Source organism: Tenacibaculum sp. AHE14PA, from assembly GCF_019278465.1.
GTDB classification, from domain to species: domain Bacteria; phylum Bacteroidota; class Bacteroidia; order Flavobacteriales; family Flavobacteriaceae; genus Polaribacter; species Polaribacter bernardetii.
The window spans coordinates 692,056-749,726 of the sequence record NZ_CP058983.1 but is presented as its reverse complement, the minus strand read 5'-3'; the positions used below and the strand labels follow the sequence as shown (position 1 = coordinate 749,726).

The window sequence follows — 57,671 nt, the reverse complement described above, 5'->3', positions numbered from 1 at the left end:
AGGCATGTGGAAGTTATACAGAATTAGACGCAACTGTAACAGATTGTGAGACAGGCTTAACAGCAACAATCGATGCAAGTGGAGTTGATATGAGTACTCCAGGAAATTATACAGTAACGTATAATGTAACGGATACTGCAGGAAATGCAGCGACTCAAGTAACTCGTACAGTAACAGTTCAAGACACTACAGCGCCAGTAATTACTTTAGTAGGTGCTAACCCACAGGTATTAGAGGCATGTGGAAGTTATACAGAATTAGACGCAACTGTAACAGATTGTGAGACAGGCTTAACAGCAACAATCGATGCAAGTGGAGTTGATATGAGTACTCCAGGAAATTATACAGTAACGTATAATGTAACGGATACTGCAGGAAATGCAGCGACTCAAGTAACTCGTACAGTAACAGTTCAAGACACTACAGCGCCAGTAATTACTTTAGTAGGTGCTAACCCACAGGTATTAGAGGCATGTGGAAGTTATACAGAATTAGACGCAACTGTAACAGATTGTGAGACAGGCTTAACAGCAACAATCGATGCAAGTGGAGTTGATATGAGTACTCCAGGAAATTATACAGTAACGTATAATGTAACGGATACTGCAGGAAATGCAGCGACTCAAGTAACTCGTACAGTAACAGTTCAAGACACTACAGCGCCAGTAATTACTTTAGTAGGTGCTAACCCACAGGTATTAGAGGCATGTGGAAGTTATACAGAATTAGACGCAACTGTAACAGATTGTGAGACAGGCTTAACAGCAACAATCGATGCAAGTGGAGTTGATATGAGTACTCCAGGAAATTATACAGTAACGTATAATGTAACGGATACTGCAGGAAATGCAGCGACTCAAGTAACTCGTACAGTAACAGTTCAAGACACTACAGCACCAGTAATTACTTTAGTAGGTGCTAACCCACAGGTATTAGAGGCATGTGGAAGTTATACAGAATTAGACGCAACTGTAACAGATTGTGAGACAGGCTTAACAGCAACAATCGATGCAAGTGGAGTTGATATGAGTACTCCAGGAAATTATACAGTAACGTATAATGTAACGGATACTGCAGGAAATGCAGCGACTCAAGTAACTCGTACAGTAACAGTTCAAGACACTACAGCGCCAGTAATTACTTTAGTAGGTGCTAACCCACAGGTATTAGAGGCATGTGGAAGTTATACAGAATTAGACGCAACTGTAACAGATTGTGAGACAGGCTTAACAGCAACAATCGATGCAAGTGGAGTTGATATGAGTACTCCAGGAAATTATACAGTAACGTATAATGTAACGGATACTGCAGGAAATGCAGCGACTCAAGTAACTCGTACAGTAACAGTTCAAGACACTACAGCACCAGTAATTACTTTAGTAGGTGCTAACCCACAGGTATTAGAGGCATGTGGAAGTTATACAGAATTAGACGCAACTGTAACAGATTGTGAGACAGGCTTAACAGCAACAATCGATGCAAGTGGAGTTGATATGAGTACTCCAGGAAATTATACAGTAACGTATAATGTAACGGATACTGCAGGAAATGCAGCGACTCAAGTAACTCGTACAGTAACAGTTCAAGACACTACAGCGCCAGTAATTACTTTAGTAGGTGCTAACCCACAGGTATTAGAGGCATGTGGAAGTTATACAGAATTAGACGCAACTGTAACAGATTGTGAAACAGGATTAGCAGTTACTATTGGAGGAGATACAGTTGATACAACTACAGCAGGAACTTATACAGTAACCTATAATGTAACTGATATAGCAGGAAATATCGCAACAGAAGTAACCAGAGTTGTAACAGTTCAAGACACTACAGTACCGGTAATTACATTAACAGGAGCAGCAGCAATCACTTTAGAATCATGTGCTACGTATACAGAAGCAGGAGCTACGGTAACAGATTGTGAAACAGAATTAGCAGTTACTATTGGAGGAGATACAGTTGATACAACTACAGCAGGAACTTATACAGTAACCTATAATGTAACTGATACAGCAGGAAATATCGCAACAGAAGTAACCAGAGTTGTAACAGTTCAAGACACTACAGTACCGGTAATTACATTAACAGGAGCAGCAGCAATCACTTTAGAATCATGTGCTACGTATACAGAAGCAGGAGCTACGGTAACAGATTGTGAAACAGGATTAGCAGTTACTATTGGAGGAGATACAGTTGATACAACTACAGCAGGAACTTATACAGTAACCTATAATGTAACTGATACAGCAGGAAATATCGCAACAGAAGTAACCAGAGTTGTAACAGTTGAAGACACTACAGTACCGGTAATTACATTAACAGGAGCAGCAGCAATCACTTTAGAATCATGTGCTACGTATACAGAAGCAGGAGCTGCGGTAACAGATTGTGAAACAGGATTAGCAGTTACTATTGGAGGAGATACAGTTGATACAACTACAGCAGGAACTTATACAGTAACCTATAATGTAACTGATACAGCAGGAAATGCAGCGACTCAAGTAACTCGTACAGTAACAGTTCAAGATTGTAAAGACACCGATGGTGATGGAATCGCAGATGCAATTGACTTAGATGATGACAATGACGGAATTCCAGATTCAGCAGAAGGAAACGGAGACACCGACGGTGATGGTATTCCAGATAGTTTAGATTTAGATAGCGATAATGACGGAATCTTAGATGTTGATGAAGGTGGAAATGGCGATTTAGATACCAATAATGACGGAGTTATCGATCCAAACGATGGGGCATCAGGAGCTGATACAAATGGCGATGGTCAAGCAGATGCTTCAGTAGATGCAGGAAATGAAGAACCAGATACCGATGGCGATGGTGTACCAGATTATCAAGATTTAGATAGTGATAATGACGGAATCACCGATGTTATTGAAAATGGAAACGGCGGATTAGATACCAATAATGATGGTGTTATCGACGCAAACGATGCAGGAGGATCAGATGTAGATGGTGATGGTATTTCAGATAGCTTAGATGGTGATACCTCAGGATTTGGAGTAGGCGCAGGAAACGCATCAGATGTAGTAGATAGCGATGGTGATGGCGTATCAGATTATCAAGATTTAGATAGTGATGATGATGGAATCAACGATGTTGTAGAAGGCGGAAATGAAGATACAGATGGAAACGGACAAGTAGATGGACCAGATACAGATGGCGACGGAATCTTAGATGTTGCAGATCAGGATGATGCTAATTTCGGAGATACAGGAAATGATGATGTAAATGATTCAGACCCTACCGATCCAAATAGTGGCGGAGATGGAGCAGCAACAGATAGTGGAACAGATACAGACGGTGATGGTATTCCAAATAGTGAAGATGGATTAGATGGTTTTGGAGATGATGATGAGGGGATTGTTTTGGGAGTTGATGATACTTGTATCGTATTATATAATGAATTTACACCAAATGGAGATGGTGTTAATGATTATTTAGTTATTGACTGTATCGAAAATTTCCCAAATAATTCGCTTGAAATTTTTAACAGATGGGGTAACAAAGTTTATAAAGTTAAAGGATATAATAACACGGATAAAGTGTTTAGAGGAGTCTCTAATGGTCGTGCTAATTTTGCTGTAAAAGAAAAACTACCTGTAGGAACATATTTTTATATATTAGATTTAGGTAGCGGGTTTAAAATAAAGAAAGGTTGGATTTATATTAATAAATAAAAAATATTATATATTTAGTAAATATTAAATTTGTATTGTATGAAGCTGTTCCTTAAAATAATTTTTACTTGTTTCTTAAGCTTTTTTTTATCGGCAAGTATACTTGCCCAGCAAGACCCTCAATATACACAATATATGCACAATACTATGAGTGTAAACCCCGCATATGCAGGTTCTAAAGGGCATGGTGTTATAACTGCCATAGGTAGAACCCAATGGGTTGGATTTGATGGCGCTCCAAATACTCAAAATTTAAGTTATCATGCTCCAATAGGGTATTCAGGTTTAGGTTTAGGTGTTAATTTAATGAATGATGAAATAGGACCTTCGAAAGAAATTTATTTAGATGCCAATCTATCATATACCATTGAAACGGGTGAAGAAGGTAATTTAGCTTTTGGATTACGATTGGGAGGACGATTACTAAATATTGATTGGAGTAAAGGTAAAGTAAATCAAAATGAACAGATTCTAGAAGAAAATATAAATAAGTTTTTGCCAACAATAGGTGTGGGTATTTATTATTATGAACCTGAATGGTATGTGGGCTTATCAGTACCTAATATTTTAAGAAAAGAACATTACGACGCAGAAAACCCAGTAGGAGAATCAGCGGTTGAAAGAATGCATTTCTTTTTAATAGCGGGGTATGTTTATGATATAAATGAAGATTTAAAACTTAAGCCAGCAGCTTTATTAAAAGCAGTATCAGGAGCTCCATTATCTTTAGATGTTTCAGCTAATTTATTGTTTAATGAAAAATTTAGAATTGGTTTAGGCTGGAGATGGAACGATTCTTTAAGTGCTCTTTTAGGTTTTCAGGTTTCAGAAGAATTACTTATTGGATATTCATATGATTTAACTACCTCTAATTATAACGTAACAAATTCAGGTACTCATGAAATTATGTTACAGTATGAATTACTAAGAAACACAACGTTTAGATCCCCTAGATTCTTTTAAAAAAAATAGATTATATGAATTTAAGAAGCTTTTTATTAATAATCATATTATTAATAACTGCAAGAAATTTTGGGCAAAATAAAAAAGTAGCTGATAGGTACTTCAATGAGTTTTCGTATGTGCAATCAGCTGAGTTGTATAAAGCTTTAGTAGAGAAGAAAGGGGATACATCAAAACATGTTTTAAGTCGTTTGGCAGACTCTTATTATAATAATGCAGAAACCAAACAAGCTGAAGTTTGGTATAAAAAATTGGTATTTATATATAAAGAAGAACTAGAGGATAAACATTTGTTTAAATATGCTCAAGTACTTCGTAGCAACGGAAAATATAAAGAATCAGATTCAATATTTTTAACATTAACGTCTTCAGAAAAAAATAATAGAAAAGAAGAGTTAAGAAAAGAAAACTACTTATTAGATTATGCGAATGAAGATATTCGAATCGGAGTTAGAAACTTGGCTATTAACACTGAGTTTTCTGATTTTGGCGGTTTCTTATTAAACGGAAAAGCATATTATACGTCAGCCGTTCCGAAAGGAGGAAAAAATGAACGTATATATAAATGGAATAACCAGCCTTTTTTAAATATTTATAAAGCAACCGAAGAAATTAAATCTCTTGAAGAAAACGAAAAAGATACGGTGTTAACATTGGTAAATCCTCGATTAATAGAGGTTCCAATTACCTCAGAATTTCACGAATCAACACCAGTTTTTACCAAGGATGGTAAAACTATTTATTTTACGCGTAATAATGTAAATGGGAAAAAGGCGAGAAGAGACAAAAAGAATACCTCTAATTTAAAAATTTATAAAGCAAGTTTTGTAAATGGATATTGGATTAATGTAAAAGAATTGCCATTTAATGGAGAAGAGTTTTCTGTAGGGCACCCAGCTCTGAGTGCTGATGAAAAAATATTATACTTCGTATCTACCATGCCTGGCGGTTATGGAGCGACAGATATTTATAAGGTAGCAATACTAGGAAATGATCAGTACGGAACTCCAGTTAATTTAGGCGAAAACATCAATACTTCTGATAAAGAAATGTTCCCTTTTATAGGAGAGGATAATACCTTGTATTTTTCTTCAAACGGACATTTAGGTTTAGGGCTTTTAGATATCTTTCAATCTAAAATAAAAAATGACTCACTTTATTCAATAGCTGAAAATTTAGGGCATCCATTTAATAGTAAAAGAGATGATTTTTCTTTTTATATAGATGGAAAGGGAAAAAAAGGTTTTTTCTCATCAAATAGAATTGGAGGTAAAGGGGATGATGATATGTATAGTTTTTATATGTATACTGATCCTCTTGTTTGTGCAAAATCAATAGAGGGAATAGTAACAGATAATATTAATAAAATGCCTGTAGATGGCGCTTTAATTAAGTTAGTAGATAACCAAGGGAAGGTTATAAAAGAAGCATTTTCGAATAGTAATGGTGCGTATGTTTTTGAAGACGTTTTATGCGATAATACCTATACTGTTTTTGCTTCTAAATTAGATCATAGATCAAAAGATAAAAAAAGAGTTACCATCATTAAAGATAATATTAATCAAATTAATTTAGAATTGATTCCATTAATTATAGGAAACCAAATTGTTATTAATCCTATATATTTCGATTATGGTAAATCATTTATAAGAGAAGATGCTCAATATGAATTAGAAAGTATTGTAATGGTAATGTCTAACCATCCAGAGGTGAGTATTAAAATCGAATCTCATACAGATAGTAGAGGACCAGGAGATTACAATAGAAAGTTGTCTGATAGAAGGGCTAAGTCAACAAAAGAGTATATAGTCTCTAGAGGTATCAAAAAAGAAAGAGTAATTAGTGCTATAGGTTTTGGAGAAGATCAGCTACTAAATAAGTGTAATGATGCTAATAAAAATAAATGTACAGAGGAAGAACATCAAAAAAATAGACGTTCATATTTTTATATAGTAAAGGGTACTGATAAAATTAGAGAAAGACAAATTGCAGAAAAAATTGCTGTTAAAAAAAGAATCACAAAAAAGAACAATTTTTTACTTTTCTTAAAGAAGAATTTTAAAAAGAAAGGGAAGAATACCTCAGGTCCCAAAAAATGCCTTATAGGTAGAGAAGAGGACTGCGAGAAAGATAAAAAAGATTTTAAAATAGAGTATAAAAATTAATAGCAATACCCCTTTTAATTTTTCCCTATAAAAACTCCTGTAATGGGAGTTTTTTTATGTTATAATGAATTACAGCATAATTACATTGTAAACGCGAATTTCACTTACTAATAAATAGTAGTAACATAAGTATTAAAAACAATACGTGATAACAAGTATAGAAAATAAGTAATGTGAGTTGTTAATAGCTATTAGTTTTAACATATTATAAGATAATAAACATACTATATAAAGGATTTCTGTTTTTATATAGCCTTATGTAAGTAATGACATAGAGATTTGATAAATGATATAAAACTAAATAAAGAGGGCTTTTAGTGTTGCTAAATAAAGTTTATATACACCTTAAGTTAGCAATTTAATAAAAAGGTTAAATTTAAGAGATATAAATCAGAAAGAATAAAAGAGAGAATTAAGGTTAATATATACGGTGAAGCATTGACTTCGACAACATTGATAATCCTCTCTCTTTTCTACTAAAAATCACGTTCAGTTCTGTGAGACCTAGATCTCGATTTCAATTTGTTGTGAGTCAAGTAGCTTATTCTTTCATAAAACAGTTCTTATGAATAAATATAAGGAAATTTTTGGAGTTGACATAAGTAAAGATGTATTTGATGTTCATGGAAGTAAAAGCGGCCATGATCAATTTAAAAATGATGCCTCTGGTTTTAAGGTCTTTCTAAAAAACCTTCCTAAAGAATCATTAGTTATAATGGAAGCTACGGGTTATTATCATTATCGGCTAGCTCAGTTTTTATTTAAACAAGGTATTTTAGTTTCGGTAGTGAATCCTTTATCGGTAAAGCGTTTCATTCAGATGAAATTATCTAAAGTAAAAACAGATAAAAGTGATGCCAAAGCCATTTGCGAATATGGACAAATAAATGAGGTTCCTTTATATACAGCTCTTACAGATGTACAAAGTGAATGCTTGCAATTGTTTCGTTTAATGGATAGTTTTATCAAGAAACGCACAGCAACCAAGAATAAAATACATGGAGAAGAAGTTTTAGGCATTCCTTCAAAATGGGTTTATCGTTCTTTGAAAAGAGACAAAAAACATTTAGATAAAGAGTTAAAAGGAATTGAAGAAAGGTTGTTATCTTTAGTAAAACAAGAGCAGCAGTTTCAGTTAACCTTATTAACCAGTATTCCAGGGATCGGACTTAAAACCGCCTTATTTATGCTAGTAATTACCGATGGTTTTACCAAGTTTGAAAACTCAAAACAACTTTGTAGTTATGTTGGTATAACACCTATAATACGAGAGTCTGGCAGTAGTGTAAGAGGTCGAAGTAGGATTAGTAAAGTTGGTAATAGAAAGTTACGTAATCTTTTGTTTTTGTGTTCCTTTAATGCCTGCAAACATAATAAGGCATGTAAAGATATTTATGAGCGTATTGTAAACAAAGGAAAGAGTAAAAAACTAGCATTAATAGCTGTTTCAAATAAGTTAATAAAACAAAGTTTTGCTATTGCAAAATCGGGTTTACCTTATGATGAAAAGTATATTTCGGTATTAGCTAAATAAGTAGTTATTATACATGAAATAAAAACTTAAAATACCAAGTAATAGCATTTTGAGTCTAGAATATTATTGTGTAAATTTAATAAAGAAAAGGTTTGTTTTTTACCTCAGTTCTTTGTTGCCATTCATATAAATAGTAGTTAGAAGATATATTTAGAAGTTTTAAAGTGTTTTTTCGAAATGAAATTCCTACAAAAAAATAAGCCTGAACAATATACATTATTGTTCAGGCTTAATATATGTAATACCTGTAAATATAGGTGTTATATGATATTTAATTTATTAATCTTGTAAAGCAAAGTTAATTGGAATGTAGTATTCAACATTCGCCAATTTACCATCCTGTTTACCAGGTACAAAAGTAGCTAATTTAGTAACCATTCTTTTTGCTTCTTGTTCTAATAATTCTCCTCCTTCAGGGCCTCTCATTTTTATATTACTTACTTTACCTTCCTTACCAATAATAAAACGAACCCAAACTTTACCTTCTATGTTCTGATCGGCTGCTGCTGCAGGATAATTAAAGTTTCTTTGAATATGGCTAACCATTCTTTCATTAAAACAATTTTCTTTTTGTGTATCTTCAACCTTTACACAAGCTTTAAATAGAGGTATAGTTTGTACTTTATCAAATTTAATATAGTCAGTAATTAATTTTTCTTTGCTAGTATTTGATACACGTTTAGTAGCTACTCTTTTTGCTACCTGAGTTTTAACAGCGCTAGGATTAGGGTGTTTAAACGTAATAGGAATACCATATTTAACTTTTACATTTCTTCCATTGTGTTTTCCTGGTATAAATGTAGGAAGTTTGTTAACGATTCTACTAGCTTCTTTTTCTAAAGATTCACCATTTTGTGGACCTCTCATTTGAATAGCAGCAACATTACCTTGCTCATCAATTGTAAATTGTACTAAAACTCTACCTTGAATACCTGCATCAAATGCATCTTGTGGATATTTAAAGTTTTTCATTATATGTTTTGACATTTGAGTCTCAAAACATTTAGCTTGTTTCATTAAAGGCACATTATTACATTTAGAAAATAAAGGAATTTCTTCTACAAGATTAAAAGGAATTCTTTCAATAGTCTCTGAATTATCTTCTAATTCAAGTTTACCAACCAATAAAGTGTTTTTCTTTATGTTAGCTACTTTTTGCGAAGTGCCAGCTCCTCCAATAGCAGAAACAGCTTCATTCTTTTTACGCACAACACGTCTCCTTGTAGAAACCTCAATAGAAAGTTGCTTTTTTTCACCATCCTGTGTTTCTTCAATAGCACATTTTGTGATACTATTAGGATCCGCTATAGTTTCATCTGTAGTAGCACATACTTCTTGTTGAGCAACAGTTGCTAAAGAAAAAAGCATTGCTGTCACGAGTAAGGGGAATTTCTTCATAATCGCACTCTATTTTAAGGGGTTAACAAAATTTGTTAACAAGTTTGAGTTGTAAAAGTAAGAAAAAATAATTTATTAAAGAAAATAATTTAAACTATTTTTTTTACCTAAAGGGTTTATAATTAAAAGGTTATTCTTTTTGCAAGAATAATTTACTTTTTTTAAGAGTATTTTAGAATTTTGTGTTATTCTAAATATTCCTTTAAAATAGTTGTTTTTATAATTAAATTATGCTGTTTTAGTAAAAAAATAATTCCCGATAATCTATAGACTAGCGGGAATTATTTTTACAATACTATTTAATTTTTAATTATTTTTTTGGTGTTTTAAAAGTTATTGGCAAAGCATATTTTACATTGACTAAATTCCCAAGATGTTTACCAGGTATAAAATTTGGTAATTTTTTGATTAATCGTACAGCTTCTTCTTCCAGTAGCTCACCTCCTTTGGGTCCTCTTTTTTTTATATTTACCACTTTACCAGCTTTGTCAATAGTAAATTGCACCATTACTCTTCCTTCAATATTTTTAGCCTTTGCAGCTTCAGGATAACTAAAGTTTTGAACAACATGCTTAATCATTTGTTTTTCAAAACACTTGGCTTGTGCAAGTAAGGGAGAATTCTTACATTTAGTAAACAAAGGTATTTGTTCTACTAAATGAAACGGAATTCTTTTTAAAGAAGAAACAACATCTTTTTTAATGGTTAGTTTTTCAACCAAAGCATTGTTGTTTTTAATTTTCTCAATTTTATTATTGGCAGCTATTGAAACACTATTTTTAGATTTTCTAACGTGTCTTCTTACAGAAACTTGTTTGTCTTCATCAGATTCTAGTGCTTTTTGTACGTCGTCAATAGAGCATTTTGTAATGCTTATAGCATTAAGATCTGCGATTTCTTCGTTAGGTGTTTCACATTTTTCTTGTGAAATAGCTATAGCAGACATAAAAAGTGCTATAACTATGCTGAAGGGGAATCTCATAGTATGGGTAATTAAGGGTTAGTTAATAAGCTGGTAAATATAATGTTTTTAAGTGCTTAATTATGTTAACTTAAGGTTAAGTTAAAGGTAAAAGAGTATATTACTATTACTGGTAACCCTTTCTCTTTTCCTGGAGTAAATGAGGGTAGCTTTTGTAAGATGCGATTTATCTCATGGTGAAGTTCTTTGTGTTGTTTTTTGCTCTTTATTTGAGTATTAACGACATTTCCATATAAGTCAATACTAAATTTAATAAATATCTTGTCATTGATAACTTCATTGTTAAATTTTTCGGCATAAAAGTTTTTTGAAAAATGCTTCTTTATTTTTTTTTTAAAACATTTGACATCATTTTTTCGGGTAGATTTATTACAAGAGTCAAACATAGGAATTTCTTGAACTAAAGTAAATAAAACCTCTCTAGATAAGTTTTTTGTGTCAGAATGGTTTTTGCTAACCCTAATGTTTCGAACTCTTTTTCTTATTGTTTTTGTTTTAATTATTTTTCTTGAATCATTTTTGTCGGTAACATCACATTTTTTAACGGAAATTACATTCAAATCTTCAAAAGTATCTTCAGCAGGTTTTTTACATACTTCAGCTTGACCATAACTGTTAATTAGGTTAAAAATGGATAACGCTATAATGGGAAGTATATTTTTCATTTTAATGTTTTTTAATTACAACGTAAATATGAAACATTAATACTATAGTGAGTTTATGTAAGTGTAATATGTATTTTAATTAATATAATCTTAATTGTTAAGGATGTTAATTTAGTGTAAATAAAAACTCCCTATTTTATCAATAGGGAGTTTTACAATATATTCAATATAAATGTGAAAATTATTTTACATGCATTAATTCCACATCAAAAATTAAAGTAGCGTTTGGCGGAATTACCCCTCCAGCACCAGCTGAACCATAAGCTAAGTTAGACGGAATTACAAACCTGGCTTTGTCTCCAACTTTTAATAACTGAATTCCTTCATCCCAACCTGCAATAACTTGTCCCATACCAATAGCAAAGTCGATTGGTTGTTTGCGCTTATAAGAAGAATCAAACACAGTACCGTCTAATAATTGCCCTTTGTAATGAACAGAAACAGTAGCGCCTTTCGTAGCTTGCTTCCCGTCTCCGTTTTGTAAAATTTTATAACGTAATCCAGACGGAGTCTCGTCATAACCCTTAGCAACAGTGTCTAATAACTCTTGCTGTTTCGCTTTTTCTTCTGCTTCACGTTTTTCACGAGATCCTTCAAAAGATCTAAAAGCTTCAACAGCGTTAAATTTTTCAGCAGCTTCACCTACACGAATAATTTCAACATCCATCGTGTCGTTTTGCTGAATAGCATCTACAACATCTTGTCCTTTTACAACGCTTCCAAAAACAGTATGATTACCATCTAAATGTGGCGTTGCTGTATGTGTAATGAAAAATTGAGAACCGTTTGTTCCAGGTCCTGCATTTGCCATTGATAATTTACCAGGAGCGTCATGCTTTAAATCAGGATGAAATTCATCATCAAATTTATAACCAGGGTTTCCTGTTCCAGTACCTTGTGGACAACCACCTTGTATCATGAAATCAGAAATCACACGGTGAAACTTTAAGCCATTGTAATATGGAGTTCCTTGTGGTTTAGCTTCGTTTTCTAAATTTCCTTCTGCTAAAGCAACAAAGTTACCTACAGTTCCAGGTGTTTTTTCGTATTCTAAATTCACTAAAATATGGCCTTTTGGCGTTGTGAACTTTGCGTAAATTCCGTTATTCATTCTACTATTATTTACTAATTAAACTTTAATTTATTTGGGCGCTCGAGCGGGCTTTACGTTATATCTTTTATGCATTCTTCATAAAAGGATGCCACTTCAATCCCTAGCGCAAGCATACTATATAATTAATTTTTTATGGATAAAGTTGATAGATTAAAACTTAAACCAATATTCATATTCGTCGATTTTACATTCCCAAAAGGCGAATAATATTTTCCTGCTGAAGCTATAATTGCAACGCCATTTGTAATATCATAACTTAAACCTAAGGTAGGACGCACAATAATTCCTTCGTCTGTATCTACACCTGCACCACCACCGGCTCCTGCCATAAATTCGACAAAACCACGGGCTTTAGTATTCAAAAAACGTGGCGAGTATATTCCACCTCCAACCAATCCATGTGCATAACCACCAGAGCGTCCGTCATAAGCAAAACTTGCTTCACCAGCTATATACAACCATTTGTTAAGGTCGAAATTCACTTTTAAACCAATCAATTGTAAATCGATGACCGCCGCATCAAATACATCATCGGTTTTTGCAACATCAAAATACGATTGATTCTGAATTTCAACGCGTAATCCTTGTGTGTAAAAATTGTTGTATTTTTTTTCTTCGGATGTTGTTCCGCCATTTAATCCGAAGTATTTAAAACCAAATCCTACAGTATAAGCTTCTAAATCGCCTGCAACAGCACGATAATAACCACCGTGACCACTGATGGCTAATTTGCTTGATAGTTTTAAATCGATTCCGGCAGAGGGATAAATCATTAAGCCGCCTTCAGGAGCCACACGACCACCAGCAGCACCAATACCTAATTTTGTGAAAATATTAATGTATTTCGATTGATATGGGTGATAACCAGCACCAAAAAATAAATCCATAAATCCAGCACGCAAACCTTTGTATATAGCATCGGTATGTGCGAATAAAAAGGTGTTTTCTGATAGGTATTTCTGATATTCAAATCCGATTACATATAATGACTCATCTAAAACATCTCCATTGTCTTTCTTAGAATTTCCGAATGGTTTAAAGAAATCAAAGCGGACTTGTTGTGCGTTTTTTATTACTGGTTTGCTCCAAAAATCATCCGAAGAAAGATTGGTCGCAACAAATTTTTGATGGGCTTTATCATAATCTGTAAAACGCAATACACTCGGAATTTCAACAAAAACCGAAACCGAATTGCTTTTTATTTCGCCTGATAAAAAATTTAAGTGACTGTATTGTACACCAACCGAATAGTTGTTTTTTTTGTATTGTAATCCTATATTCGGATTTATAAATCCGCCATCGTTTACTAAGTTTCTGTATCCACCACCACCACCAAAATGGAAGTTAGCATCTACATATAAATTTTTATATACTTGTTTGTTTACGCCAATTTCGGCACCTAAAGTAAATAAACCTCCTTGGTCTCCAGTAACCGCAAAATGAAATCCGGCACCACCATACAACCAATCGTTAATCGGAATTTGATAATGTAAACCCGCCAACCCCATAGTTGGTTTTAAGTTAGGAAATGCATCTGTAGGCATTTGAACAGGAATAAAATTCAAACGTACTTTAGTGTGTAGTTCTTTGCCTTTTAAAGTTGAGAGGTTTTCTTGACTAAACAAGGTGAAAAATAAAAGACAAAAGATAAAGGATAAAAACACGTCATTACGAACATAGTGAAGTAATCTCTTACTAACTAAGAAGATTGCATCGTTCTTCGTAATGATGTTGTAATTTTTATTATTCATGTTAAATAAATGCTTAAAATCAATTATTACTTATTCAAACTCACTAGTAAAATGTAATTTTACGGTTGGGTATTTACTTTGTGTCATTTGTATTGTAAAAGCAGAGTCTGCTAAAAAGACCAACTTACCTTGTTTGTCTTTTGCTAAATAGCGCTGTTTAACACGTTTAAACTCTTTAAATTCATCATTTTTTGGATCTTCTGGTTGTACCCAGCAAGCTTTATGTACAGAAATGTTTTCATACGTACATTTTGCACCATATTCGTGTTCTAAACGGTACTGAATTACTTCGTATTGTAGGGCACCTACAGTACCAACAATTCTACGTCCGTTCATATCCATTGTAAATAATTGCGCAACACCTTCATCCATTAATTGATCTAAACCTTTGTAGAGTTGTTTAGACTTCATAGGGTCGGCATTGTTTACATAACGGAAATGCTCTGGAGAGAAACTCGGAATTCCTTTAAAGTTTAATGCTTCTCCTTCGGTTAAAGTATCACCAATTTTAAAGTTACCGGTGTCATGTACACCAACAATGTCACCAGGAAAAGATTCGTCTACAATTTGTTTCTTCTCTGCGAAAAAGGCATTTGGACTCGAAAATTTCATCTTCTTACCGTTACGAACGTGTAAATACGGAGAGTTTCTTTTAAAAGTTCCTGAAACAATTTTTATAAAAGCCAGTCTGTCTCTGTGTTTAGGATCCATGTTTGCATGAATCTTAAAAACAAAGCCCGTTAATTTTTCTTCTTTAGAATCTACTAAACGTTCTTCAGCTTTTTTAGGTTGTGGTTGTGGTGCTATTTCAATAAAAGCATCTAACAATTCTTTTACACCAAAGTTATTTAAAGCGGAACCAAAGAAAACAGGTTGTAAATCACCTGCTAAATATTCTTGCTGATTAAATTCAGGATATACTTCAAATACCAATTCAGATTCTTCTCGTAAAGTTTCTGCAGCAGTTTCTCCAATGATTTCGTCTAATTTTGGATTAGATAAGTCGTCAAACTGAAGTCCTTCCGTAATTTTTGTTTTATTATCTCCCGAAAAAAGATTTAATTTCTTTTCCCAAATATTATAAATTCCTTTAAAATCATACCCCATTCCAATAGGAAAACTCATAGGTGTAACACGTAAACCAAGTTTTTGCTCTACTTCATCTAATAAATCAAACGCATCTTTTCCTTCACGGTCTAATTTATTAATGAATACTAACATCGGTATTTTACGCATTCTACAAACTTCAACTAATTTTTCGGTTTGAGGCTCTACACCTTTGGCAACATCAATTACCACAATAACACTGTCTACAGCTGTTAGAGTTCTAAAAGTATCTTCCGCAAAATCTTTGTGACCAGGCGTATCTAAAATGTTTATTTTTTTGTCTTTATAAATGAAAGCTAAAACCGAAGTAGCAACCGAAATTCCACGCTGACGCTCAATCTCCATAAAATCGGAAGTGGCTCCCTTTTTTATTTTGTTGTTTTTAACAGCTCCAGCTTCCTGAATAGCACCACCAAATAATAATAACTTTTCAGTTAAAGTAGTTTTACCTGCATCAGGGTGTGATATAATTCCGAACGTACGTCGTTTTTGTATTTCTTTAAAAAAACTCATCTATAAATTTTAAGGCTGCAAAGATAAGGTTTAATGCTTAACTCTTCAAAGGTTTAATTGTTGAACTGATATCATTTTTGTAAGTTTGTTTTTCGTAAATTAAATAGATGAAAGAACAAGTAATATTAGTAGACGAGCAAGACAATCAAATTGGATTGATGGAGAAAATTGAAGCGCATGAAAAAGCATTGCTACACAGGGCTTTTTCAGTTTTTGTTTTTAATGATAAGAAAGAATTGATGTTGCAACAACGTGCTGCTGAGAAATACCATTCGCCGTTATTATGGACAAATACTTGCTGTTCACATCAAAGAGAAGGGGAAACAAATTTAGCGGCAGGAAAACGCCGACTGCAAGAAGAAATGGGATTTGTTTGTGAGTTAAAAGAAGTGTTTTCTTTTATTTACAAAGCGCCTTTTGATAACGGATTAACAGAACATGAATTTGATCATGTAATGGTAGGTGATTTTAACGGGGGACCAAACATTAACGCTGAAGAGGTAGCATCTTATAAGTGGATGACCTTAGAAGCTGTAAAAAAGGATATCGAAAGCAATCCAAAAATATATACTGCTTGGTTTAAAATTATATTTAAAGAATCTTACGACGCCTTAAAAAATGCCTAGAGTAACCGTACATAGAAAAGCCCATTTTAATGCAGCGCATAGATTGTGTAATCCGAAATGGTCTGATGAAAAAAATCTGGAAGTTTTCGGGAAATGTAGCAATCCTAATTACCACGGTCATAATTACGAGTTAATTGTTTCGCTAACAGGTGAAATAGATACTGATACGGGCTATGTGTATGATTTAGGTTTATTACGAGAATTGATCAAGAGGGAAGTAGAAGATGCTTTTGATCACAAAAATTTGAATGTAGAAGTGGCGGAATTTAAAGATTTGATTCCTACAGCCGAAAATATATCAGTGGTAATATTTAACAAATTACGTGTAAGTATTCCTGAAAAATTAGACTTAGAAATAACGTTATATGAAACCCCAAGAAACTTTGTAACCTATAGCGGTAACTAATTATGATAAGTCAATTATTGCGATTCGAACCTATTTTAAAATCCAAAATTTGGGGGGGAGAAAAATTACATACACTACTCAATAAAAAAACAAATAGTAAAGATATTGGTGAAAGTTGGGAAATTTCTGATGTAGAAAATGATGTTTCTATAGTTAGCAACGGAGGTCTTAAAGGAAGAAGTTTAAATGAATTGATATCGGAATTTAAGCAAGATGTTTTGGGAGATAAAGTGTATCATATCTTTCAAGATAAATTTCCGTTACTTATCAAGTTTATAGATGCCAAGCGAAAATTAAGTTTACAAGTACATCCTAACGATATTTTAGCGCAAAAAAGACATAACTCCTTAGGTAAAACCGAAATGTGGTATGTGGTTAATGCAGATAAAAAGGCAAAAATTATAGTGGGCTTTTCGGAGGAAGCGGATAAGAATTCTTTTGTAAAAACGATAGAAGCAGGCAATGAAACAGCTTTACTAAATGTTGATTTTGTAAAAAAAGGGGATACCTTTCTAGTGCCTGCAGGTAGAGTACATGCAATCGGTAAAGGTGTTTTATTAGCTGAAATTCAAGAAACATCCGACGTTACGTATCGTATCTCTGACTGGAATAGAAAAGATGCTAATGGAAAACAGCGAGATTTGCATTTAGATTTGGCTTTAGATGCTATAGATTATTCAGCAAAATCGAATTATAAGGCAGAGTATCTTAAGAAAAAAAATAAACCTTCAAATATTGTAGATTGTAAATATTTTACAACAAATTTTCTACATCTAACAAAAAACTACACCGTAAATCATGAAGATAAAGACAGCTTTGTAATATACATGTGTGTAGAAGGAACAGCTATTTTCGAATATGATAAACAACAAGAAAGATTGCAAATAGGAGAAACTATTTTAGTGCCAGCTTGTATTAAAAGAGTAAATGTTTTAACCGAAAACACGAAGCTTTTAGAGGTGTATATAAAGTAAAACAGACTCAAAATTTACGTTGAGTCTGTAACCAATCTCAAATTTAAGAGCCATTTAAAAAGTTGTAACCAAATACAGCCTTGCAGATAATATTGCGCTCTTTTTCCGCTTTTTTAGATACTGTAATGTGTAAGATAACCTCGGAGTCACTCAGTTTTTTAATATAATTATGAATAATAAGTTTATCATTTAGAAAAGCATTTTTTATAAAGTCAAATTCGATACTTTTAAAACTGATGCTGGATGCAGGTTGATGTAGGTTAAGAGATGAAGTTACGGTAGCTTCAATTTTATGGTATAAAATTGAGGTTTTTAGTGTTTTGTTTTTGTTAACTTGTTTTTTGTTAACAGTAAATTGAAAATTGTGATCTTTAGGTAGTTTATAAGTTTGCATGATGTGATGAGTTTATTGGTGGGAAATTCGATTTTCTGAAAAAAATGTTTTTAGTAGAATTCATTCTCTTAGCTGCATACATGTTAATTCGTAGGGCGTTTTTTACTGTTTTGATCATAATTAAAGTTTTAATTTTAGTAAATAAAAAAAGGTGCTTTTTATAAAAAAGCACCTTTTGTAGTTTGTATTAAATGTCGGTTTTTAAAACCGTTGTTTAAAGCTGTTCTCTAAAGTACTTTTTTTTATAAACACATATTGTTTGCGCATGCAGGTAATACACATAATCATATTGATAGTGTTTAAAATAAAGCGATACGTGTTTAAAAGTACTTTCATAAGATCAAATGTAACATTTTTTTTTACATTGCTGTAATAAATAAAAAAGAATAACCTTAAGTAGTTAAGAAGCCACTGCAAGTAAAAGAAAAGAAGTTGTATAAATATGTATCTTTGGCGTGTATAAATGAAGATTGGTAAAATGGTTTTTTGAATGTTGTAACGCATTAGCTACTTAAAGTGATTCATGTAAATATGACCAATTTTTAAACAATTAGCAAATGAATAATATAAAAGTAATTGCCTTTGATGCGGATGATACTTTGTGGGTAAACGAAACTTATTTTAGAGAGGCTGAGAATGAGTTTGCAAAGTTGTTGTCTGGTTATGAAACAGAAAATAAGATTCATCAAGAATTGTATAAAAAAGAAATCGACAATCTAAAAATTTACGGGTATGGTGTAAAAGGTTTTGTGCTTTCGATGGTAGAATGTGCGTTGGAATTATCAAACTATAAAATCAATCCAAAAACCATCGATAAAATTCTAGAGATTGGTAAAGAAATGCTCGAGCAACCCATCGATTTATTAGATGGAGTAGAAGAGGTGTTGCAAAAATTACAAGGTAAGTATAAGTTAATTGTAGCCACTAAAGGAGATTTGTTAGATCAGGAACGGAAACTAGAAAAATCAGGAATTTTAAAATACTTTCACCATACAGAGGTGATGAGTGATAAAAAAGAAAAGGATTATGTAAAGTTGATAAAGCATTTAGATATCAATCCGTCGGAATTATTAATGATTGGGAATTCATTAAAATCAGATGTTTTACCCTTGGTAGCATTAGGCGCTGCTGCAGTGCACGTTCCTTTTCATACTACTTGGGCACACGAAGAGGTAAGTAATGAACAAAAGTCAGATAGTTATAAAACAGTAGCTAAAATTACAGAAGTATTAACTTTTTTATAAATGAAGTATTTAAATATTGAAAAGTGGAATAGAAAGCAGCATTTTAAGCACTTTAGAACTTTAGCAGATCCAACATTCGGTATGGTAGCAGATGTAGATGTTTCTAAGTGTTATGAAACCGCAAAAGAAAGAAATCAATCGTTTTTTGTGCGCTATTTACATGCATGTATGAAGGCTATTAATGCTGTTGAAAACTTTAAATATAGAATAGAAGGGGATAAAATTGCCATTTATGCGGTAATAAATGCATCGGCAACCATAGCAAGACCCGATCATACTTTCGGATTTTCATACATAGAATTTTCATGTGATTTTGAAGTGTTTAGCGTAAATTTTCAAAAAGAAAAAGAACGTATTATAAATTCATCCGATTTGTTTCCTGAAAAATATTCCTTAGGCTGCATACATTGTTCGGCTGTACCTTGGGTTTCCTTTACCAGTCATAAAGAACCAAGTTCGGGTAACAAAAATGATAGTGTTCCGCAAGTTGCTTTCGGAAAAATAAAATTAGAAAATAATAAGAAAAAGATGCCTGTAGCAGTAAATGTAAACCATGCTTTAGTAGACGGATATCACGTAGGACAATTTTTTGATAAATTTCAGGCTGAATTAGATAAAATCGATTAATTTTGCAAAAAAATAATAATTATGGCAAGTATTAAAAACTTAAAAAAAGATATCGATTATACTTTAGGAGATATTATTGATATCTGTAGATTATCTGCACAATTAAACCCAGAGGTAGATCAAGAAAAATCAGAAGCGATTGTTGATGAGGTTTTTGAAACTTATGATGGTTTAATAGCAAAGATAAACGCTAAGAAAGTTGAAGATAAAAAAGCACATTTTAAAGCAATAAGTACTGAATTAGAAGTAAAAGCAAACGCTTTAATTGAAAAGGTAAATAACTTATAGTTGTCTGTAAGTTAGATGTTTAAATCCGACTACTTATGAAGTGTCGGATTTTTTTTGCAAAAATTTAACATGTGTCAAGGGTTTTTTTTCGTAAATTACGTTCAGTAATATTAACATCAAATTCCCCCTTAAGCAACATGGCAAGAGCAATGTACGAATACACTAAGACGGTATTAAAGAAAGTTAGTTTTAATACGGATTTATTTTGCAAAGAGTTAGAAAAGGCATTAAACAGATTATTACCTTATGAAGTAGAGGAGCTAACAATTTGGTTAAAACAATTTACGGCAAATAGACCTGATTTATATGTTTGTTTGGCTTTAGTAAAAAAATAAGAATAAAAAAGAAGCTACTGAGCTTCTTTTTTATTCTTATTTTTTTTTCCTCTGTATTTTTGCATGAGTTTGCGGTTAAACTCGTGTTCTGAGATTTGTAGTGTAAGTATTTTTTTAAATGATAATATCTTTGAAACCTTTGTGTGAAAAGATGCTTTTAATTCATACTCCTGTTTATTTATAAATTGAAATTTTTCTAAAATTTCTTTAGAATCTTTTTCAGATAAATTTTCAATTCCTCCGTTTTTAAGGATTTTCTTTTTAATATTAAAACGCTTTTCTCTATGAAGCACCATTTTCTTTTTGTCGTACTGATTGTAAATAGGCCAAAATTTTTGAGCCTCAGCCACTGTTAAATTTAATTTTTCTGTTAAGTAGGCAATTTTATACGTGCGTATTTTTTCAGTACTTCCTTTTTTTGACTGTGCTTGACTAGACAAAATACTTAAGAAGAATATAAATACTAAGGTTAATAGTTGTTTTTTCATTTTTATTGAATTTCATTTATAAGAGTAGAGTTATCAATGGTGTTTAGGTAATCTTCTAAATGTTCGGCATCCATTGATGGTAAAATATTGTCTTCAAAATCAGAAGATTCTAAAGCAATCGCCAATTCATTAGTATCGGTATCTCCATATCCATTTTCATACCAAGATGCGATATCTGCTTGTGTTATAGTGTTAAAACTATCTTTGTTGCTAGTCGTAATGTAATGTAAACCGATAAATAATAAAACAGAGGCTGCTGCTGCAACAGGAATAAAGTCGAGTACTCTTTTGTACAAAGAAATAACTTTTACTTCTTTAGGTGCTGCTTTAAGCTTTGTTAAAATATTCTCTTCAACGGTATCAAAATAATTGGCAGGAGTTTTAAAAGTGTTTTCTTTAGATATAACGACAGTAGTTTCTGAAGAAAAGAAAGCCTCCTCCATTTCTTCAAAATAATTTTCAGGCAATGAAAACCCAGTTTTCTTGCCTGCCTTATTATTTATAAAATCTATACTATGTTTTAAATCTTTATCCATCTCTCTTCTAAGACTGTGTTTTTTGTAAAAGGTTTAATTGTGGTTCTTAATAAAGTGTGCTATTTTTTTTGCAGCAATGTGATAGGATGCTTTTAAGGCTCCAACAGAAGTTTCTAGTATTTCAGAAATCTGTGTGTACTTCATCTCATCAAAATATTTCATATTAAAAACGAGTTGTTGTTTTTGAGGTAAAGTAGCAATTGCTTGCTGTAATATAAGTTGAATTTCATCTCCAGTAAACCAATGGTCGCTATCTAAAGTAGAAACTAATTGTTGTTGGTAATCAGTAATGTCAACATTTTTCTCTTTAGCTCTTTTAGTAAGAAAGGTTATAGATTCGTTGGTAGCGATTCTGTACATCCAAGAGTAAAGCTTACTGTCGTTTTTAAAGGTATCAATATTTTTAAAAATTTTGATAAACGTATTTTGTAAAACGTCATCAGCATCATCATGAGAAACAACAATCTTTCGTATATGCCAATACAACCGCTCTTTATAAAGCGATAGCAATTGTTTAAAGGCTACTTCTTTTGTTTTAGAATTCTGAAGCGCTGCAATAAGTGTAAGTTCGTCTGTCAACTAAAGTTGTTTAGCAGTTAGACTTTAAAAATAGTAAAAGGTTTAAAAGAAAATTAAATTATTTACGAGCGCTTTCTAGAGCAACCAAATAAACGTTTTTCTTTGATGGTTTCTGAAACTCCTGCTGGTAACATTTTTTCCCATCCTTCTTCATTTTCTTTGATCATTCTTAATACCTTTCGAGAGAAAATATGTAAGCTTTCCTCGTCAATATCTTTAATATCAATAAGTCTACCATTATTTTTAAAGAACTTGTATAGTTCTTTCATTCTTGGGTGTACCTTTAAATTGTCACTGGTAATAAATTCATCAGTGTCTTCATCTTTATAAGGATACATGTATACTTTTAAATCTCGGTAGAAAAGTTTACCAAAGGCTTCTAAAATACCACCACTTAAATCACGGTAATATTTTTCATCAAAAATTTGAATAAGATTATTAACGCCCATGGCTAATCCCATTCTTTCTTTCGTAAACTCACTAAAGTAATCAACGAGTCTAAAGTATTCTTGATAGTTGGTTATCATTACGTTTTGTCCCAAAGCACATAGTAACTCTGCTCTATCTAAGAAATCACGTTCATTAATTTCTCCTTCAGCTCTTAAGTTGCTCAAGGTGATTTCAAAAATAATTTGTGTTTTTTCTGGGTTTACCTTTTTTTCTGCTAAAAACAATTCTTTCGAACGTTCAAACATATCCATATTTACTTTCGTAACAGGGCGATAGCTCCCGCGAAGCGCTAAAATATTCTTTTTATAAAGTACTTGAGCAGGTAGTAAGTTGTTTCCGTCAGGCCCAAACATAACGGCGTTTGTCATGCCGTTTTTAACTAACTGTAAACTCATTAAACGATTGTCAACATACATAAAACGAGGTCCAGAGAAATTAACCATGTCAATTTCTAAACGATCGCTATCAATGTTGTCATAAAAAGATTTTAATAATTCTTTCGGACTGTCATTTAAATAGTAGGCTCCGTACACTAAGTTTACCCCTAAAACTCCTAAAGTTTCTTGTTGTTGGCGGGCATCAGTTTCTTTAAAACGAAGGTGTAAGATAATTTCGTTATAGTCTTCAAGCGGATCTAATTGAAAACGAATACCAACCCAACCATGACCTTTAAACTTTTTAGAAAAGTTAATGGTAGCAACGGTATTTGCGTAACTAAAAAATAATTTTTCAGGATGCTTCTGACGGTCAAGACGTTCTTCAATTAAGTCCATTTCATGTCTTAACATCTTTTTTAATCGTTTTTCTGTAACATAACGATTGTCATTTTCTACACCATAAATGGCATCAGAAAAATCTTTGTCATAAGCACTCATTGCCTTTGCAATTGTACCTGAAGCACCACCAGCTCTAAAAAAATTACGAACGGTTTCTTGACCAGCGCCAATCTCAGCAAATGTTCCATAAATATGGGCATTTAAATTGATTTTTAAAGCTTTGCTGTCAGTGGTTGGTACCGTGCTTATTTTTTGATCTCCTTTAAGCGTAATTGCCATTTTATTGTTTTTTGTTACGGATAACAAATGTACTGAAAATAGGACTTATCAGATAATTTTTATTGTATTTTTGTGGTAATGAGAGATAAAAAAAAGCAATTAAAAGTAACTTTTTTAGGTACAGGAACTTCTACAGGCGTTCCAATGATTACAAGTAAGCATCCTGTAGCCTTATCTAAAGACTATAAAGACAGTCGATTGCGTTCTTCAATTATAGTTTCTTGGGATACTATAAAGTATGTGATTGACTGCGGACCTGATTTTCGCCAGCAAATGATACGTGAAAATGTGGAGTCGATAAACGGAATTTTATTTACCCACGAGCATGCCGATCATATTGCTGGTTTAGACGAAATAAGACCGTATTGTTTTCAAATAGAAGCAGTGCCTATTTACACATCAGAAAGGGTTTTAGCGGTGCTTAAAAAGAGATACGATTATATTTTTGCCACTGAAAATAGGTATCCGAGTGCACCAAAAGTAGCTCCGAATATTATTTCGCATCACGAAAGCTTTTTTTTAGAGGATGTGAAAGTGACGCCAGTTGAACTATTGCACGGGCGATTGCCTATTTTAGGGTATCGCTTTAATGATATTGCGTATCTTACAGATATTAAAACAATATCCGAAGTAGAAAAAAAGAAATTAGCGAATTTAGAGGTGTTGATTGTAACAGGGCTTCGTAAAGAACCTCATGCGACTCATTTTAATTTAGAGGAAGCTTTGGCTTTTATAGCAGAATTAAATCCGAAGAAAGCCTATTTAACGCATATTAGCGAATTGCTTGGTTTGCATGAAGAGGTGGAAAAAGAACTGCCTGAAAATGTGTTTTTAGCGTATGACGGATTAACAATTTAAAAGAGTATTACATATTTTGATACCGTGATTGATTTAAATTACTATAAATAAGTAGCAATTTTAAAAGTGCTCCTTACTTTTACATAAAATACTAATTGAATGAAAATAATTATATCTCCGGCAAAGTCTTTAGATTTTGAAACCAAAGCGAATACCGACCTATATACACAACCACGATTTTTAGAGCAGTCAAAAAAACTAAACAACAAATTAAAAACACTTTCACGAAAAAAACTGAGTGATTTAATGAAGATTTCTGATGATTTAGCAAGTTTAAATTATGATAGAAATCAAGATTGGCAAACTCCGTTTGAAATAGAAAATTCTAAACAGGCTATTTATTCTTTTACGGGTGAAGTTTTTAGAGGTATTGAGGTAACAACACTTTCTGAAGATAAATTACCAATTTTACAAGACAGACTTCGAATTTTATCTGGTTTATACGGATTGTTAAGACCGTTAGATTTAATTCAGCCGTATCGTTTAGAAATGGGGACTAAATTAAAAGTAGGTAGAACAGAAAATTTATATCAATTTTGGAATACTGATTTGGCAGATTCTTTAAATGCCGAATTAGAAGAGAATGAACTGTTAATTAACTTAGCAAGTACAGAGTATTTTAAAGCTTTGCCCCAAAAAGTCTTAAAAGTACCCATGATAACGCCTGTTTTTAAAGATCTTAAAAACGGAGAGTATAAAACCATTATGACCTATGCTAAAAAAGCACGTGGTTTAATGGTGCGCTATATTATTGAAAATGATGTAAAAACAATAGAGGCTTTAAAAGGTTTTGATGTTGATAATTACAGGTTTTCTGAAGAAATGTCTACTAAAAACGAATTATTTTTCACAAGATAAAATGAGAAGTATAATAATTAAGCTGATAAAATTATGTGGTGTGCTAACTTTTTTAGTATTGCTTGTTATTTACTTATGCAATTTTTTAGTGGAAAAAAAAGCAGCAGATAAAGTATATACAAGCGTAAATGAAATACCCGAAAACAAAGTGGGTTTGGTTTTAGGGACGAGTAAATATTTAGTAGGCGGACAAGTAAATTTGTATTATAAGTACAGAATAGATGCGGCAGCAGAATTATACAAGTCACGTAAAATAGCATATATAATCGTTAGTGGAGATAACGGTACAAAGGAATACAATGAGCCGTCTAGATTTAAAAACGACTTAATTAAAGCAGGGATTCCTGAGGGTAAAATATTTTTAGATTATGCTGGTTTTAGAACGTTAGATTCTGTGGTGCGTGTAAAAGAAATATTCGGCCAAACTTCTGTAACCATCGTATCGCAACAATTCCATAATGAAAGGGCTATTTATTTAGCAAATTACTTTGGCATTAAAGCAATAGGTTTTAATGCCAAAGGTGTTTCTAGTAAATACGGACTAAAAGTACAGTTAAGAGAGTACTTAGCGCGGGTTAAAGTATTTGTTGATATTGTACTAAATGTGCAACCTAAATTTTTAGGAAAACCGATTGAAGTAAAATAGCTTAACAAGCAGCTAACCCAACAGTAATTGCTAAGCCACCTTCTGAGGTTTCTTTATAATTACGGTGCATGTCTTTTGCAGTTTCCCACATCGTATCAATTACTTTGTCTAAAGGAACTAAAGATTCTTTAGGGTCTGTTTCTAATGCCAACTCAGCAGCATTAATCGCCTTAATTGCTCCCATAGCATTGCGTTCTATACAAGGTATTTGAACCAAGCCACCAATAGGGTCGCAGGTTAAACCTAAATGATGTTCCATAGCTATTTCGGCAGCAACCAAACATTGCCCTGGTGTTCCTCCTAAAAGTTCTGTTAGCGCAGCAGCAGCCATTGCTGATGAAACGCCTATTTCTGCCTGGCAACCACCCATTGCTGCAGATATGGTTGCGTTCTTTTTAAAGATACTTCCGATTTCGCCAGCTACTAATAAGAATTTTTTAATATGTTCAAAATCAGCTTCGTGATTTTCAATCACTAAATAATACATTAAAACAGCAGGAATAACACCTGCACTTCCGTTTGTAGGTGCAGTTACAACCCTACCTAATGCAGCGTTTACTTCATTGACTGATAAAGCCAAACAACTTACCCATTTTAAGATTTCACGAAATTTTACTTCAGTGCTTCTAATAGCAGTAATCCACTCTTGTTGGTTCGTGTATGCTGCGTCTTTAATTAATTTTGTATGTGTGCCAAATGCTCTTCGCTTTACATTTAATCCGCCAGGTAAAATACCTTCAGTATGGCAGCCAATGTACATGCATTCTAACATCGTCTCCCAGGTGCGTTTTAGTTCAGCGTCAATTTCAGCAGAAGATCTTAAAACTAACTCATTTTGATAAACGATGTCAGAAATGTTTTTTTGCTCCCTGTCACAATACGCTTCTAATTCGGTTGCTCGATTTATTGGGAACGGAAAATTTTTCTTGTTGATTTCGGTATCTAAAGGAACCTCTACTTCTTCCTGAATAACAAAACCTCCTCCGATTGAATAATAGGTTTCACTAGAAATTTCTTTACCTTTAGAAAAAGCTTTGAAGGTTAGTCCGTTAGAGTGAAACGGTAAAAAATCTTTATTAAAAACGATGTTTTCTATAGAAAAAACAAGGTGCTTTTCTGCATTAAAGTGTAAAGTCTTCGTTTCTTTTATTTGATCAATAATCGTTTCTATGTTTTCAACAGGTATATACTCAGGATCTGTACCGCTTAAGCCTAATAAAATAGCTAAATCGGTTGCATGACCTTTTCCTGTTAAAGATAAAGAGCCGTATAAATCTATTTTAACACCATCAATAGTAGTAAATAAATGTGTTTTTTTTAATTTTTCAATCCATTCTTGGGCAGCTCTCCATGGGCCTAAAGTATGTGAGCTAGAAGGGCCAACGCCAATTTTTAACATGTCAAAAACACTAATAAACTGCGACATAAATATAGTTTGTTTGTTGATGGCTAAAATAGAAAAAGTCCTGTATTTAAATCAATACAGGACTTTTTTTTATGAAAAATGTGTTTTTACATTCCGTAAACAGACTCTTTGCCAAATTTTTGAGCTAACATATAGTAAACTACAGCACGGTATTTATTTCTTTCAGATCTTCCTATTTTTTCTACAACCTCGTCAATAGCCTTGTCTAATTCAGGGCTATCAGCTAAACCTAGTTTTTTCATTAAGAAGTTTTTCTTAACTGTTTCTAATTCTTTCGCATCAGTACCAGATACCGTTTCGGCATCTTTTTTATAAATTGAAGGTCCTAAGCCTTTGGTTACCGCTTTTAATAAATCAAGATTACAAGGAAGATTTCTATCATCCATAAATTTTTTATACAATGCTACTTTTTCGTCAAATTTACTCATGATTTTTTTGTTTATAATTAGGTGCAAGTTTTGTTGTAAAACTTTAATACTCCCAAATATAGAAAAATATTTGATTCTTTCAAATAAGAAAATTCAATAACTAAAAACAAGATAGCATTGTTAATTAAATTGTTGAAAACAAAATCAGCTAAACGTAAATAGGCACTGTTCTTGTAGTACATTTATATACATTCAAATATGTAGCTTATGTCGATATTGAAATTTGAATCTATGTTGAAAACCAACGATGTATACTTTTTTGACGCGGTTGAGTTTGAAACAATCATCGAACATTATTTAAACATAGCCAAACATTCTTTGGCAAAAAAAGCTGTGCAACTTGGGTTGGAGCAACATCCTACTTCTATTCAGTTGAAATTAATGAAAGTAGAAATTCTAATTTTCGAAAACGAATTAGAAGAGGCTACTAAAATGCTTCGTGCTATAGAAGCTGTTGAATCTCATAATGATGAGGTTTTTATACAAAAAGCATTGATTTTATCTAAAAAGAAGAAACATGTTGAGGCTATCGTTGTATTGAAAGAATCTTTAGATTTTATCGAAGATCCAGCTGATATATGGTCGATGCTAGGAATGGAATACTTGTATTTAGATGATTTTGAAAATGCACGGTTAAATTTCGAGAAATGTGTGGAAGATGATTATGAAGATTATTCATCACTATACAATATTGTATACTGTTTTGATATGCAAGATAAACATGTAGAAGCTATACAGTTTTTAAAAAAATATGTAGATAAAAACCCGTATTGCGAGATTGCTTGGCATCAATTAGGGAAACAATATGCTGAATTAGGAATGCATAAAGAAGCGCTGACTTCTTTTGATTATTCCGTGCTAATTGATGAGAGTTTTATTGGTGGGTATTTAGAAAAAGCAAAAACCTTAGAAGAGCTAAATAACTATGAAGAGGCTATAAATAATTATTTAATTACGTTGGAGTTAGATGATCCTACCGCTTTTGCTTACATCAGAATAGGGAAATGTTATGAGAAATTAGAAAACATGCATACTGCCATTCACTTTTATAAAAAAGCAGTGCATGAAGATCCCTTGCTAGATAAAGCATGGATGTTGTTAGCAAATGCTTATTACAATGACGGTAACTTCCAAAAAGCGTTGTATTACGTAAATAAGGCAATAGAAATTGATGAGATAAATGAGCTGTATTGGAAAAGGTCAGGAGATATCAACTTAAAGCTTAATTTTTACGAAGAGGCTGTAAAATCTTTTTACACGAGTATTGAGTTAGGGGAGCAGGGTTTAGATGTTTACACTGCATTAGCGGATATATTATTGTTTTTAGGAGATTTTGAAGATGGTTTAAAAATAGTAATCAAAGCTAAAAAAATATATAAAGAAGCTGCTGAGGTAGAATATCGATTGTGTGGTTTATTTATGATTCTTGATAAAGAGGGGTACAGTTTAACGCACTTAAAAAATGCATTAGCAATCGATTATAAACACCATTCTATTATTAAAGAATTATATCCTTCAGTTTATGAGAATAAACAGATCCAAAAAATTTTATTGAGTTATAAGAAGGCTATTAAATAATAAAAACCCTTAAAATATATTTATTTTAAGGGTTTTTAATTTCTAAGAAATACGTTTCCAAATTTTTGTTAAAATACACACACATACTAGGGTGAGTGCAGATAAACCAGCGGCTAATAGAGTGTTGCCATAAATCCAATTACCAGTAGCAAATAAGAAACTATATACACCAATTGTGCCTGTTATAAATCCTACTATTTTTATACCTACATTTTTGAATTTATCTTCTCCGTCAAAAATTAAGGTTTCAAATTTATGAATGGTTTCCGCATCACTAGGTTGTGTTACAAGAGTGACTAAAATCCATCCGATAGTTGTAATTACTACCCCAATTATCAATTGCCAATAACTAGCAATTTCGATAAAAGGGGTTTCCATTTTTCCGTTGATAAAAAAGAATACTGCAATAACAAAAGAAATAGCCATCGCAGCAATTTCACTATACGGATTTATTCTGCTCCAAAACCAACGTAAAATAAATAGCAATCCAGTTCCGGCTCCGATTTGTAATAATAAATCAAAAACGTCTTTAGCAGATTGTAGGTAAAAAGAAAATAGCGCTGCAAATAGCATTAATAAGACAGTTGATACTCTACCAACGACTACTTTTTGTTTTTCAGAAGCATTTTTGTTGATAAAACGACTATAAAAATCGTTTACCAAATACGAGCTTCCCCAGTTTAATTGAGTTGAAATGGTACTCATAAAAGCAGCAATTAACGAGGTTAGTACAATTCCTAATAATCCAGCAGGTAAATAAGTCATCATAGCAGCATAGCCAACATCATGTCCTTGCATTTCAGGAGATAAGCTAGGAAATGCTTGATTCATACTTTCTAAACTCGGAAAAATCACCAAAGAAGCCAATCCAACAATAATCCAAGGCCAAGGGCGTAATGCATAATGCGCAAAATTGAAAAACAAAGTTGCCCAAGTGGCATTTTTTTCATCTTTAGCAGCCAACATTCGTTGCGCTATATAGCCACCACCACCAGGTTCTGCGCCAGGATACCAAGTACTCCACCATTGCACGGCAAAGGGAATTATAAATAAAGTGATTAAAGATTCTGTATTCGAAAAATCAGGAAGCATCGCTAGTTTGTCATGCACGTTAGGGTGACTTAATAAATTAGATAAGCCGTTTATTTCAGGTAAGTTGATGATGTAAATAGTGGCCCAGACCGAACCGATCATCGCGATTATAAACTGAACAAAATCGGTAAGTAAAACTCCTTTTAATCCTCCTAGAGATGAATAAATAACAACAATAATAGACGAGTATAATAGCATTTCACCTTGTGAAATACCTAATAAGATATTGGCAATTTTTGCGCCGGCCAAACAAACTCCAGCCATGGTGATAATATTAAAAATTACACCTAAATAAATAGCTCTAAATCCTCTTAAAAATCCTGCTATTTTACCAGAATAGCGTAATTCGTAAAATTCTAAATCAGTACTAATTCCAGATTTTCGCCATAGTTTTGCGTAAAAGAAAACAGTAAGCATACCGGTAAGTAACATTGCCCACCAAACCCAGTTTCCTGAAACACCATTTTTACGCACCAATTCGGTTACCAATCCAGGAGTGTCGGCTGCAAATGTGGTAGCAACCATCGAAACACCTAACAACCACCAAGGCATATTTCTACCCGATAAAAAGAATTCAGTACTGCTTTTTCCTGCAGATTTAGAAGCCCAAAGACCTATAAGTAATGAGAGGATAAAAAATCCGATGATAATAGAATAATCCAGCGCGGTTAATGTCATGTAGTTTTTATTTAAAAAAGCTAAATGTAGTTAAATATTATGATACGTTAAATTTCAATTGAAATGAAAAATGATTTTGTATATTTATATATAAAATGACTTAAAAGCATTAAATTTGATGTTCGTCTTATGGGAAAAATAAAAAAAATAGCAGTGATGACTTCCGGAGGAGATGCTCCAGGAATGAACGCCGCAATCAGATCGGTTGTAAGGACTTGTGCATATTATCGTACTGAGTGTATGGGAATCTATAGAGGTTACCAAGGTTTAATAGAAGGAGATTTGGTACCGTTTACAGCTAGAAGTGTAAATAATATCATTAACAAAGGAGGTACTATACTTAAAACAGCACGTTCTAAAGAGTTTATAACAAAAGAAGGGCGAAAAAAAGCTTACGAAAGTTTAAAAGAAAACAAGGTAGATGCACTAGTGGTTATTGGTGGTGATGGTTCTTTTACAGGAGGAGTGGTTTTTAATAAAGAATTTAACTTTCCGGTAATAGGAATTCCTGGTACGATAGACAATGATATCTATGGGACAACGCATACCATAGGCTACGATACTGCATTAAACACTGCAGTTGAGGCAATAGATAAGATTAGAGATACGGCATCGTCACATAACAGACTTTTCTTTGTGGAAGTGATGGGAAGAGATGCAGGTTTTATAGCTTTAAATGCCGGAGTCGGAGCAGGAGCAGAAGAAATTCTAATTCCAGAAGAAGATTTAGGGCTAGAAAGAATGCTAGAGTCTTTAAAGAAAAGTAGACGAACAGGGAAGTCATCAAGTATTGTTGTGGTTTCTGAAGGAGATAAAACAGGTAGAAATGTTTTTGAATTAGCGGATTATGTAGAAAAAAACTTGCCAGAATATGAAGTGAGGGTTTCCGTTTTAGGACACATGCAAAGAGGCGGATCGCCAACGTGTTTCGATAGAGTTTTAGCAAGTAGATTAGGTGTAAAAGCAGTTGAGTTATTGCTAGACGGACAAACGAACTTAATGGTTGGTTTACAAAATAATATGGTGGTTGCTACCAATTTAGAAAAAGCAATAAAAGGTCATAATGACATAGATATGGAGTTGCTAAGAGTCTCTGATATTATGACAACATAATTTTTAATAAGAATATTAAATAGTAAAGTGATGATAAAAGTAGGAATTAACGGATTTGGAAGAATAGGTAGATTAGCTTTCCGTTCTGCCATGAAAAGAAACAATGTGCAAGTAGTTGCCATTAATGATTTGTTAGATGTAGAGTATTTAGCCTATTTGTTAAAGTATGATTCGGTTCATGGTCGTTTTGATGGTGAAGTAACGGTAAAAGACGGTAACCTAGTTGTAAACGAACAAATTATTAGAGTATCAGCTGAAAGAAATCCAGAAAATTTAAAATGGAACGAAGTAGGAGCTGAGTATATTATTGAATCAACAGGTTTTTTTACAGATCAAGATAAAGCAGCGTTGCATATAAAAGGAGGTGCTAAAAAAGTAATTATTTCAGCTCCATCAAAAGATGCTAAAATGTATGTGATGGGAGTAAATCATGCTGAGATGAAAGCAGACGAACTTATTGTTTCTAATGCATCTTGTACAACAAACTGTTTGGCGCCATTAGTAAAAGTTATTAATGATGCTTATGGGTTGACGGAAGGATTAATGACAACTGTTCATGCAGCAACATCTACTCAGAATACTGTTGATGGACCAAATAAAAAATGGAGAAGAGGTCGTTCTGTAATAAACAATATTATACCTACTTCTACCGGAGCTGCAGAAGCAGTAACAAAAGTAATTCCGTCTATGAATGGTAAATTAACAGGAATGGCAGTAAGAGTTCCTGTAGCAGATGTTTCATTAGTTGATTTAACTTTTAAAACTGAAAAAGCAACGTCATTAAAAGAAATTATGGCAACTTTTAAAGCTGCTTCAGAAAACGAATTTAAAGGCATAATAGGATATACTGAAGACGAAGTTGTTTCTCAAGATTTTGTATCAGAAACAAGAACTTCTGTTGTTGATGCTGACGCAAGTTTAGAGCTAAATGAAAACTTTTTTAAAATTATTTCTTGGTATGATAACGAGTATGGTTATGCAACGAAGATTGTTGATTTATTAGAGTATTCAGCCTCTTTATAATAAAAAGAATATAAAAAATATCAATTCCCGCTTATAGCGGGAATTTTTAGTTAATTTTAAAACGATGGAAATAGCAATTATAGCACATGACGGAATGAAAGCAGAAATGGTTCAGTTTTTAAATGAACATAAAACTATTTTACTTCAAAAAAACATATCATTAGTATCAACAGGAACCACGGGTTCTAAAGCTGAAAAGGCAGGTTTTAAAGTAACGAAGTTCTTATCTGGTCCTTTTGGTGGTGATGCTCAAATAGCAGCAAGGGTTGCTGAGGGTAAATGTAATATGGTGTTGTTTTTTAGAGATCCTAATGAAAAACATCCACACGAGCCAGACATTACTATGTTATTGCGTTTGTGTGATGTACATGATGTTCCGTTAGCAACAAATCCTGCAACCGCAGAACTGTTAATGAAGGCATTGTAAATAAAAAAAGTATTCTTATTTAAATAATCTATTTTGAAATTAGAATAATCAATAAGAATTAAAACTTTAAGAAAACCCAAATGATACATTTAATAGTAGGGAATACTGGTTCGGGAAAAACAACATACTCGGCTGAACTAAAAAAAGAAACAAAAGGTGTTGTTTTTTCGATTGATAAATGGAATAAAACGCTTTTTCTTGCTGATAAAAAAGCAACAGATGGTTTAGAGTGGTTTTTAGAAAAAATAAATAGAGCAGAAAAAGTAATACTAGAATTAGTAGAGCAGTTAGAGAGTTCAAAAACAGACAGTATTCTAGATTTAGGATTGTCGAAGTTTGAGCATAGAGAAAAATTCAGACAATTTGCAGAAGCTAATGGTTATGAAATTAAAATCCACTTTTTAGATATTTCAAAAGAAACACGATTTAAAAGAGTTTTAAAAAGAAATAGTAAAAAAGGAGATACGTTCCAGTTTGAAGTAAGTAAAGAAGATTTCGATTTTATGGAAACTTGGTTTGAAAAACCTACTGAAAAAGAACTTAAATATGGAGTGATTATTACCGCTTAAAATTTCGTGGAACTTTAAAATAAACTAGCTGTTAAAACTTCTATTTAACAGCAATCATACTAATCTCTACATTTACAAACTTAGGTAAATTTGCAACTTCAACAGTTTCTCTAGCAGGTGCAGTAGCTTCATTAAAATAGTTAGCATACACGCTGTTTATTTTAGAAAAGTTATGCATATCAGAAATAAAAATAGACGATTTTACTACGTTTTCAAAAGTCATTTCAGCAGCAGCTAAAACTTCTTTCATGTTTTCCATAACTTGTTTTGTTTCAGATTCAATAGAATCCATAACTAATTCACCTGTTTTAGGATCTAAAGCAATCTGACCAGAAGTATATAATGTGTTTCCGCTTAAAACAGCTTGGTTATATGGTCCAATAGGAGCAGGAGCTTTACTTGTTGTTATAATTTTTTTCATCTTATTTATAGATAAATTTAAAATTGATTAAGTATTCTTTTTTAGAATAAAGCTCTATCTGGCGGCTTGTTTTTGTCCCATTTTAAATCACTTAAAACAGATGATTTTACTCCGATAAAGAAGTTATAAGAAGAGTTTATTCCGAAAGGGGTCCAATTAAAATTCAATCGCCAACTATCTAAATCCCTAGAAAAAGAAAGTCTTGTGTAAGTAAAAGCGTTCTCTTTAACATCATAACCAGATGAAAAACCAACGTTCCATTTAGGCGTTAACTCTACGTTTCCGCTAAACATTAAAGAATTACTACCAACACTACTTGTAAGTCCGTTATCTGAGTAGTTTAAGGCGTAAGCTAAATTTAGTGTCCATGGTATTTTAGCACCATATAGTTTTGTTTCTTTTGTTTCGCTTTTATTCTGTTTGTTATCAGGGTTGTTGGGGAAGCCATTTGTAGGCGACATGTTTTCTCCAAACAAATCAGGAGTGTCTTGTGCACCATTTCCTGAGTTTTTAGACTCCTCTTTATCGCCTTCTTTTTTCTTCTCAAAATCTTTGCTAGATAAAGAGTAGTTAGCGGTAATACCAAAGTTAGTAAGTCTTAAAATATTAGCATTAAACTTATTTATTCTTTGTCCTTCATTATTTACCTGATAAGGATCAAATCTTGCATTGGCATTTAAAGCTAATTTGTCTTTAAAAAGCCGCGTTCCTGCATTTGCAGTAACAGGACTCCAGCGTAAGCTATCAGCAGCTATATTGTAGCTAGTACTAAAATTTAAATTATTAAGAATGGTGACTTTTGTATCTTCCTCATCACTATCGGGATCTTTCGGAGCAACTTTAGCTTCTAAAACATTATTAACAGAAATACCAATAGAGTTTGAAACACCACTTCCTGGCCTGCCATATATTCCTCCTTCAAAAGGAGAATAGGTTAGTAAATCAGTGGGGTCTGAACTTTGTTGAACTTGTAAGTCGTAATTTTCAGCAAAATCTGGTCTGTATCCATAAGAAATAGAAGGTCTAATTGTATGTCTTATGGCTTTTAATCTTCCTTTTTTAAAGTTAAATGTTCCATAGATGTTTGTTGATAAAGAAACTCCTAAATTGTATTCGTTAAAACGGTTAAAACCACTAATAGTATCGTTTACAACTGTACCTAAATTACCACTTGAATTAGTAAGTGTAGGATCATATTTTTTATTGATTTTATCAAAATACCAAACATCCTTATAGCTAACACTTGGTGATAATGTAAAATATTTAAAAGCCTTTAAGTTTGTGTTGGTACTTAAACGATGTTGAATTCCTTTTTTTGCTGTTCTAAACATTTTATCAGTAAAAAACTCATCATCAGTAGTATTTATTTGATACTGACCTTGCATACTGTAGTTCAAACCCATTTTCTGAATAGGATTGGTTTTAACTCCGTTTTTACCTGCAAAGGGGTAAATACGATCCATATTTAACTGCAAAGATGGAAGCGTCATTGTTATTTGTTCGGTATTGGTGTTTTGTGAATGTGTTGCTGTTACATTTATATTAAAAGGAGTGCCAACAAATTTTTTGTAATATGAAATAGATGAACTTAAGGTGTTTGTTAAAAACTGAGAATTGTTAAATTCATTTAATGATTGCCTATAATAAGTACTACTACCTAAGTTGACAGAAGCAGAAAAACGAGAGTTTGGACTCGATTTAGTATCTTGACTATGGCTCCAACGAAGATTAAAGTTAGACGATTTACTATAATTACTTAACCCTCTAATTCCCTGAATTATATTTTCATAACGAATACTAAAATTACCACTAAATTTATAACGAACATAATAATTAGAATCAGCCCTTAATCCCCAACTTCCGTTGGTGTAAAGATCTCCTAAAACAGTTAAATCAAAATAATCACTTAAAGCAAAGTAGTATCCACCGTTTTGTAAAAAGAAACCTTGACTGTTACTATCACCATATGAAGGAATAATAAAACCAGAGGTTCTTTCATTGGTCATAGGAAAATAAGCGAAAGGTAAATATACAGGTGTAGGAACATCAGCTAAAACTAAATTACTACCACCTACAATTATTTTTTTACCAGGAACTAGTTTTGCTTTACTTGTTTGAATGTAATAATCTGGATTTTTCTTTTTAGAGGTTGTAAAACGAAGTCTTCGCATGTAAATAGTAGAGTCATTTACACGTTTTGTTTTTTGAGCATAGGTTATAATTTCACCTTGCACCGTTTTTACACCGTAAACTAGTGCTTTTTTTGTTTTAAAGTTGAATAAAATGGAGTCTTGCTCAGATTCTTGATTACCTTGTTTAAAAACGGGACGTTGATGATAACCTAAACTGTCTTTTATTCCTTTAGCATAAACAGTATTGTTCTTATAGTCTAAAACAATTATACCTGCCTTTAAATCAATATCAGTATAAATTACCTGTGCTTTGTTATATAAGGTTACAGTTTTGTTTTTTGCGTTTTGTATTGTGTAATCTTCTGCATTGTGTGTAATGATTCCATCAATAACTTCTTTAGGCTTAATAGAATCGTTTACAATCGAATCATTTTTTAGGTTTAATAAATCGCCTTTTTTTAAATCAATCAAACTATCTTTTGATATATTTAAAATTGGCTTTTTTTTAGATTTTTGAGAAGGAATTCCTTTTTTATCAAAATCTTGAGCTACACTTAATTGAAAACAAAAAAGGTAGGAAATTAAAAGTATGTAAGTTAGATTTGTTCGCAATGTTATAAATACTATTTTTGTGTTATATTTAAAAACTTTGGCGTACTATTTGAATGCCTAAATATAAAATCCAAAAATAGTTAAATTTTATTGATGCAATTCTTAAAATTACGTAAATATAATCACTTGAAAAATTATTTTTTATTTTTAACCACAATATGCATGTTATTGGGGTTTACAACAGCGCTTTCTGCACAAAAAAAATATACTATTGTTTTAGATGCAGGTCACGGAGGAAAAGATCCTGGTAATATAGGTAATGGTTATAAGGAAGCTAAGGTTGCTTTAAGAATCGCTTTAGATGTAGGTAAAGAATTATCAACAGCTAGAGATGTTGAAGTTTTATATACTAGAAAGAAAGATGTTTTTGTAGAGTTACATAATAGGGCAAAAATCGCAAACACTAAAAAGGCAGATTTATTTGTTTCTATTCATTGTGATGCTTTTCATAAGTCAGAACCTAACGGAGCAGGAACATTTGTTTTAGGATTAAGTGGTAATAAAGAAAATTTAGAAATATCTAAACGAGAAAACGCTGTAATTTTATTAGAGGATAATTATAAACAAAATTATGATTATGATCCTAATTCACCTGAATCAGTTATTGGTTTATCAGTACTTCAGGAAGAAAATTTAGATAACAGTTTAGGTATTGCAAGTTTTATTCAAAGCAATTTTGTTTCTATTAAAAGAGTTAATAGAAAAGTAAAGCAAGCTAATTTTTTAGTGTTAAGAGAAACTGTAATGCCTAGTGTTTTAATAGAGTTAGGTTTTTTAACAAATAAAAAAGAAGGTAAATTCTTAAATACCAGAGCTGGACAGATAAAAATGGCAAAAGCAATTGGTGATGCTATTAAAAAATATGTAGACAGGTTAAAGTTAAATACGATTCAGAATACCGTAATAGCTAGAGCAGAGGAGAAAAATCCGATAGAAAAAAAGATTGTAAAGGAAGTTAGTGTGCCTAAAAAAGTAGTTAAAGTAAAAACATCAACGAAAAAGACCACAACCAATATTGCAAGTAATAAAATACAACCATCAGGAATTGCTTTTAAAGTGCAAATTGCAGCATCAAAAAGAAAGTTAAATAAAAATAATTTTAACTTTAGAGGATTAGAAAATGTTGAGTCGATGTTTATAGGTGATTACTATAAGTATTATTACGGAACCTCTTCTAGTTTTGTAGATGTGAAAAAGACTTTAAGTGCAGTGAAAAAAATGGGGTTTAAGGGTGCTTGGGTTGTTGCTTTTAAAGATGGACAAAAAATTCCTATCAAAGAAGCATTGAAAAACCTTTAATTTAGAGGTGTTCTATATTTATACTTTCAAAATTATTACTATTTTCGTGCTATAACTTTTTTATATGTCAAAAGAACTAAAAACGGGTATTGTTGCTGTACTAATTATAGCCGTATTTATATGGGGATTCAATTTCTTAAAAGGTCAAGATTTATTTAGTGGTAGTAGCAGATATTTTTATGTTGAATACAAAGATATTAACGGCTTAAATAAAGCTAGTGCTGTAACTATTAATGGTTTAAAGGTTGGTCGTATTGATGATATTTCATTTGATGCAACTCCAGAAAAACAAGGTGTTTTATTGGTGAAAATTTCTTTAGATACTGATTTTAGCTTCTCTAAAAACAGTATTGCTAAAATTTATTCAGCAAGTATAATGGGAGGGCAAAGTTTAGCTATTGTTCCGACATACAGCGGAGAAACGGCCGTTTCAGGAGATTATCTTAAAGGAGAGGTAGAATCTGGTCTTTTTTCTTCAGTAGAAGATAAGTTAGAACCTATTCAATCTAAACTACAAAATGTGTTGGTAGGAGCCGATACATTGCTAACTGGATTGAATACCGTTTTAGATGAAAAATCAAGAAAAAGCTTAAATAGAAGTATTATAGGTTTAGAAGGAACGATTTCTGATGTTCGAAAAACATTAACATCTGTAAATACTTTATTATCTGATAATAAAGAAAACTTAAACGCAACCTTAGCAAATACTAAAAAAATTACTGATAATTTTTCTAAAATATCTGACGATTTAGCAAAAGCTAATCTAGGAGAAACAGTTAATAAATTAGAAGCAACATTAGCAAACGTAAATGGTTTATTAGCAAATATGAAGGCTGGTAAAGGAACTTTAGGTAAGTTAATGACCGACGATAAAATGTACACAAACTTAACCAATGCCTCTAAAGAGATGGAAGAGTTGTTACGTGAAATGAAATTAAATCCAAAACGATTTGTTCATTTTTCATTATTTGGTAAAAAAGCAAAACCATATAATGAAGAAAGTAATACCAAAAATGTAAGTACGAAGTAACTTATAATTATTAAAAACTAACAAAACTTAATACTTAAAGAACGATGGAGAAATACATGCCTAACATCTTTTTTGCAGCTATTTTAATTGCGGGAATAGGATTTTTTGTAATGAATGTTCGAAAACTTGTCCGAAACATAAAATTAGGAAAAGATATAGATAGAACAGATAGAAAACCTGAACGTTGGAAAAACATGGCTAAAATAGCCTTAGGACAATATAAAATGGTACGTCGCCCAGTTTCTGGAATTTTACACGTAGTAGTTTATGTAGGTTTTATTTTGATTAATATCGAAATGTTAGAAATCGTTATAGACGGTTTATTTGGTACACATCGTGTTTTTCAACCAATCTTAGGAGATGCTATCTATGGATTCTTAATTGCTAATTTCGAAATTTTAGCAGCCTTAGTTTTTATAGCTGTTGTTATATTTTGGTTTAGAAGAAATATCGAAAAAGTAAAGCGTTTTTGGAGTAAAGAAATGACAGGTTGGCCTAAAAATGATGGAAACATTATTTTATATTTCGAAATGGTTTTAATGTCGTTATTCTTAATAATGAATGCTACGGATGCTGCTTTTCAAGAATCAGGAGCGGGAAATGTAGTTTCTCAATTTATAGCGCCTTGGTTTTCTGGGTTTTCACCAGAAGCATTACACACTATAGAAAAATCAGCTTGGTGGGTACATATTATAGGTATTTTAGTTTTCTTAAACTACTTATATTACTCTAAACACTTACATATTTTGTTAGCTTTCCCAAATACATTTTTCGCAAATTTAAAGCCAAAAGGACAGTTTAATAACTTAGAAGCTGTTACGAATGAAGTAAAAATGATGATGGATCCAGATGCAGATCCGTATGCAATGCCAGAAGAAGGAGCAGAAGAGGAAGTGCCAGCAAAGTTTGGTGCGTCGGACGTTACCGATTTAAACTGGGTACAGTTAATGAATGCATATACGTGTACAGAATGTGGGCGATGTACATCTTCTTGTCCTGCAAGTTTAACGGGTAAAGAGTTGTCGCCTCGTAAAATTATGATGGATACCCGAGATCGTTTAGAGGAGGTAGGGAAAAACATCGATGCAAACAACGGTATATTTAAAGATGACGGAAAGCAGTTATTAAATGATTATATTTCTCCAGAAGAATTATGGGCATGTACAAGTTGTAATGCTTGTGTGCAAGAATGTCCTATAGGTATTGATCCTTTATCTATTATTATGGAAATGCGTCGTTATTTAGTAATGGAAGAATCTGCAGCTCCACAAGAGTTAAATGCAATGATGACCAATATCGAAAATAACGGAGCACCTTGGCAGTATAGTCAACAAGATAGATTAAACTGGAAAGACGAAGATTAATCAATACATCAATTTGACAGTGTAATTATTGTCAGTTCGAGTGATTTTTCTGGAGAATGAAGAAAAATTGTATCGAGAATATTTAGAAAAAAAAGCATATCAATTAAAAAACATAAAATTATGAACGTACCAACAATGGCAGATATGATGGCTCAAGGAAAACAACCAGAAGTGTTGTTTTGGGTAGGAGCAGCTGGAAGTTATGATGATAGAGCAAAGAAAATAACCAAATCGTTTGTAAAAATATTAAATACAGCAGGAGTAGATTTTGCTGTTTTAGGGACAGAAGAAAGTTCAACTGGTGATGCTGCTAAGCGTGCAGGAAACGAGTTTTTGTTTCAAATGCAAGCAATGACAAATATCGAGGTTTTAAATGCTTACGAAGTAAAAACAATAGTTACCTGTGACCCACATTCATTTAATACATTAAAAAATGAATACCCTGGTTTGGGAGGTAAATATGAGGTATATCACCACACGCAGTTTATTAGTAAATTAATAAGCGACGGTCGTTTAGCTATAGATGACGCTAATTTAAAGGGAAAACGAGTAACCTATCACGATCCTTGTTATTTAGGTCGCGCAAACGATGTATATGAAAGTCCGCGTGCTTTAATTCGTAGTTTGGGTGTTAAAATGACAGAGATGAAGCGTAGTAAGTCTACTGCTTTATGCTGTGGTGCTGGTGGCGCACAGATGTTTAAAGATGCCGAAAGAGGAGACAAAGAGATAAATGTTTTAAGAACAGAAGATGCTTTAGAAACCAATCCGCAAATCATCGCAACCGGTTGTCCTTATTGTAACACAATGATGACTGATGGTGTAAAGTTTAAGTTAAAAGAAGGTCAAGTAGTTGTAAAAGATATTGCCGAACTAATTGCAGAAGCAAATAATTTATAAAATAAAAATATAGTGAATAATTCTCGACTGCGCTCGAACAGACACCAAAATAGGTCTTTTCGAGCGCAGTCGAGAGGTTTTAATCAAAATTTAAAATGATAAAAAACTATATAAAAGCAGCACGTTTACGAACCTTACCATTATCTATTTCAGGAATTGTTGTGGGAGCTTTTTTAGCAAAATTTTCAGTTCCTCTTATAGGCGGGGTTGAATTTGACGGACTTTTAGATGTTAATTTTTTGAATGAAAAAAACTATTTAATTTTTATTCTTGCGATACTCACAACGATTGGTTTTCAGGTTTTATCTAACTTTGCGAATGATTACGGAGATGGTGTAAAAGGAACTGATGATAATAGAGAAGGGGAAGCTCGTATGGTTTCATCGGGGGCAATTACGTCAAAACAAATGAAAATGGCAATGATCGTTACCGGAGCAATAACTTTGGTAATCGCACTTTTACTTATTTATGTTTCTTTCGGAAAAGACAATTTTTTATATTCATTGATTTTCTTTTTATTAGGAGCCACATCTATCGTTGCAGCAATTAAATACACCGTAGGCAAATCAGCCTATGGTTATAGCGGTTTTGGTGATGTTTTTGTCTTTGTTTTCTTCGGATTATTAGCAGTTGTAGGAACTTATTTTTTATACACAAAACAGTTGAATTTTGTTGTTTTTTTACCCGCAATAACTGTCGGTTTACTAAGTACAGCAGTTTTAAACTTAAATAATATGCGAGATCGTGTAAACGACGCAAAGGTTAACAAAAACACATTAGTAGTTAAAATAGGTGCAAAATCGGCTAAAAATTACCATTATAGTTTACTTATTTTATCGTTTATAACTGCAATATTATATGTGGTAATAAACTATCAATCGCCATGGCAGTTTTTATTTTTAATAGCCTATATACCAATAGTAAAACACATAATATTTGTGTATAAAAATAAAGAAGAAGTATTGTTAGATGGCGAATTAAAAAAAGTAGCATTAAGTACGTTCTTGTTTGCAATACTATTCGGATTGGGTAATATTTTGTAAACAGAAAACAACAATTTTAAAAGAACAATTATGAAAACAATAAAGATAATTTTAGGAATCGTTTCTGCTTTAGTAATCATGTTTTTACTAACAGGAGTAGTTATTACCGAGGTTACTTATACCGCCGAAATAGAAATAGATAAGCCACTAAACGAAGTTTTCGAAAACGTAGCCAATGTCGATTTAATGAAAAATTGGTTACCAGATATTAAGTCCATCGAAGTAATTGAAAAAAAACCAGGAATGGTAGGAAGCATTTATACTATTACTGCGATAAATAACGGACAAGAAATAAAAATGATTCAGAAAATAACGGCCTATATTCCGAATCAAAAAATCACTTATCAGTTCGATTCAGCTCAAATGATAAAAACAGATGATTTTAATTTTATCGACAACGGAAATAAAACAAAACTAGTCCAAAATTGCAGTGTAAATAGCAAATCATATATGACCGCTTGTTTGTTTCCTTACTTTAAAGGAACCTTTAAAGAGTTAAGTTTAGGTTATATGAATCAATTAAAAACAATGCTAGAAAAATAATTTTTTGGGCGTTCGAGCGGGCTTTACATTACAATCTTTTGCTCGTGCCTCACAAAAGGATTTTCATTGCAATCCCTAACGCAAACCAATAATCGGTTAAAATGATAACAGCAACATATCATAAACACATTCTTAATTTTAAACAAGCTAGCGGAACATCTCGCGGTGTTTTAAAAACCAAAGAAACTTGGTTTATCAAGTTGTCAAAAGATAACAAACAAGGTTTTGGAGAATGCGGATTGTTTAGAGGATTAAGTGTTGATGATACACCAAATTACGAAGAGAAACTAAAATGGGTTTGCCAAAATATTAATGTAAGTTTAGCAGTTTTATTAGCAGAAACGATTCATTATCCGAGTATTCAATTCGGATTAGAACAAGCGTTTTTATCGTTAGAAGCTAAAAATCCGTTTGAATTATTTCCATCAGATTTTACAGAAGGAAAACAGAATATATCCATCAACGGATTAATTTGGATGGGCGATAAATCTTTTATGCAACAGCAAATAAAAGATAAATTACAACAAGGCTTTTCAACAATTAAAATGAAAATTGGTGCAATTGATTTTGATACAGAAATCAACTTGTTAAAATCGATACGAAAAGAATTCTCATCAAAAGAAATCACTTTACGCGTTGATGCAAACGGAGGATTTACACCAGAGAATGCTTTAGGAAAATTAAATCAACTAGCTGAATTAGAAATTCATTCCATCGAACAGCCTATAAAACAAGGTCAGTGGCAAGAAATGGCTAGTTTGTGTGAAAAAACACCATTACCAATTGCGTTAGACGAAGAGTTGATAGGTGTTTTTACATCCGAAGAAAAAGAAAAATGCATCCAAACCATACAACCACAGTATATTATTTTAAAACCGAGTTTAGTAGGCGGATTTAAAGGTAGTGAAGAATGGATTTCTATAGCCAAAAAATACAATGCCGATAATTGGATCACGTCAGCATTAGAAAGTAATATTGGGTTAAACGCCATTGCACAATGGACATATGTTTTAAACACTAAATTGCCACAAGGTTTAGGGACTGGTAGTTTGTTTACCAATAATTTCGAGAGTCCGTTAGAAGTTTTAAACGGGAGTTTAGCATACGATCCATTAAAGAAATGGCAATTTAATTTAGACTAACGTCATTCTGAACTTGTTTCAGAATCTCATAAATATTTATAACATATGAATTTCATACAGCAAGCATATAAAGGGCGAAATGATTGGATTTATTATTTAGCGGGTATTTTGTTTGTTATATTCGGTTGGCAATTTATAGGCATTATTCCTTTGTCAGTTGTTGCGGCATTGCATTCGGATGATTTTGCTGAATTTTCTCGTGCTGCAAATGATAGCTTTATGAGCTTAGGAATCAATAAAAACTTGTTTTTGTTTTTAATGATATTCATGTTTGCTATCGGTTTACTTTTTTTATTCTTAACGATAAAGTATATTCATAAAAGAGCTGTAAAAACACTAATAACAAGCAGAGAAACTATTGATTGGAATCGATTTTGGTTCGGATTTATAACTTGGGGAATTGTAGCTTTAAGTATTACATTATTAGGTGTTTTTTTAGAGCCAGAACATTACACATGGAATTTTAAGCCGCTTCCGTTTTTTACTTTAGTAGCTATTTCTTTTTTGTTTTTGCCATTGCAAACAAGTTTCGAGGAATTGTTATTTAGAGGTTATTTTATGCAAGGAATAGGAACTGCTTCGTTAAATAAAAAATTTCCATTGATTGTGCTTTATGTTTTATGTTCGGTTCTTTTACTTACTTACCTTAATATTACTTATGAAATAGAGCTTCTATTTAATTTATGTATATTTTCAGGATTAACCATTCTTTTAAGTATTCTTTTATCTTTAAGAATTCTTGATAAATTATATGATTCTAAATTATATAAAAATATATTTTTCATTTTAGGACGCTATTCAACACCTTTAATTATAACTTCAGTAGCTTTTGGTTTGTTACATGGTGCAAATCCTGAAGTTGAAAAATTAGGGTATATTTCAATGGTATTTTATATTGGAACAGGTTTCTTTTTCGGAATTACAACTTTAATGGACGAGGGAACTGAATTAGCTTTGGGATTACATGCTGTAAATAATATTATAGCCGCTTTTTTAGTAACTACCGATTGGATGGTTTTTCAAACAGATGCTTTATTTATTGATACTTCTGAGCCTTCAGTTGGTTCTGAAATGTTTTTATCTGTTTTTGTGTTGTATCCGTTGCTGTTGTTTTTGTTTTCTAAAAAATACGGTTGGACAAACTGGAAAGATAAGTTGGTGGGAAAAATTGAAAAACCATTAGAAATAGAATCTTTATAGTTTACGTATTGTCTTTTCTTTATGATAAATGCAATTCGTTCAACCTGAACTTGTTTCAGGTTTTCATAATAAGGAGCTGTTTTTAATTGATGAGATTCCGAAATAAATTCGGAACGACGTAAAAAGTGTAATTATAACCGGAAAATAAATCCTAACGGCATTACGAGGCAGAATAACGAAGTAATCCCTAACTTGATATTAGTTTATTTTAGTAAAAATAGATACATGAAAAATCAGTTTCATAAAAATTTTAAATTAAACGGAGCATCATTTTCATCCGAAGAAGAACTGATTGCTTTTTCTGAAAATATTTCAAGTTCGGTTACTTCTTTTTTAACGGACTGGTTTAATGAAAAGGATTTTGTAATTGTACAAACATCGGGTTCTACAGGAAAACCAAAACTAATACAGTTACAAAAAGAGTTTATGAGAAACTCAGCTTTTGCTACAGGAGAATTTTTTGGTTTAAAAGAAAATACAACAGCGTTGTTGTGTTTGTCTACCGATTATATTGCGGGTAAAATGATGTTGGTACGCGCTTTAACTTTAGGTTGGCAGTTAGATGTTGTTGCTCCAGGTTCTAGCCCGTTAAAAGGCTTAAAAAAGCAGTATGATTTCTCTGCAATGGTTCCGTTACAGCTAAGAAATTCGTTGAATGAATTGCATAAAATAGATCAATTAATTGTTGGCGGTGGCGTAGTATCAAATGATTTAATTTCAGAGATTCAAAACATTGCTACAAAAGTATTTGCTACATACGGAATGACAGAAACGATTACGCATATTGCTGTTAAGAATCTAAATAGTTTGTTACTTCGAGCGGAGTCGAGAAGTCTTTATAAAACACTTCCAAATGTTTTAATAAGTCAGGATGATAGAAACTGCCTAATAATCGAAGCTCCAAAAGTAACATCAGAAATAATTACGACAAATGATGTTGTAAAACTTGTTTCTAAAACCGAGTTTAAATGGTTAGGACGTTACGATAATGTTATAAATTCTGGCGGAATAAAACTACATCCGGAGAAAATAGAAGAGAAGTTATCAGAAATTATCGAGCAACGTTTCTTTGTATCAGGAATTAAAGATGAAGTTTTAGGAGAAAAGTTAATATTAATTATTGAAGATATTACTTCAAGCGAAGTAGAGAGTTTTTTGTTATCAGAAATTAAAAAAGAGACATTACTTTCTAAATTCGAAATCCCTAAAGAAATTTATTTTCTACCTCAGTTTATAGAAACGGAAACAAAAAAAATCCAACGAAAAAAAACGCTGGATTTAGTTGAGTTTTAAACTTCCTTATTATTATTACATAACCATACTGTGATATACATTTTGTACATCATCATCATCTTCTAATTTTTCTAAAAGCTTTTCAACGTCAGCCTGCTGTTCTTCTGAAAGCTTAGTAGTAGTAGTTGGAATTCTTTCAAACCCTGAAGAGATAATTTCTATATTATTTTCTTCAAAATAAGATTGAATAGCGCCAAATTGTTCAAACGGAGCATAGATAATAATACCTTCATCGTCGTTAAAAACCTCTTCAACTTCAAAATCGATTAATTCTAGTTCTAACTCTTCTAAATCGACTTTAATATCTTCTTTTTTGACAGTAAAATTACAAACACGATCAAACATAAAAACTACGGATCCTGATGTACCTAAGTTACCATCACATTTATTAAAAATAGCACGTACATTTGCTACAGTTCTGTTATTATTATCGGTTGCAGTTTCTACAACAATCGCAATACCGTGTGGAGCATAACCTTCAAATAAAGCTTCTTTGTAATCGCTTGTATCTTTATCGGCAGCTTTTTTAATAGCGCGTTCTACATTGTCTTTAGGCATGTTTGCTGCCTTTGCGTTTTGCATTACAGCTCTTAAACGCGAATTTGTATCAGGATTCGGACCTCCGTCTTTAATTGCCATTACAATATCTTTACCAATTCTGGTAAATGTTTTAGCCATTGCAGACCAACGCTTCATTTTACGTCCTTTTCTAAGTTCGAATGCTCTTCCCATTTTTTAAGTTTTGTTTATGCAACGGCAAATGTAACTATTGCATTATTTAATTACAATTAAAATCTTTTTTTGATAATCAGATTATTTTCTTTTTCGTCGTAAGCTCGCCATGTACCCGATTTCTTTCCGTTTTTGTAGCTTCCTTTTATTTTTATATTTCCATTAGGGTAATACATTTTATATCTTCCGTCAAGTAAACCATCATCTAGTTGTACTTCAAACTTTAGTTTTCCGTCACTATAATATTCCTTGTATTCATTTGCGCTTAAATCAGAAGGATTAATTTCTTTGATGTTAAAAATAGCATCAGCAGATTTTACAGAAAGACTATCTTTTTTGGGACTTAGTTTTAAAGTGAGTTCTTTTTTTAATTTTTGATTAATAGATACCTGTTCTTTAACATATCCTGGTTCATTAAAAGTAGTTGTGATATTACTTTTAAAAATATTTCCTTCAGAAGTTAATTGAATACCAAGTTGATTGAAACAGATAAAATAATCTTTGTTTTCCTTTATTTGAAGCTGTGTTTTTTTATCAACAAAACTCATTAAATCATTATAAATATAAGGCGTATTTATATAGGTGAAAATGGTAGATTTATCATCAAATAAATAATTGAACTCTTTAAATTCTTTTGAAGGCGCTAAAGTGTAATTGGTAATGTTGTTATTTATAATTTCTTTTAAAGTATTCGGATTCGCACTAAAAACAACATAATCATTAATGATAGTAAAGTATGGTTTTTCCATTTTTTTAAACATATTACCAGCAACTATTTTAAAGAAGCCTTTAAGGTCTAAAAAATTAATAGTGTGCTTTTTGTAGGTAATTTGTTTAAACTGTAAAGGTGTTTTTTCTTTGATTTTTGATAAAATGAAATTCAAATTTTCAGAAGCGTCATCAATATCGGTAGTTTTAAAAATCGCCGCAACATCTTTTTTGTTTCTAGAAAGCGAAGAATTAAAGTGTATCAATGCAATTTCATCACCAATCCAACTGTACACATTTTCTTTTATATTGATGTCGAGTGTGTTTTCGATTTCTTTAATTTGCTGATTGTATGCTTCAAATTCTAGAGGCTTCTCTTTTTTTAATTCTTCGAAGTTTTCTTGAAAGGTATTAAAGCTATCAAAAGCAAAACTTACGTATAACGCAGTATTTTTTGGAGCGACATTGGCAATAGTTCTTTTACCTTTTCCTGATTTTTGAATGGCAGTTAAGTAACTTTCTGAGTTTTCTTGCACATTGGTAAATCCTTCTGCCTGAATAATAGTTCCTTCAATTAAAGAAACATCAAAACCAGAATAATAAAGTGAGTTTTGAATATTTTCAACGACTTCTTTGTTGGCTTTATTTGTAAAACAAGAAAGATATTTATGTAAGTATTTGTACTGAAAAAACACTTTAAAAAATCCGTCTTCAGGAGTTTCTTTAGTAATCTCCACAAAATTAACATCTCTACCAATTACGGGTTTTTGATATTGATTTATTGAGTTTTCTACTAAAATATGTGTGTACGAAGCTATTAACTGATTTTTAATAAAAGCGATATGTAATGTTTCTCTTTTGCTCTTGTCGTATAGCTCTGTTATTTCATGGTTTTGAAATATTCTTTTTGTAATTTTAAAACCATCGCCTGTTAGTTGTGATATACTGCTTTTAAAAAAATCGAGTTTCGAAAGTTTCTCTAGGTCAACAATATATAAAAAGTCGTAATTTTTAGGTTTGTAAACATGTGCAGATATTAATACATCTCGCTCGCCAATAAAATTAAGAATGCTTTTTTGCTCTTTTACAATATTATCGAGTGTATTGGCACTTTTACTAATGTCTTTAAAATAGGCGTTCTTTTTAAGATGTTGCCATATTTCACTAGCATTAATTTCCTCCCAAGTATCAACAGGTCTTTCGGTATCTAAAATAAAAACAGCATCATTAGGTACAAGGTAAATAGGTTTTATATTATCTTCTTCAGCAATTGTAAAAACATAAGTTTGATACGCTAAAAACCCTAAAAAGGCTAGTAGCACAGTCCATAAAATCTTTTTTCTCATAACTAATGATGTGTGAAATTATACTTGAATAACGCCTAAATTAAATTTCTTTTCGATAGGAGCATGATCCGCAGCTTCAATACCCATAGAAATCCAAGTTCTGGTATCTAACGGATTTATAACTCCGTCTGTCCAAATTCTTGCAGCTGCATAATACGGTGAAATTTGCTTATCGTAACGAGATTTTATTTTGTCGAATAATTCAGCTTCTTTTTCAGGAGTAATTTCTTCTCCTTTTTTCTTTAAAGAGGCAGTTTCTATTTGTAATAAAACCTTTGCAGCAGAGTTTCCACTCATTACCGCTAATTCGGCACTTGGCCAAGCAGCAATTAACCTTGGGTCGTAAGCTTTACCACACATAGCGTAGTTTCCTGCTCCGTAAGAATTACCAATAACGATGGTGAATTTAGGAACAACTGAATTACTTACAGCATTTACCATTTTAGCACCGTCTTTTATAATTCCGCCATGTTCAGATTTAGAACCTACCATAAAACCGGTAACATCTTGTAAGAAAACTAACGGTATTTTTTTCTGATTACAGTTAGCGATAAAACGAGTCGCTTTGTCGGCAGAATCGTTATAGATCACTCCACCAAACTGCATTTCGCCTTTTTTAGTTTTTACTAGTTTTCGTTGATTGGCAACAATACCAACGGCCCAACCATCAATACGACCGTAACCTGTAATAATTGTTTTTCCGTAACCTTCTTTATATTGCTCAAATTCAGAATTATCAACCAAACGATTGATAATTTCTAACATGTCGTATTGTGCATTTCTTTCTTTCGGAAGAATCCCAAAAATATCTTGTTCGTTTTCTTTTGGAGGAAAAGCTTCTTTACGGCTGTAGCCAGCTTTGTCGTAATCTCCGATTTTATCAACAACAAATTTTATTTTATCTAAAGCATCTTTGTCGTCTTTTGCTTTATAATCGGTAACACCAGAAATTTCGCAATGTGTTGTTGCGCCACCTAATGTTTCATTATCAATACTTTCGCCAATTGCAGCTTTTACTAAATAACTTCCTGCTAAGAAAATACTTCCTGTTTTGTCTACAATCATCGCTTCATCGCTCATAATTGGCAAATAAGCACCACCAGCAACACAGCTACCCATTATAGCAGAGATTTGGGTAATTCCCATACTGCTCATAATTGCATTGTTTCTGAAAATTCTTCCGAAGTGTTCTTTGTCTGGAAAAATTTCATCTTGTAATGGTAAATAAACACCAGCAGAATCTACTAAGTATATAATTGGTAATTTATTTTCTATTGATATTTCTTGTGCTCTTAAATTCTTTTTTCCTGTAATAGGAAACCAAGCGCCAGCTTTTACAGTGGCATCATTTGCAACAACAATACATTGTTTACCGCTAACATAACCTATTTTTACAACCACACCACCAGATGGGCATCCGCTGTGTTCTTTGTACATTTCTTCGCCAGCAAAAGCACCGATTTCTATCGATTTAGTATTGTCATCTAAAAGATATTCAATACGCTCTCTTGCGGTTAATTTCCCTTTTTCGTGATGCTTATCAATACGTTTTTGTCCGCCACCTAATTTTACTTTGGCAAAGCGTGTGCGTAAGTCTGATGCTAAAAGTTTATTGTGGTCTTCGTTTTTGTTGAAGTTAAGATCCATTTGTAAGTTATTTGTTTGCGATTGCTAAAGTAAGAAAAACAGTTTATACTACAAGTCGTTTAAGTGTAGGATTGAATGATGTTTTCTATGGTTTTTGCAATTTCGTTGTTTCTAGATTGTTTGTTTAAAATGCGTGGTTCGGCTACACGTTCTTTACAGTTTTTAATAGCGCAAGTTTCACAAGTAACACCTACCGTTTTTTTTGTAAAGGTGTCTTCTTTAAAAAACTGAATTTTTTTCTTTAAATGAGGTGAAAGTAACATCCCTATGTTTACACTTCGGTTGTTGTTATCTTTAAAAGGATCGGCAGTTGCTGCAGATAATACTAAGTATTCGTTTTTAGTGTTTTCGTAAGAGGAAATTTGTATTCCGTAAGAAGAGTTTTTATCTGTCGATTTTTCTAATTCTTTTATTGTTTCTATAGAAAGCCATCTTCTGCAATAATGTTCGTTGTTTCTATTGGCATGTGGTGCTTGTTGCTGTGTAATATGTAGTTCTTTAGATAGTTTAAAAAACTCTGAGTTTTCTTTATGTGTAAACCGTAAAAAGAATAAATTTTTTATATTAAAATGCTTCGGTAAAATATTAGTTAATCGCTGATAAAACGTTTCGTCAGAGCAATTATAATTTTTAGTTATTTTATGTAACTGTAACGGTTGCCATTCTTTTAATGAGAAAAAATGAGTTAAGTTTTTAATAAGATTTTCTTTCGGAATTATTAAAGCACCAGCAAAATAAGAAGCTATAAAATTATTTAAAACCTGATCGAAACTCTCGAATTTTATCCAAGGAAAAGTATAAAGTCTATTCTCTATATTTAAATAGTTGTACGCTACTTCTTTGGCGTATATGAATGTTTTTTGAGCTTCGTTTACAGTGTCGTAAATGAGTAATGTTTTGTTTTTGGGGATGTAAATAGTTCTTAATTCTGATAATTTTTGATGCTTAGAGAGTTCTTTATTGTTAATGGTGTAACCATATTCGCTAATTAAAATATCTTCTAAATCTTTAGAGTTGATGGGTTTGTTTAGGTTTATGTGGTATGCTTTGGCAAAAGCGATCACACTGTTCTCGATATCTTCAAAATAATTATTATGTGCCTCTTGGTATGAGCGTAGTGACGCTAAGAAAAAATTTTCTCGAGTCAAATTATAGTTCTGAGATATTTTTATAATCGTACTAATAAAAGCATTTACTTTAGCTGGAGCATTTGCTACAATATCTATTAAGTTGCTTTCTTTAATCCCGAATAAATCTAACGGAATTTCTTTTAAAATTTTAGATTGTAAAATCTCACCAATAGGAGCCAGATTTTTATCAAGTTTTAAAGAAACTAAATGATCATAAGCAACTTCTAACTTTTCTGAAAGAATAACAATTTTATCTGTTTTAGGATATTTCTTCCCCTTTTCAATCTCGTTTAAATAAGATTTTGATAAACCGGTAAGTTTAGCTAGCCCGAAAAGGGATAGTTTTTTGTCTGTACGTATTTGTTTTAGTTTTAATCCAAAAACAAGTCTAATATATTCTTCTTCCAAAATTTAAAATTAAAAGATTCGCAATTCAAAGGTATTAAAATTAGCGAATTAATAAAAACTAGAATATTTTATGTATTTAGCGAACGTTCGCTATTTATTTTCATTTATTTTTTATATCATTGAACTATCAATAAAAAAATAAGTGGTTATGAGTCAGGATGTTTTAGTAAAAGGAATTCAATATGTAGGTTTTAATGAGGCTAATTATAAAAGTGTTTTAACAGATGAGGCAAAACTGTTTTTAACTAATCTTCATGAAGAATTCAACAAAAAACGATTACAATTATTAGAGGAAAGAGAAATTGATCAGGCTTATTTTAATATGGGTAATTATCCTTCTTTTCCTTCAGAAACAAAAGCTATTAGAGAAGGTGATTGGGTGTGTGCAGAATTGCCTCACGATTTATTGGATAGAAGAGTTGAGATTACTGGGCCGGTAGATCGTAAAATGGTTATTAATGCTTTAAACTGTGGTGCTAAAACTTTTATGGCAGATTTTGAAGATAGTAATTCTCCTAATATCTTAAATAATTTAGAAGGTCAGATTAACTTAAGAGATGCAAACAATAAAGTAATCTCGTTTTATAATGAGAAAAAAAATAAAACATATTCATTAAATAATCAAACCGCAACGTTATTGGTAAGGCCAAGAGGCTTGCATTTAAATGAAAAACATTTTGTTATAGATGGACAAGAAATGTCTGGCTCTTTAGTTGATTTCGGATTGTATTTTTTTCATAATATTAAAACCTTGCAGGAGCAAAACTCAGCAACTTATTTTTATTTACCAAAATTAGAACATTATAAAGAAGCTCGTTGGTGGAACGATGTTTTTGTGTTCGCGCAAGACTATTTAAACATTCCGCAGAAAACAATAAAAGCAACGGTGTTGATTGAAACAATTACGGCTAGTTTTCAGTTAGATGAAATTATATATGAGTTAAAAGATCACATGGCTGGTTTAAACTGTGGTCGTTGGGATTATATTTTCTCATATATTAAAAAGTTTAGAAATCACAAAGGTTTTATGGTTCCTAATAGAGATCAGGTAACAATGAAAACTCCGTTTATGGAAGCGTATTCATTACGTGTAATTCAAACATGTCATAAACGAAAAGTACATGCAATGGGAGGTATGGCTGCTCAAATTCCGATTAAAAATGATGAAAAAGCTAATGACGCTGCCTTTGCGAAAGTATTTGTAGATAAGGAGCAAGAGGTGAGGAATGGGCACGATGGTACGTGGGTTGCACATCCAGGCTTGGTAAAAGTAGCAATGGATGTTTTTAATGAAAATATGACTACGAAAAACCAAATTCATGTTTCTAGAGATGATGTAAAAATTTCTGAAGCTGACTTAGTTGAAATGCCAAAAGGAACTATTACTGAAGAGGGAATTAGAAAAAATATAAATGTTGGGGTCTTATATATCGAAAGTTGGTTGCGCGGAAACGGAGCGGCAGCTTTGTATAATTTAATGGAAGATGCTGCTACTGCAGAAATTTCAAGAACTCAGGTTTGGTTGTGGTTACATCGTAATGTAAAGATTGAAGATGGTAGGAATTTTAATCTTTCGATGTATCAATCATTAAAGAAAGAAGAGTTAGAAAAAATTAAAGATTTAGTAGGCGAAAGTAATTTTATAAATGGAAAATTTACACTAGCAATTGAGCTGTTTGATGAATTAGTTGTATCAAAAGAATACAAAGAGTTTTTAACGCTTTCGGCATACAAACACATATAAAAAAAAGTGTCTCGCAACTACGGCAATAGTTTGCGAGACGGAATTATCAAAATCTAGAAAACTTCAATAATTAAAAAACAAACTTATGAAAAATTTAGCGCAAGGAAGTTATAATTCGGCATTAGAAACCGTAAAACTTCTTAAGAAAAAATACGGTAGTACTTGGGATGCTATTACTTCTGAAAATGCAGCTAGAATGATTACACAAAATCGTTTTAAAACAGGTTTAGAAATTGCTAAATATACAGCAGGTATCATGAGAAAAGATATGGCTGAATATGATGCAGATTCATCAAAATATACCCAATCTTTAGGTTGTTGGCACGGATTTGTGGCGCAGCAAAAAATGATAGCAGTAAAAAAACACCATCAAACAACTAGTAAAAGATATTTGTATTTATCGGGTTGGATGGTAGCAGCGTTACGATCTGAATTTGGACCACTTCCTGATCAATCAATGCACGAAAAAACAGCTGTTTCTTCATTAATTAGTGAGATTTATGATTTTTTACGTCAAGCAGATGCAATTGAGTTAAATGATTTATTTAGAAGGTTAGAAAATGGTGAAGATGTACAAGATCAAATAGACAATTTTGAAACTCATATTGTGCCAATTATCGCAGATATTGATGCAGGTTTTGGTAACGAAGAAGCAACGTATCTTTTGGCTAAAAAAATGATTGAAGCTGGTGCTTGTGCTATTCAAATTGAAAATCAAGTTTCTGATGCAAAACAATGTGGACATCAAGACGGAAAAGTAACGGTTCCTCACGAAGATTTTGTAGCAAAGTTAAATGCAATTAGATATGCCTTTTTAGAATTAGGCGTAGAAGACGGAATTATAGTGGCGCGCACCGATTCTGAAGGTGCAGGTTTAACTCAGAAATTACCAGTAAGTCAAGAACCTGGAGATTTAGCATCGCAATATTTAGCTTTTGTAGAAGCAGAAGAAATTGCAATTGATGAAGCTAAAGAGGATGATGTTTTATTGAAGAGAGATGGGAAATTAGTGCGTCCGGTAAGATTGGCTAACGGATTATATAAATTTAAGGAAGGTTCTAATATTGATAGAGTTGTGTTAGATTGTATTACGAGTTTACAGAATGGTGCCGATTTATTATGGATTGAAACGCCAACTCCACATGTAGGGCAAATTGCAAATATGGTAAATAGAGTAAGAGCAGTTATACCTAACGCAAAATTGGTGTATAACAACTCGCCGTCATTTAACTGGACGTTAAATTTCCGTAATCAAGTATACGATACAATGTTTATTGAGGGAAAAGATATGTCTTTTTATGATAAAAATAATTTAATGGATGTTATATATGATGGTTCTGAATTATGTAGAATAGCGGATGAGAAAATTAGAACTTTTCAAGTAGATAGTGCGCGTGAAGCAGGTATTTTTCATCATTTAATAACGTTACCAACATATCATACAACAGCGCTTCATATGAATGATTTAACGGAAGGTTATTTTGGAGAGGAGGGAATGTTAGCATATGTAAAAGGAGTACAAAGAAAAGAAATAAGAAAAGGAGTTTCATGTGTGAAGCATCAAAGAATGGCAGGGTCTAACTTAGGTGACGATCATAAAACCTTTTTCGCAGGTGATAATGCTTTAAAAGCAGGAGGTGAGAAAAATACATCCAATCAGTTTGAAGTAAATCAAGTAGAAAAAAGAAAAATTAAAATAGCCGTTTAATCAACTAAAAGTGTATAATTAGTTAATTGTATATTTTATTTTGAAGTGAAAACTCCAGCGAAAGCTGGAGTTTTTTAATTATTTAGAGGTAGTTCCATTTTAATATTACAACGTTCGTATGGGCAGTTTTCTTCAACAGGAATTTCTATAAACCCATATTTTTTATAGATGTAAATAGCGTTTTCTAAGGCGGTGTTAGAATATAAAATTAAGTTGATTAACTGTAAATCAGTTTTAGCAAAATTTATACAATGCTGCATTAATTTTTGTCCGATTTTAAAACCTCTGTGTTTTGGTGAAACGGCCATTTTCGTTAACTCGAAATTAGTTCCTTTAGGCATTAAGGCAACTGTACCAACAATTTCATCATTTAATTTTGCAAAAAATATATGTCCGCCTTTATTAATGATGTATTTAGTAGGGTTGCTTAAAACCTCTTCATCAAAAGGTTCAACATAAAAAAAGGTTTTCAGCCATTCTATATTCAGGTCATAAAAATGAGCAGAATATTGAGTTTTAAAATTTTCTATTTCTATTGTATTCATTTTACAAAAGTATAAAATACTATTGTTTTAAAATGTTGAAATTTACCTTGAAATTAATATCCATGGAAAATAAAATATAATTTACTATCTTTGTATAAGGTTTTAAATGGATAAAAATGAAAAAAAATAAAATTATATATTA

52 protein-coding genes (2 of these 52 only partly in view) are annotated in these 57,671 nt (G+C 32.1%); 31 read left to right on the top strand and 21 right to left on the bottom strand.

Going from position 1 to position 57,671, the window contains the following annotated elements; all coding sequences use genetic code 11:
- The 4 genes from H0I30_RS03395 to H0I30_RS03380 form a co-directional block, all read left to right on the top strand.
- Positions 1 to 3,692 carry the 3' portion of an immunoglobulin-like domain-containing protein gene (locus tag H0I30_RS03395; RefSeq protein ID WP_218772910.1) on the top strand. The gene continues 9,340 nt to the left of window position 1, outside the view, so the window shows 3,692 of its 13,032 coding nt (coding positions 9,341–13,032); the start codon falls outside the window, past its left edge; the stop codon is at positions 3,690 to 3,692.
- A gap of 39 nt (positions 3,693 to 3,731) precedes the next feature.
- Complete coding sequence (locus H0I30_RS03390) at positions 3,732 to 4,655, top strand: type IX secretion system membrane protein PorP/SprF (protein WP_218772909.1); 924 nt, start codon at positions 3,732 to 3,734, stop codon at positions 4,653 to 4,655.
- Between the two features lie 14 nt (positions 4,656 to 4,669).
- Positions 4,670 to 6,820 (top strand): OmpA family protein, encoded by a 2,151-nt coding sequence (locus H0I30_RS03385; RefSeq protein WP_218772908.1) that lies wholly within the window; start codon positions 4,670 to 4,672, stop codon positions 6,818 to 6,820.
- A 565-nt stretch (positions 6,821 to 7,385) separates the two neighbouring features.
- Complete coding sequence (locus tag H0I30_RS03380; RefSeq protein WP_218772907.1) at positions 7,386 to 8,354, top strand: IS110 family transposase; 969 nt, start codon at positions 7,386 to 7,388, stop codon at positions 8,352 to 8,354.
- Positions 8,355 to 8,633: 279 nt separating this feature from the next.
- On the opposite strand, the gene H0I30_RS03375 is transcribed toward H0I30_RS03380, so the two are convergent.
- The 6 genes from H0I30_RS03375 to H0I30_RS03350 all read right to left on the bottom strand — a co-directional run bounded on the left by H0I30_RS03375 (position 8,634) and on the right by H0I30_RS03350 (position 15,884).
- The gene (locus tag H0I30_RS03375; RefSeq protein WP_218772906.1) at positions 8,634 to 9,752 is read right to left on the bottom strand and encodes an energy transducer TonB; all 1,119 of its coding nucleotides are present in this window, start codon (positions 9,750 to 9,752) and stop codon (positions 8,634 to 8,636) included.
- 310 nt (positions 9,753 to 10,062) lie between these two features.
- Positions 10,063 to 10,698 (bottom strand): energy transducer TonB, encoded by a 636-nt coding sequence (locus H0I30_RS03370; protein ID WP_218772905.1) that lies wholly within the window; start codon positions 10,696 to 10,698, stop codon positions 10,063 to 10,065.
- A gap of 101 nt (positions 10,699 to 10,799) precedes the next feature.
- A complete protein-coding gene (locus H0I30_RS03365) occupies positions 10,800 to 11,399 on the bottom strand; it encodes an energy transducer TonB (protein WP_218772904.1) in 600 nt (199 codons plus the stop codon).
- A gap of 181 nt (positions 11,400 to 11,580) precedes the next feature.
- Positions 11,581 to 12,510, bottom strand: a complete 930-nt coding sequence (locus tag H0I30_RS03360; RefSeq protein WP_218772903.1) for a peptidylprolyl isomerase — start codon at positions 12,508 to 12,510, stop codon at positions 11,581 to 11,583.
- Positions 12,511 to 12,635: 125 nt separating this feature from the next.
- Positions 12,636 to 14,264 carry a hypothetical protein gene (locus tag H0I30_RS03355; protein ID WP_255554314.1) on the bottom strand — a complete coding sequence of 543 codons (1,629 nt, stop codon included), beginning with the start codon at positions 14,262 to 14,264 and terminating at the stop codon, positions 12,636 to 12,638.
- A gap of 30 nt (positions 14,265 to 14,294) precedes the next feature.
- Positions 14,295 to 15,884: a peptide chain release factor 3 gene (locus H0I30_RS03350; protein WP_218772902.1), complete on the bottom strand. Its 1,590-nt coding sequence runs from the start codon at positions 15,882 to 15,884 to the stop codon at positions 14,295 to 14,297.
- A gap of 107 nt (positions 15,885 to 15,991) precedes the next feature.
- Here H0I30_RS03350 and idi point away from each other — a divergent pair, with 107 nt between their 5' ends.
- From idi to H0I30_RS03335, 3 genes are read left to right on the top strand one after another with little or no spacing between them, the layout of a single operon-like run.
- Positions 15,992 to 16,510, top strand: coding sequence for an isopentenyl-diphosphate Delta-isomerase (idi, locus tag H0I30_RS03345; RefSeq protein WP_218772901.1), 519 nt, complete (start codon positions 15,992 to 15,994; stop codon positions 16,508 to 16,510).
- The gene (locus H0I30_RS03340) at positions 16,503 to 16,916 is read left to right on the top strand and encodes a 6-carboxytetrahydropterin synthase (protein WP_218772900.1); all 414 of its coding nucleotides are present in this window, start codon (positions 16,503 to 16,505) and stop codon (positions 16,914 to 16,916) included. The genes idi and H0I30_RS03340 overlap by 8 nt, the downstream gene beginning before the upstream one ends.
- 2 nt (positions 16,917 to 16,918) lie before the next feature.
- On the top strand, positions 16,919 to 17,890 hold the full coding sequence (locus H0I30_RS03335) for a type I phosphomannose isomerase catalytic subunit (protein WP_218772899.1): 972 nt from the start codon (positions 16,919 to 16,921) through the stop codon (positions 17,888 to 17,890).
- 43 nt (positions 17,891 to 17,933) lie between these two features.
- On the opposite strand, the gene H0I30_RS03330 is transcribed toward H0I30_RS03335, so the two are convergent.
- Positions 17,934 to 18,284: a hypothetical protein gene (locus H0I30_RS03330; RefSeq protein ID WP_218772898.1), complete on the bottom strand. Its 351-nt coding sequence runs from the start codon at positions 18,282 to 18,284 to the stop codon at positions 17,934 to 17,936.
- Positions 18,285 to 18,841: 557 nt separating this feature from the next.
- Here H0I30_RS03330 and H0I30_RS03325 point away from each other — a divergent pair.
- The 4 genes from H0I30_RS03325 (at position 18,842) to H0I30_RS03310 (ending at position 20,778) form a co-directional block, all read left to right on the top strand.
- Positions 18,842 to 19,528, top strand: a complete 687-nt coding sequence (locus H0I30_RS03325; RefSeq protein WP_218772897.1) for an HAD family hydrolase — start codon at positions 18,842 to 18,844, stop codon at positions 19,526 to 19,528.
- Positions 19,529 to 20,155: a CatA-like O-acetyltransferase gene (locus H0I30_RS03320; protein ID WP_218772896.1), complete on the top strand. Its 627-nt coding sequence runs from the start codon at positions 19,529 to 19,531 to the stop codon at positions 20,153 to 20,155.
- Positions 20,156 to 20,176: 21 nt separating this feature from the next.
- The gene (locus H0I30_RS03315) at positions 20,177 to 20,443 is read left to right on the top strand and encodes a hypothetical protein (RefSeq protein ID WP_218772895.1); all 267 of its coding nucleotides are present in this window, start codon (positions 20,177 to 20,179) and stop codon (positions 20,441 to 20,443) included.
- A gap of 137 nt (positions 20,444 to 20,580) precedes the next feature.
- Positions 20,581 to 20,778, top strand: a complete 198-nt coding sequence (locus tag H0I30_RS03310; protein WP_218772894.1) for a hypothetical protein — start codon at positions 20,581 to 20,583, stop codon at positions 20,776 to 20,778.
- Positions 20,779 to 20,792: 14 nt separating this feature from the next.
- Here the strand turns inward: H0I30_RS03310 and H0I30_RS03305 are convergent, their stop codons facing one another.
- From H0I30_RS03305 to H0I30_RS03290, 4 genes are all read right to left on the bottom strand, one after another.
- The gene (locus tag H0I30_RS03305) at positions 20,793 to 21,266 is read right to left on the bottom strand and encodes a sensor of ECF-type sigma factor (RefSeq protein WP_218772893.1); all 474 of its coding nucleotides are present in this window, start codon (positions 21,264 to 21,266) and stop codon (positions 20,793 to 20,795) included.
- A gap of 2 nt (positions 21,267 to 21,268) precedes the next feature.
- Positions 21,269 to 21,802: a hypothetical protein gene (locus H0I30_RS03300; protein WP_218772892.1), complete on the bottom strand. Its 534-nt coding sequence runs from the start codon at positions 21,800 to 21,802 to the stop codon at positions 21,269 to 21,271.
- Positions 21,803 to 21,835: 33 nt separating this feature from the next.
- Positions 21,836 to 22,381: an RNA polymerase sigma factor gene (locus tag H0I30_RS03295; RefSeq protein ID WP_218772891.1), complete on the bottom strand. Its 546-nt coding sequence runs from the start codon at positions 22,379 to 22,381 to the stop codon at positions 21,836 to 21,838.
- Positions 22,382 to 22,443: 62 nt separating this feature from the next.
- A complete protein-coding gene (locus tag H0I30_RS03290; RefSeq protein WP_218772890.1) occupies positions 22,444 to 23,886 on the bottom strand; it encodes a TonB-dependent receptor in 1,443 nt (480 codons plus the stop codon).
- Positions 23,887 to 23,964: 78 nt separating this feature from the next.
- Between H0I30_RS03290 and H0I30_RS03285 the strand changes: the two genes are divergently transcribed.
- The 3 genes from H0I30_RS03285 (at position 23,965) to H0I30_RS03275 (ending at position 26,248) form a co-directional block, all read left to right on the top strand.
- A complete protein-coding gene (locus H0I30_RS03285; RefSeq protein WP_218772889.1) occupies positions 23,965 to 24,744 on the top strand; it encodes an MBL fold metallo-hydrolase in 780 nt (259 codons plus the stop codon).
- A gap of 99 nt (positions 24,745 to 24,843) precedes the next feature.
- Positions 24,844 to 25,602 carry a peroxide stress protein YaaA gene (gene yaaA / locus H0I30_RS03280; protein WP_218772888.1) on the top strand — a complete coding sequence of 253 codons (759 nt, stop codon included), beginning with the start codon at positions 24,844 to 24,846 and terminating at the stop codon, positions 25,600 to 25,602.
- 88 nt (positions 25,603 to 25,690) lie between these two features.
- Complete coding sequence (locus H0I30_RS03275) at positions 25,691 to 26,248, top strand: vancomycin high temperature exclusion protein (protein ID WP_370624047.1); 558 nt, start codon at positions 25,691 to 25,693, stop codon at positions 26,246 to 26,248.
- 1 nt (position 26,249) lies between these two features.
- On the opposite strand, the gene H0I30_RS03270 is transcribed toward H0I30_RS03275, so the two are convergent.
- Positions 26,250 to 27,674, bottom strand: a complete 1,425-nt coding sequence (locus H0I30_RS03270) for an L-serine ammonia-lyase (RefSeq protein ID WP_218772886.1) — start codon at positions 27,672 to 27,674, stop codon at positions 26,250 to 26,252.
- Positions 27,675 to 27,760: 86 nt separating this feature from the next.
- Entirely contained in the window at positions 27,761 to 28,102 is a 342-nt protein-coding gene (locus tag H0I30_RS03265) for a DUF2853 family protein (RefSeq protein WP_218772885.1), read from the bottom strand.
- A gap of 231 nt (positions 28,103 to 28,333) precedes the next feature.
- Between H0I30_RS03265 and H0I30_RS03260 the strand changes: the two genes are divergently transcribed.
- Positions 28,334 to 29,680: a lipopolysaccharide assembly protein LapB gene (locus H0I30_RS03260; RefSeq protein WP_255554315.1), complete on the top strand. Its 1,347-nt coding sequence runs from the start codon at positions 28,334 to 28,336 to the stop codon at positions 29,678 to 29,680.
- A gap of 42 nt (positions 29,681 to 29,722) precedes the next feature.
- On the opposite strand, the gene H0I30_RS03255 is transcribed toward H0I30_RS03260, so the two are convergent.
- Positions 29,723 to 31,450, bottom strand: coding sequence for a sodium:solute symporter family protein (locus H0I30_RS03255; protein WP_218772883.1), 1,728 nt, complete (start codon positions 31,448 to 31,450; stop codon positions 29,723 to 29,725).
- 129 nt (positions 31,451 to 31,579) lie between these two features.
- On the opposite strand from H0I30_RS03255, the gene pfkA reads away from it, so the two are divergent.
- The 4 genes from pfkA to H0I30_RS03235 all read left to right on the top strand — a co-directional run bounded on the left by pfkA (position 31,580) and on the right by H0I30_RS03235 (position 34,582).
- Positions 31,580 to 32,563, top strand: coding sequence for a 6-phosphofructokinase (pfkA, locus tag H0I30_RS03250; protein WP_218772882.1), 984 nt, complete (start codon positions 31,580 to 31,582; stop codon positions 32,561 to 32,563).
- A 30-nt stretch (positions 32,564 to 32,593) separates the two neighbouring features.
- Positions 32,594 to 33,586, top strand: coding sequence for a type I glyceraldehyde-3-phosphate dehydrogenase (gene gap, locus H0I30_RS03245; RefSeq protein ID WP_218772881.1), 993 nt, complete (start codon positions 32,594 to 32,596; stop codon positions 33,584 to 33,586).
- Between the two features lie 64 nt (positions 33,587 to 33,650).
- The gene (locus H0I30_RS03240; protein WP_218772880.1) at positions 33,651 to 34,013 is read left to right on the top strand and encodes a methylglyoxal synthase; all 363 of its coding nucleotides are present in this window, start codon (positions 33,651 to 33,653) and stop codon (positions 34,011 to 34,013) included.
- A gap of 80 nt (positions 34,014 to 34,093) precedes the next feature.
- The gene (locus H0I30_RS03235; protein WP_218772879.1) at positions 34,094 to 34,582 is read left to right on the top strand and encodes an ATP-binding protein; all 489 of its coding nucleotides are present in this window, start codon (positions 34,094 to 34,096) and stop codon (positions 34,580 to 34,582) included.
- Positions 34,583 to 34,622: 40 nt separating this feature from the next.
- Here the strand turns inward: H0I30_RS03235 and H0I30_RS03230 are convergent, their stop codons facing one another.
- Together H0I30_RS03230 and H0I30_RS03225 are read right to left on the bottom strand one after the other, a co-directional pair.
- On the bottom strand, positions 34,623 to 35,003 hold the full coding sequence (locus H0I30_RS03230; protein WP_218772878.1) for a Rid family detoxifying hydrolase: 381 nt from the start codon (positions 35,001 to 35,003) through the stop codon (positions 34,623 to 34,625).
- A 41-nt stretch (positions 35,004 to 35,044) separates the two neighbouring features.
- Entirely contained in the window at positions 35,045 to 37,747 is a 2,703-nt protein-coding gene (locus H0I30_RS03225; RefSeq protein WP_218772877.1) for a putative LPS assembly protein LptD, read from the bottom strand.
- Between the two features lie 126 nt (positions 37,748 to 37,873).
- Between H0I30_RS03225 and H0I30_RS03220 the strand changes: the two genes are divergently transcribed.
- The 9 genes from H0I30_RS03220 to H0I30_RS03180 all read left to right on the top strand — a co-directional run bounded on the left by H0I30_RS03220 (position 37,874) and on the right by H0I30_RS03180 (position 47,561).
- Positions 37,874 to 39,046, top strand: a complete 1,173-nt coding sequence (locus tag H0I30_RS03220) for an N-acetylmuramoyl-L-alanine amidase (protein WP_255554316.1) — start codon at positions 37,874 to 37,876, stop codon at positions 39,044 to 39,046.
- Positions 39,047 to 39,110: 64 nt separating this feature from the next.
- Positions 39,111 to 40,076 (top strand): MlaD family protein, encoded by a 966-nt coding sequence (locus H0I30_RS03215; RefSeq protein ID WP_218772875.1) that lies wholly within the window; start codon positions 39,111 to 39,113, stop codon positions 40,074 to 40,076.
- Between the two features lie 44 nt (positions 40,077 to 40,120).
- Entirely contained in the window at positions 40,121 to 41,440 is a 1,320-nt protein-coding gene (locus H0I30_RS03210) for a 4Fe-4S dicluster domain-containing protein (protein WP_255554317.1), read from the top strand.
- A gap of 120 nt (positions 41,441 to 41,560) precedes the next feature.
- Positions 41,561 to 42,340, top strand: a complete 780-nt coding sequence (locus H0I30_RS03205) for a (Fe-S)-binding protein (RefSeq protein ID WP_218772874.1) — start codon at positions 41,561 to 41,563, stop codon at positions 42,338 to 42,340.
- Positions 42,341 to 42,435: 95 nt separating this feature from the next.
- Complete coding sequence (menA, locus tag H0I30_RS03200; protein WP_218772873.1) at positions 42,436 to 43,383, top strand: 1,4-dihydroxy-2-naphthoate octaprenyltransferase; 948 nt, start codon at positions 42,436 to 42,438, stop codon at positions 43,381 to 43,383.
- 30 nt (positions 43,384 to 43,413) lie between these two features.
- Positions 43,414 to 43,926 carry an SRPBCC family protein gene (locus tag H0I30_RS03195; RefSeq protein WP_218772872.1) on the top strand — a complete coding sequence of 171 codons (513 nt, stop codon included), beginning with the start codon at positions 43,414 to 43,416 and terminating at the stop codon, positions 43,924 to 43,926.
- A 101-nt stretch (positions 43,927 to 44,027) separates the two neighbouring features.
- Entirely contained in the window at positions 44,028 to 45,068 is a 1,041-nt protein-coding gene (locus H0I30_RS03190; RefSeq protein WP_218772871.1) for an o-succinylbenzoate synthase, read from the top strand.
- 45 nt (positions 45,069 to 45,113) lie between these two features.
- The gene (locus H0I30_RS03185) at positions 45,114 to 46,268 is read left to right on the top strand and encodes a type II CAAX prenyl endopeptidase Rce1 family protein (RefSeq protein WP_255554318.1); all 1,155 of its coding nucleotides are present in this window, start codon (positions 45,114 to 45,116) and stop codon (positions 46,266 to 46,268) included.
- A gap of 225 nt (positions 46,269 to 46,493) precedes the next feature.
- Positions 46,494 to 47,561, top strand: a complete 1,068-nt coding sequence (locus H0I30_RS03180) for an AMP-binding protein (RefSeq protein WP_218772870.1) — start codon at positions 46,494 to 46,496, stop codon at positions 47,559 to 47,561.
- Between the two features lie 15 nt (positions 47,562 to 47,576).
- Here H0I30_RS03180 and H0I30_RS03175 read toward each other — a convergent pair whose 3' ends face one another.
- Genes H0I30_RS03175 through H0I30_RS03160 form a run of 4 tightly spaced genes read right to left on the bottom strand, consistent with a single transcriptional unit; the run spans position 47,577 to position 53,532 of the window.
- Positions 47,577 to 48,293: a YebC/PmpR family DNA-binding transcriptional regulator gene (locus H0I30_RS03175; RefSeq protein WP_218772869.1), complete on the bottom strand. Its 717-nt coding sequence runs from the start codon at positions 48,291 to 48,293 to the stop codon at positions 47,577 to 47,579.
- 56 nt (positions 48,294 to 48,349) lie between these two features.
- The gene (locus H0I30_RS03170; protein WP_218772868.1) at positions 48,350 to 50,347 is read right to left on the bottom strand and encodes a DUF3352 domain-containing protein; all 1,998 of its coding nucleotides are present in this window, start codon (positions 50,345 to 50,347) and stop codon (positions 48,350 to 48,352) included.
- A gap of 18 nt (positions 50,348 to 50,365) precedes the next feature.
- Positions 50,366 to 51,994, bottom strand: coding sequence for an acyl-CoA carboxylase subunit beta (locus tag H0I30_RS03165; RefSeq protein ID WP_218772867.1), 1,629 nt, complete (start codon positions 51,992 to 51,994; stop codon positions 50,366 to 50,368).
- 59 nt (positions 51,995 to 52,053) lie between these two features.
- Complete coding sequence (locus H0I30_RS03160) at positions 52,054 to 53,532, bottom strand: helix-turn-helix domain-containing protein (protein WP_218772866.1); 1,479 nt, start codon at positions 53,530 to 53,532, stop codon at positions 52,054 to 52,056.
- A 148-nt stretch (positions 53,533 to 53,680) separates the two neighbouring features.
- On the opposite strand from H0I30_RS03160, the gene aceB reads away from it, so the two are divergent.
- Both aceB and H0I30_RS03150 read left to right on the top strand, forming a co-directional pair.
- Positions 53,681 to 55,276 (top strand): malate synthase A, encoded by a 1,596-nt coding sequence (gene aceB, locus H0I30_RS03155; protein WP_218772865.1) that lies wholly within the window; start codon positions 53,681 to 53,683, stop codon positions 55,274 to 55,276.
- An 85-nt stretch (positions 55,277 to 55,361) separates the two neighbouring features.
- Positions 55,362 to 56,984, top strand: a complete 1,623-nt coding sequence (locus tag H0I30_RS03150) for an isocitrate lyase (protein ID WP_218772864.1) — start codon at positions 55,362 to 55,364, stop codon at positions 56,982 to 56,984.
- A 74-nt stretch (positions 56,985 to 57,058) separates the two neighbouring features.
- On the opposite strand, the gene H0I30_RS03145 is transcribed toward H0I30_RS03150, so the two are convergent.
- The gene (locus H0I30_RS03145; protein WP_218772863.1) at positions 57,059 to 57,529 is read right to left on the bottom strand and encodes a GNAT family N-acetyltransferase; all 471 of its coding nucleotides are present in this window, start codon (positions 57,527 to 57,529) and stop codon (positions 57,059 to 57,061) included.
- 116 nt (positions 57,530 to 57,645) lie between these two features.
- Here H0I30_RS03145 and H0I30_RS03140 point away from each other — a divergent pair, with 116 nt between their 5' ends.
- A protein-coding gene (locus tag H0I30_RS03140) for a DoxX family protein (protein WP_218772862.1) crosses the window boundary here: on the top strand, positions 57,646 to 57,671 show its start. It continues 325 nt past the right edge of the window; the window shows 26 of its 351 coding nt (coding positions 1–26); it begins with the start codon at positions 57,646 to 57,648; the stop codon falls past the right edge of the window.

What these genes read in the sequence shown, in the direction of transcription:
- H0I30_RS03390 (WP_218772909.1), top strand. Translation starts at nt 3,732, where the DNA reads ATGAAGCTGTTCCTTAAAATAATTTTTACTTGTTTCTTAAGCTTTTTT.
- H0I30_RS03385 (WP_218772908.1), top strand. Translation starts at nt 4,670, where the DNA reads ATGAATTTAAGAAGCTTTTTATTAATAATCATATTATTAATAACTGCA.
- H0I30_RS03380 (WP_218772907.1), top strand. Translation starts at nt 7,386, where the DNA reads ATGAATAAATATAAGGAAATTTTTGGAGTTGACATAAGTAAAGATGTA.
- H0I30_RS03375 (WP_218772906.1), bottom strand. Translation starts at nt 9,752, where the DNA reads ATGAAGAAATTCCCCTTACTCGTGACAGCAATGCTTTTTTCTTTAGCA.
- H0I30_RS03370 (WP_218772905.1), bottom strand. Translation starts at nt 10,698, where the DNA reads ATGTCTGCTATAGCTATTTCACAAGAAAAATGTGAAACACCTAACGAA.
- H0I30_RS03365 (WP_218772904.1), bottom strand. Translation starts at nt 11,399, where the DNA reads ATGAAAAATATACTTCCCATTATAGCGTTATCCATTTTTAACCTAATT.
- H0I30_RS03360 (WP_218772903.1), bottom strand. Translation starts at nt 12,510, where the DNA reads ATGAATAACGGAATTTACGCAAAGTTCACAACGCCAAAAGGCCATATT.
- H0I30_RS03355 (WP_255554314.1), bottom strand. Translation starts at nt 14,264, where the DNA reads ATGAATAATAAAAATTACAACATCATTACGAAGAACGATGCAATCTTC.
- H0I30_RS03350 (WP_218772902.1), bottom strand. Translation starts at nt 15,884, where the DNA reads ATGAGTTTTTTTAAAGAAATACAAAAACGACGTACGTTCGGAATTATA.
- idi (WP_218772901.1), top strand. Translation starts at nt 15,992, where the DNA reads ATGAAAGAACAAGTAATATTAGTAGACGAGCAAGACAATCAAATTGGA.
- H0I30_RS03340 (WP_218772900.1), top strand. Translation starts at nt 16,503, where the DNA reads ATGCCTAGAGTAACCGTACATAGAAAAGCCCATTTTAATGCAGCGCAT.
- H0I30_RS03335 (WP_218772899.1), top strand. Translation starts at nt 16,919, where the DNA reads ATGATAAGTCAATTATTGCGATTCGAACCTATTTTAAAATCCAAAATT.
- H0I30_RS03330 (WP_218772898.1), bottom strand. Translation starts at nt 18,284, where the DNA reads ATGCAAACTTATAAACTACCTAAAGATCACAATTTTCAATTTACTGTT.
- H0I30_RS03325 (WP_218772897.1), top strand. Translation starts at nt 18,842, where the DNA reads ATGAATAATATAAAAGTAATTGCCTTTGATGCGGATGATACTTTGTGG.
- H0I30_RS03320 (WP_218772896.1), top strand. Translation starts at nt 19,529, where the DNA reads ATGAAGTATTTAAATATTGAAAAGTGGAATAGAAAGCAGCATTTTAAG.
- H0I30_RS03315 (WP_218772895.1), top strand. Translation starts at nt 20,177, where the DNA reads ATGGCAAGTATTAAAAACTTAAAAAAAGATATCGATTATACTTTAGGA.
- H0I30_RS03310 (WP_218772894.1), top strand. Translation starts at nt 20,581, where the DNA reads ATGGCAAGAGCAATGTACGAATACACTAAGACGGTATTAAAGAAAGTT.
- H0I30_RS03305 (WP_218772893.1), bottom strand. Translation starts at nt 21,266, where the DNA reads ATGAAAAAACAACTATTAACCTTAGTATTTATATTCTTCTTAAGTATT.
- H0I30_RS03300 (WP_218772892.1), bottom strand. Translation starts at nt 21,802, where the DNA reads ATGGATAAAGATTTAAAACATAGTATAGATTTTATAAATAATAAGGCA.
- H0I30_RS03290 (WP_218772890.1), bottom strand. Translation starts at nt 23,886, where the DNA reads ATGGCAATTACGCTTAAAGGAGATCAAAAAATAAGCACGGTACCAACC.
- H0I30_RS03285 (WP_218772889.1), top strand. Translation starts at nt 23,965, where the DNA reads ATGAGAGATAAAAAAAAGCAATTAAAAGTAACTTTTTTAGGTACAGGA.
- yaaA (WP_218772888.1), top strand. Translation starts at nt 24,844, where the DNA reads ATGAAAATAATTATATCTCCGGCAAAGTCTTTAGATTTTGAAACCAAA.
- H0I30_RS03270 (WP_218772886.1), bottom strand. Translation starts at nt 27,674, where the DNA reads ATGTCGCAGTTTATTAGTGTTTTTGACATGTTAAAAATTGGCGTTGGC.
- H0I30_RS03265 (WP_218772885.1), bottom strand. Translation starts at nt 28,102, where the DNA reads ATGAGTAAATTTGACGAAAAAGTAGCATTGTATAAAAAATTTATGGAT.
- H0I30_RS03260 (WP_255554315.1), top strand. Translation starts at nt 28,334, where the DNA reads ATGTTGAAAACCAACGATGTATACTTTTTTGACGCGGTTGAGTTTGAA.
- H0I30_RS03255 (WP_218772883.1), bottom strand. Translation starts at nt 31,450, where the DNA reads ATGACATTAACCGCGCTGGATTATTCTATTATCATCGGATTTTTTATC.
- pfkA (WP_218772882.1), top strand. Translation starts at nt 31,580, where the DNA reads ATGGGAAAAATAAAAAAAATAGCAGTGATGACTTCCGGAGGAGATGCT.
- gap (WP_218772881.1), top strand. Translation starts at nt 32,594, where the DNA reads ATGATAAAAGTAGGAATTAACGGATTTGGAAGAATAGGTAGATTAGCT.
- H0I30_RS03240 (WP_218772880.1), top strand. Translation starts at nt 33,651, where the DNA reads ATGGAAATAGCAATTATAGCACATGACGGAATGAAAGCAGAAATGGTT.
- H0I30_RS03235 (WP_218772879.1), top strand. Translation starts at nt 34,094, where the DNA reads ATGATACATTTAATAGTAGGGAATACTGGTTCGGGAAAAACAACATAC.
- H0I30_RS03230 (WP_218772878.1), bottom strand. Translation starts at nt 35,003, where the DNA reads ATGAAAAAAATTATAACAACAAGTAAAGCTCCTGCTCCTATTGGACCA.
- H0I30_RS03215 (WP_218772875.1), top strand. Translation starts at nt 39,111, where the DNA reads ATGTCAAAAGAACTAAAAACGGGTATTGTTGCTGTACTAATTATAGCC.
- H0I30_RS03210 (WP_255554317.1), top strand. Translation starts at nt 40,121, where the DNA reads ATGGAGAAATACATGCCTAACATCTTTTTTGCAGCTATTTTAATTGCG.
- H0I30_RS03205 (WP_218772874.1), top strand. Translation starts at nt 41,561, where the DNA reads ATGAACGTACCAACAATGGCAGATATGATGGCTCAAGGAAAACAACCA.
- menA (WP_218772873.1), top strand. Translation starts at nt 42,436, where the DNA reads ATGATAAAAAACTATATAAAAGCAGCACGTTTACGAACCTTACCATTA.
- H0I30_RS03195 (WP_218772872.1), top strand. Translation starts at nt 43,414, where the DNA reads ATGAAAACAATAAAGATAATTTTAGGAATCGTTTCTGCTTTAGTAATC.
- H0I30_RS03190 (WP_218772871.1), top strand. Translation starts at nt 44,028, where the DNA reads ATGATAACAGCAACATATCATAAACACATTCTTAATTTTAAACAAGCT.
- H0I30_RS03185 (WP_255554318.1), top strand. Translation starts at nt 45,114, where the DNA reads ATGAATTTCATACAGCAAGCATATAAAGGGCGAAATGATTGGATTTAT.
- H0I30_RS03180 (WP_218772870.1), top strand. Translation starts at nt 46,494, where the DNA reads ATGAAAAATCAGTTTCATAAAAATTTTAAATTAAACGGAGCATCATTT.
- H0I30_RS03175 (WP_218772869.1), bottom strand. Translation starts at nt 48,293, where the DNA reads ATGGGAAGAGCATTCGAACTTAGAAAAGGACGTAAAATGAAGCGTTGG.
- H0I30_RS03170 (WP_218772868.1), bottom strand. Translation starts at nt 50,347, where the DNA reads ATGAGAAAAAAGATTTTATGGACTGTGCTACTAGCCTTTTTAGGGTTT.
- H0I30_RS03165 (WP_218772867.1), bottom strand. Translation starts at nt 51,994, where the DNA reads ATGGATCTTAACTTCAACAAAAACGAAGACCACAATAAACTTTTAGCA.
- aceB (WP_218772865.1), top strand. Translation starts at nt 53,681, where the DNA reads ATGAGTCAGGATGTTTTAGTAAAAGGAATTCAATATGTAGGTTTTAAT.
- H0I30_RS03150 (WP_218772864.1), top strand. Translation starts at nt 55,362, where the DNA reads ATGAAAAATTTAGCGCAAGGAAGTTATAATTCGGCATTAGAAACCGTA.
- H0I30_RS03145 (WP_218772863.1), bottom strand. Translation starts at nt 57,529, where the DNA reads ATGAATACAATAGAAATAGAAAATTTTAAAACTCAATATTCTGCTCAT.